The following is a 57,524-nucleotide window of genomic DNA, read 5'->3' on the forward strand; positions in this document are numbered from 1 at the left end:
CGGCCGCCATGGCCACACGCAAACTGGCACCGGCGCTGGCCGCAGGCTGCACTGCCGTGCTCAAGCCGGCGACCCTGACGCCATTGACCTCCCTGGCGATTGCCCAGCTGATGGTCGACGCCGGTGTCCCGGCCGGCGTCGTCAATGTTGTCACCACGAGCAAGACCAGCGACGTCATGACGCCGATACTCGCCGACCCCAGGGTGCGCAAGCTGTCCTTCACGGGCTCGACCGGTGTCGGGCGGCACCTGCTGCGCCAGGCCGCGGACAACGTCCTCAAGTGCTCGATGGAACTGGGCGGCAACGCGCCGTTCCTGGTGTTCGAGGACGCCGACCTGGACAAGGCAATCGACGGCGTGATGATCGCCAAGATGCGCAACGGAGGCCAAGCCTGCACGGCAGCCAACCGGATCTACGTCCAACGCGGTATCCAGGCCGAGTTCGCCAGCCGCCTGGCGGCCCGCATGGCCGGCCTCACCGTTGGCCCGGGCACGGATCCCGCAACCGAAGTGGGACCCCTCGTTGACGAAGCAAGCGTCATGAAGGTCGACGCCCTGGTGCGCGACGCCCTCGACCAGGGTGCCCGCCTGCTGACCGGCGGACAGTTGCCCGCAGGGGACGGCTACTACTACCCGCCAACGGTACTGACCAACGTGCCGCTGCACGCCCGGATGGTCAGCGAGGAGATCTTCGGCCCCGTCGCTTCCATCATCGGGTTCGACACGGAAGAGGAAGCCGTCGCGGCCGCCAACGACTCCGAGTACGGTCTTGCGGCGTATGTGTTCACGGAAGACTTCCGCCGCGGGCTGCGGATCGCCGAGCGCATTGAAAGCGGCATGGTTGCTGTGAACCGCGGCCTGGTATCGGACCCGGCAGCCCCGTTCGGTGGCGTGAAGCAAAGCGGACTGGGACGCGAAGGCGCCCACCAGGGCCTGCTGGACTTCACCGAGACCAAGTACATCGCAGTGGATTGGTGAACCGGCCCCCTGCCGGTTACCACCGTCCCATCAACAAACCTGTTTGACCATCGAAAAGAAAAGATCAATGACGCTCCCTTCAACCCCTGCCGCCAAGACGAGTCGCGTGCCCTGGCGCGTGTCCCTGGCAAGCTTCGCCGGCACCACAATTGAGTGGTACGACTACTACATCTTCGGCCTCCTGGCCGCTACCGGCGTGTTCAGCCGGCTCTACTTTCCCGAACAGGACCCCGCAACAGGGCTTCTGCTCGCCTTCCTCACCTACGCCGTAGGGTTTGTGGCCCGTCCCTTCGGCGGCATGTTCGCCGGACACTACGGCGACAAGATCGGCCGCAAGCCGATGCTGGTTCTCTCCCTGCTCCTGATGGGTTTCGCAACCCTGGCCATGGGTCTGCTTCCAACCTACGCACAGATCGGCGTCTGGGCCCCCATCCTGCTGACCGTGCTCCGCTTGGTCCAGGGCTTTGGTGCCGGAGCGGAATGGGCAGGCGCGGCCATCATCTCCACCGAACATGCCCCGGAAGGCCGTCGTGGATTCTTCGGCAGCTTCACCCAGATGGGTGTCCCCGCGGGCATGCTTCTCGCCAACTCCTCCGTCCTGGCCGTCAAGGGCAGCGTTCCGGCCGAGGTCTTCGACGCCTGGGCCTGGCGTGTTCCCTTCCTGCTGAGCGTCCTCTTGATCATCGTTGGCCTGGTGGTCCGGGCAAAGCTCGAAGACTCCGAGGACTTCAAAGAACTCATCGCGAAAAAGCAAACCGCCCACAACCCGCTCGGTGATGCCCTGAAGAAGGAAAGCAAGGGCGTCTGGCTGGTGGTCGGCATGCGCCTGGCGGAAAACTCAGCCTTCTACCTCTACACCACGTTCTCGGTTGTCTACATCATGCGGACCTTTGGACCCGAGCGTGCCAACCAGGGCTCCATGTCCGTGCTGATCGCCTCCGCCATTGGCGTCATCGCAGTGCCGTTGTGGGCCGCATTGTCCGACCGGATTGGCCGCAAGCCGCTCTACCTCTTCGGCTCAATCGGCGGCCTGCTGTTCTTCCCGCTCTACTTCGTTATGACGGACACCGGAAGCGCACTGATGGCCACGCTGGCCATCATCATCGGCCTCGCGGTCTTCCACAACTCGATGTACGGCCCGCAGGCAGCCTTCTTCAGCGAGCTCTTCTCGACGAAGCTCCGCTACAGCGGCGCCTCCATGGGATACCAGTTTGGATCGGTCCTTGCAGGCGGCATCGCACCGCTGGTCGCCGTGGCCCTGCTCAATGCAGGTGACGGCGAGCCCGGTTGGGTCATCCTGTACTTCAGCATCATCGGTGTCATCACCGTGGTTTCGGCGATTCTTGCACCGGAAACCATGAAGCGCGTGCGTGGCCGCCTCGACGCGGCATCTGTTTCCGCTGCCCCAGCAGCTGACAAGGCCAACACGCACTAACCAGGTGCTGCGACGGCGCCGGTGTCACCCGCAATGAGCGGGTGACGCCGGCGTCTTCTTTTTTTGGCGCGTGCTTGCGTCAAGCATCACGTCAGGCCGGCTCCGCAAACGGAATAGTCGCCGCCCGCCATGGGTTGTGCTGGTGAACGAAAGCAAGCCCCGCCCTACAGGAAAGCGCCCAGTCATCACCATGAACCCGTCACCCGTGAAATCCTTGTCCGAACTACTGGCCGATGCTGACACCGCAGGACATGACCACGCATCCACGGAGAAAAACAGCGGCCTCCGGCACATCCACAACCATGCCACCGGGGCGATCGTGTGGTTTCCCACGTGGCAGACCTTCCGCCGGACCAGCGACTGGGAGGATGCCGTCGCGGAGCAGGAGGCTCGACTCAAGGCTTCCACGGCTGAAGGTACCCCTCTTCAGAAGGTGGTCGCAGAGTTGCTGGCGGAACGGCTTGAATCCCTGCTGGAACGGGCTGCACAGTCTCCCGACGCCAACGTCTTTGTGCAGGATAACCTCACTCCCCACCTGACGGAGACCTGGGCAGTAGCCGACGCCGCGGTGCGGGTATCCGGCGCCGACCTCCCCGCAGGAACACCGCCGGCGGCCTTTTCCGGCTATCCGTATCCCGTCTACGCCGAGGATGGCGGAGCATTCGCCACGGCCCTCTGGAATGATGTGATCGACGCCCGCCGCCATCGTGCCATCGCCGAAGAGGCTGCCCGTAAAGCCCTCAAGCCGGTGTCCCGCAAGGCGCTGAAAAATGCTGCAAGGAAGGCTGCGCGGCGCTGACAGTGCTACCGGCTACCCCGACGCCAGAGTTTGCAGGTGGCAGTGGCGTTTGCTGTACAAACTGGCCGCCTAGATCATTTCAAGCACGCCCTTGCGGGTGGGTGGAGGATAGGCACGATCGAGGTCAGCGAGGTTGCTTGGCGTGAGCTGAACGTTGAGGGACCGGTGGCACTCCTGGACATGCTGCGGACTTGAAGCCTTGGGAATGGCGAGGACCAGGGGCTGCCTCAGCACCCACGCCAGGGCAATCTGCGCGGGGCTGGTGCCGTGTTCGGCCGCGATGCGAAGCAGCACGGGATCTTTCAGCATCCGTCCCTGCTCAAGCGGTGAGTACGCCATCACCGGGATACCCTTCCCGACGCACTGAGGCAATAGATCGAATTCGATGCCCCGGCGGGTCAGGTTGTACAGCACCTGGTCGGCCACCATTCCCTCAGCACCTGGTAGGAGCCGGAGTTCCTGCAGGTCCGCCACATCGAAGTTGCTGACGCCCCAATGCCGGATCTTCCCGGCCTGCTGCAGGTATTCGAAGGCTTCGAGCGTTTCGGCCAGGGGAACAGCGCCCCGCCAGTGCAATATGTAGAGATCGATGCTGTCCGTTCCAAGGCGGCGCAGGCTACCTTCACAGGCAGCGATGGTTCCGCGCAACGTGGCGTGATGCGGCAGGACTTTGGTGACCAGGAATGCTTCGTTCCGCCGAGCGGCCAGCGCTTTTCCGACCAGTTCCTCGGCGGCGCCGTCGCCGTACATCTCGGCAGTATCAACTACTGACATCCCCAGGTCAAGGGCCCTATGGATCGCCGCTGTTTCGCTTGCGGCGTTGCCGGGGTGCTCGCCCATGCCCCATGTTCCGATCCCAAGCACAGGAACAGTCTCACCGGATGGCAAAGGTATCTGGCGCAACGTAACCCCCTCGACAGGAGCCCGTTCCCGTCATCAGATGCATCGAGTCCGAAGTTCCCGTCCGGACCACGGCGAAACGCGCCGTGCTTCTCCAAACTACTCCGCGGGGGGAAGACATGGTAGGCGGTGGGCCGGCCTCCGGACGGGGTCCGGACGGGGTCCGGGGGCCATGGGTAAAAACCCCGCGGCTTTAGTCCGCCGTCGAAAGCGTTACGTAGCTGCCGCCAACGGTAACGGCGGGAGTGCCGTTAACAGTGACATAGCTGCCGCGGGAGCCCGGAAGGGTGGTCGGGCTGCCATGAACCGTGACGTAGCTGCCTTCACCTAGGGTACGGGCGACGCCGGCAGGGAGGGTTACGTAGTTGCCGCCCCTGGGGGCGGGAGCGGTGACGGCGGTATCGGTAGCGGTCCCCAGGGTGGATTCGGTTTTTGTAAGTCGTTCGGCCAATAAAGTCATGGTTTCTCCTCCGGAGGTATGGGTCAGGGCCGGTTCAGGTTCCTGTACCGCTCAAGCGGAAGGGCGTTGCTGGTTGTATCGGCTGCCCCGCCGGCCCGGGAATGTTCACCGGTGCGGTATTCAAGGGCGGCTTTGGCCTACAACCAAGCTTATCTTCTTATTTTTAGCTACTCAAAATAAGGTGGGCAGATTCACTTCCCCGCTTCCAGTTCAGGACTGGATGAGGGACTCGGCAGGACGTGCGGACACGATGGTGTCCGCCTGCCGGTGCAGGACTTTCCAATACCCGTTTTCCCTGCAGAAGACCGTGGTGACCCGCAGGGCCACGGGAGTCAGCTGCGAGGACCCGGCAACCTTGGCCCGCGTCCGTTCGATCTCCACGATGTAGGCCATATCATGCACCGCGCGACCCGAGATCCGCTCGAAGGTCGTGGGCTCGCCGTCACGCAGGACGGCCGCGGCACGGTCCATAATGCCTTCGACCGCCTCGCGGCCTCGCCCGGGAGGGCCGAGGGGATTTCCAAGGGTGACGTCCTCGCTCGTTGAGAACATCTTCTTCTGCGGCTCCGGGTCGCCGGTAACAAATACGTCGAGGGCATGGTGGTAACCCGCGATAGCGTCCTCGAGCTCCGTAAAAACTTGATCGACTTCGGGACCGCCCATAGCTCTACCTCGCCTGCTGCCTGTCGGCCGGTGTCCGTAGGGCGCAGTGCCCGCATCCTTCGGCCCGTATACGAGGCCATGGTGGCACCGGCGCCCAGCGAAGTCCATAGGCCGCGAAACGCATCCGTTGAAGAGCGGATCCGGAGCAATCCCCCGGAGGGCGATCCCCTCCAACGGGACTTGCCATGGCTGGTTTCCAAGCAGGAATCATCCATAACGGAACGCTATGTAGCTACATAAAAGAGGTCTTTGTGTGACCTGTACCTCACGGATTAGTTTGATGTTTGAGGCCAGTCGGCACAACTGAACCAGCAGACACCTCCCTCGGGAGGCCGCTCAGCAAGACCAACCGGTCAGACAATCCGAGCGCCCTTCCACCCCTCCCTCTACCGGAAGTTCGCTTCCCGCCAGCGCCATGGAGACGAAATGACCCCAACACCTCTTCCCAAGAAGACCCCGGCCCGGGCGGCAATCGCCGCGTGGATCGGAACCACACTCGAGTACTACGACTTCGCGGTGTACGGCACCTCATCGGCGCTGATCTTCAACGTTCTTTTCTTCTCCCCTGAGCTGCCCCAGGGCGTCAGTGTCCTGCTCTCCATGATCACCTTCGCTGTCGGGTATGCGGTGCGCCCCCTCGGCTCCCTCATCCTGGGACCAATGGGCGACCGTTTCGGCCGCAAATTCGTCATGATGATCACCCTCTTCGGCATCGGCGGTTGCACCTTCCTCATCGGATGTCTTCCGACGTTTGCACAGCTCGGCGCCCTCGCGCCGATCTTGTTGGTACTCATCCGCGTCATCCAGGGACTATGCCTTTCCGGAGAGCAAGCCAGCGCGATCAGCATGAGCCTCGAGCATGCTTCCGACCGGCGCCGCGGCTTCATCACCAGCTTCACCACACTGGGCTCCTCGACCGGCACGCTGCTCACACTCCTGGTCTTCATCCCGATTGCGGCTATGCCCAAGGAACAACTGCTGACCTGGGGCTGGCGCATTCCGTTCTGGCTCTCCGCACTCGTCGTCGTCGTGGCCTTCCTCATCCGCCGGCATGTCCAGGAGCCGCCTGAGTTCATTAAGAACCAGTCGCTCAACGTGAACAAGTCCCCTCTCAAGCATCTTCTGCGCTTCCACTGGCGCGCCGTGCTCCGGATCGTCTTCTGCGCTCTCATCGCCGGCACCAGCTACATGATGCAGACGTTCTCCGTGGCCTTCGGAACCACCGGCTACGGGTTGGACAAGCCAACCATGCTCCTTACCACTACGGTCTCGGCCGTGGTTGCCCTCGCGATCACCCCCGTGGCAGGTTTCCTCGTGGACAAGATCGGCCGCAGGACGATGTTCCTCCTCGGCACGGTTGGTGTTGGCATAACGATGGTGCCCTACCTCTGGTCAATCACCACCGGCAACTGGCCCCTGATCTTCCTTTTCGGCATCATCAACTACTCCCTCTTCTACTCGATGGTGAACGCTTCCTGGCCGTCGTTCTTCGCGGAAATGTTTCCCGGCCGACTGCGGGTTTCCGGGCTCGCTCTCGGCACGCAGATAGGCTTCGCCATCTCGGGCGTCATCGGCCCGGTTCTTTCGACAGCACTCGCGGGCCCTGATCTCAAAGGTTGGGTTGGTCCATCCATCATCGCCGTTGGCTTCATGCTCGTCGCGGGGATCTCAGCCCTCACCGGCAGGGAAACCACCAAGTACACCCTCGCCGAGCTCGACGAAGTGCAGCAGGGCGATCAGGAAAAGGCGACGGTGGCCGCTGCCAAGTTGGCAACGAGCAGCGCCTCCCGGGATTTCGCCGCTCCAACCGGCGCGAAGGAGTAGAGGGTCCGATGTCCTTTTCCGATTACACCACCGCCCTCGTTACCGGCGCTTCGACCGGGATGGGTGCCGCTATCGCCGAGCGCCTGGCCAAGCGGGGACTGACGGTCCATGCCGTGGCCCGCAACGCCGATCGCCTCGCTGAACTGGCTGACCGGACCGGCGCCGTCCCGCACGTGGTGGACCTGACCGACACCGCCGCGCTGGCCGCCGTCGTGAATGAACTCAAGGTGGATGTCCTGGTGAACTGCGCCGGGGTGTCCCGTCCAGGAAACATCCTGGACTCCTCCGAAGCCGACATCGACGAACTCGTCGACGTGAACCTGCGGGGCCTGTTGCAGCTGACCCGCCTGGTCCTTCCGGGCATGGTGGAACGCGACCTCGGCCACGTGATCAACATCAGTTCCATCGCCGGGGTCTACAACTTCTACGGACACACGGTCTACCACGCAACCAAGGCCGCCGTGCACCAGATCTCCCGGCAGCTGCGCAACGACACCGTGGGCAAACGCATCCGCGTCACCGAGATCTGCCCGGGCCGGGTGGAAACCGAAATCTTCGGCCGCAACATGGGCGGCACGCCCGAGGCCATGGAAGAAGCCTGGCAAACCTACTACGAAGGCTACGAGTCCCTGACAACGGACGACATCGTCAACGCCCTGGACTACGCCATCGAAACCCCGCGCCACGTCAACGTCGGCATGCTCGAACTCATGCCCACCTTCCAGGTTCCCGGCGGCCTGACGTTCGACCGGCGCTGACGCCTCCCAAGCGATGAAAAGGGCTTGGTGCCGAACAGGCTCTGGCTATCGGTGCTGCGGCTTTACAAAAATATATAGACCGGTCTATTTTTAACCCATGCCATCAAAAGGAAACCTGACAAAAGAACGTCTCACCGAGTCCATGCTTCAACTCATCCAAACCAGCGGTTACAGCGGGACCGGCCTGAACGCAGTCATCGAACACGCAGCAGCCCCGAAGGGATCGGTCTACTTCCACTTCCCCGATGGAAAGGAGGGCCTGGGAGTCGCCGCGGTGGAACTCGCCGCGAAGCAGTTCGGGACGTTGATTGCAGAGGCCGCAGCTTCTTCAGGCGGCGCGGCTGGTGCGGCCCGCGCCGCAATTGAGGCCTTGGCGACCATCGTCAGTGAGAGCGACTTCCAACTCGGTTGCCCGGTCTCCGTCGTCACCCTGGAGATGGGAGCAGAGAGCGAACGTTTGCGGAGCGCGTGCGCAAGTGCCTTCGAGTCGTGGATCGTACCGACCGCCGCTTTGCTTGAGGCCGGCGGTGTGGACGCCAAGGGGGCCCGTTCCCTGGCTACCGTTGTGGTGTCGACGATTGAGGGGGCGGTGATCGTCTCCCGTGCCATGAAGAGCACCCAACCTTTGGTGGCGGCCGCTGAGGTTGTGGCCGAGCTCATTGAACAGCGCTCCCGGACCGCTGGGGGGACGCGATGACATCACACGAAGATTCCCGCCACGCCTTGGTCCTAGGAGCCTCGGGACTGGTGGGACGGCACCTCGTATTGACCCTTGCCAAGTCCGGCGCGGAGGTTACAGCAGCAGTTCGGAGTGCCGAGTCCGGCGCGCGTGTCGAGCGATGGCTGAAGGAGCATGGCCTGACACACAGCATCAATACTGCAATCGTCGATTTTGAGGCTCCGGAGATCCTCGAGGGCGGCCCGTCAGCATTCTCCTTCGTCACCGAAATCCACAACTGCGCGGGGTCCTACCGGTTTGGAATGACCGCCCACGAGGCGCGCAGCGCGAACGTCGGCATTGTCGAGAAGCTCATCGACTTCGCCGCTCATCTCCCCAAGCTGAACCGTCTCGTCCATATCTCGGGCTACCGCGTGGGAGGACAGGACCCCGCAACTGTCCCGTGGCCCGACGATTATCGTGCCGGGATGTACAGGAAACTCGGCGCCTACGAAGCGTCCAAAGTGGAATCAGACGCCATCTTCCAGGCGCTGGCTCTGGATCAAGGACTCCCCTGGACCATCGTCAATCCATCGAGCGTGATCGGCGACAGCGTCACCGGCGAATCCGACCAGCTCATCGGGCTGGCCACGACAATTGAGCAACTATGGACCGGGGTGGCGGCCGCACTGCCCGGGGACGAAACGACTTTCCTGCCGGTCGTTACGGTCGACTATCTGACGGCCTTCATGGTGGCAGCTGCAGTCGATCCCGCTGCTGCCGGCAAGGCCTATTGGGTTCTCGACGACGCCACCCCGCCACTGGCGGACCTGCTCGCCCACGTCGGCCGGCACCTCGGCGCGAAGGTCCCGCGCGTAAGGATGCCTGTCAGCGTCATCAAGCGGCTCCCGCAGTGGATCACCAAAGCGGATCCGGAGACGCTCCATTTCATGTCAGCAGACCGCTATCCCACGGAGTCCGCCGTCGAGCTGGCCCACAGGCACGGAATCCGGATGCCCGACGTCCTGGCCTCGTTGGAACGGTGGGCGGACCATTTGGCGGCCCATCGTTTTGGGGCCGTCGCTACTGGCAACCGACGATTCGTCGACGCCGCAGGGTTCAGGACCTTCGAGCTCGGTGTGCCCGGCTCAAACCGCGTGGTCTTTCCAGGCCTGCCGGTCAACGCCGAGACGTGGGCCGAAGTAGCCGCTATCCTCGGAGCGCGCGCTGTGGACCTGCCAGGACTCGGCCTCAGCGGCGGAACCGGCATTCAAGATTGGGACCAATGGTTGCCCGGCGTGCTGGGTGAGGAGCCTGTCGACGTCCTCGGTCACTCCATCGGTGCCGCGGCGGCAGTAGCCGCCGCCGACCGACACCCGGAGCTGGTCAAGTCCCTCACACTGATCGCACCGTTCTTCCTTCAAAGGCAGGCCGGCGCCTCGGCCAGGCTGCGGCCCCTTGTATCCACGTATTTGCGGCACACCAATCCGGAGCGCCTGTCACTGCAGCTGACAGTGTCCGGAGCAAGCGCGGCCGCGCTCAAGTCAAGCGTCAGTGACCTCAAGCGAAGCAGCTCCAGGAGGGTGGCCGAGCATCTGGCCCTGACCGTTTCCCGGAAGTGGCGTACGGAGCTCCGGGAAGCGCTTGGGCAATACGACGGTCCGGTCCGCATCATCACCGGGAGCGACGACCCACTCTCCCCGTCCGCCGTTCACTGGCTCAAGTCGCTGCCGAACGTCGAACTGATCACGGTGCCGGGTGCCGGTCACCATCCACAACTGACCCATGGAGATGCTCTCGCCGATCTGCTCGCGGACGCCGCAAGCCGCATATTTCATGCTCCCGACATGGTCTGATTTCGGACCCCGGGGTTACCTGCCGCCTTCGATCTTGCGGCTGCGTTGTTGGATTGCCATGGGGCCGTAAGGGTAAACCCCGACGCGCGGCTGGCTGGCCTGGGTGAGGAGTTCGGTTTCCTCAGTCGTGAGTTCCAGGTCTGCGGCGGCCAGGTTGTCTGCCAGCTGCTCCACACTGCGGGCGCCGAGAATCACGGAGGTCACCGCAGGCCGGTCCACCAACCATGCCAGCGCCACCTGCGAGGCACTTACGCCGTGGTCAGCGGCAATCTTTTCCACGGTTTCAATGATGTCCCAGGTGCGCGGGTCGTCATTTCGTGCTTGCCATGCTTCCATGCCACGGGTCGGATTCTCGCCGAGCCTGGTTGCACCAACCGGCGGCTCGTCGCGCTTGTACTTTCCGGAGAGCCAGCCGCCGCCGAGGGGCGACCAGGGCAAGAGGCCGATGCCGGCGTCGAGGCAGGCCGGGACGACCTCCCACTCGATCTCGCGCACCAGCAGGCTGTACTGCGGCTGGAGGGTTACCGGCGCACTCCAGCCATGGGCTTTGGCCAGATGGACTGCCTTGGTCACCTGCCATCCCAGGAAGTTCGAGAACCCGTAGTAGGCGATCTTGCCGCTGCTGACTGCGTCATGAAGGAAACGGAGCGTCTCCTCCAGCGGGGTGATGGGATCCCACGCATGCATTTGGTAGAGATCAATCTGCTCCACTCCGAGACGACGGAGGGAATCGTCAAGGGCTTTGGTCAAGTGACGGCGGGAGGTGCCCACATCGTTCGGGGCCTGGCCCATGGGGAACCGGCCCTTGGTGGCCAGCACAACTTTGTCCCTGTGCTCCGGCCGGTTCGAGAGCCAGCGTCCGATGATTTCCTCCGATGCGCCGGCACTGTAAACATCCGCCGTGTCGATGAAGTTGCCGCCGGCGGCAACATAGTTGTCCAGAATGGCGTGGGACGTTTCCTCGGTCGCCTCAGCCCCGAAGGTCATGGTTCCGAGCGCGTAGTTGGACACCACGGCGCCGCTGTTTCCCAGTGTGCGGTATTGCATAGCTCTCCTCAGTTCTCCCATCGGGTGGTCCTGTTGGAGTTGACGTTACGCACATTGCCGGGCGGGGTCAGCACGTTTTCCTGCCCCTGTTCTTCCTAGGACGCGGAGTCCTACCCTCGCCCTAAGCCCGATGTCAGCGCACCACTTTGCGGTGGCCGGCATCCAGTCGTTCCGTCCAGCCCCGCGAATCCAGATATTCCAGCAGCGGAACCGCAACCCTGCGTGTTGTGTTGAGTGCTTGGCGTGCCTCGCTCGTGGTGAAGGGCTGGTGGAGCCGGGCGAGCGTACGCATCGCAAGGGCCGGTGCCGATGGCAGCAACACCACCCCGTCGCGCAGGCGGAGTACGCGACCCGCGCGCTCTGCAGCGGCAAGTTCCTTTGCGCCCAGGCCCAGTGCTGCCAGCTCGGCGGATTCCGGGGCGCGGAACGCCTCCGTCCTTAGCCTGTCCTCCAGCGCGGCAATGGCCGTTTCAATGGGTCCTAGGATGTCCTGGCTGCCAGGCAGGTGGATGTGTCCGCCGTCCTGTTCCAAGGCAGCCTCTTGGACAACATCCGCAAGGATCTTCCCGTCCGGCAGCTTGAGCAGGTCCTGCGCCGCGCCCATGGAAAGGCCCGGATCCAAGGGATCGCGGTCCTGCAGATCCCGGACTGCGGCGTGCAAACGCTGCTGCCAAGCCTCAAGAACAGGGCGATGCACCCACCAATCACCGAAGACCCTCACGCCTGATGGGACGTCGGGGTCGGGCCCGGCCAACAGTCCAAGCTTGCGCAACTGATCTACGTGGACCGCTCCGCGGGACGACACCTCCCCCAGCACGTCTCCCTTGGGATCCATGCCTGCAAGCCGCTTGGCCCAGCGGGCACCATCGCCGCGGCGCCGCAGGGCGGGCGGATCGGCGTCGAGCACAAGCGCCCCGCCCAGCACCGAGCGGCTTCCAGGGTCCCGCAGCACCAGCCGGTCTCCGGGAACCAGGGGCAGGCTCCTGTCGAGGACGAGGCGGGCATGCTCAGCTCCGAAAGGACGCAAGCGAGCGGGCACCGACGCAGTGCCGACATGCACCGTGAGCTGCTCCGGCACTTCCGTGTAAGCCACTCCCGTGGTGCGCCTGATGCCCAGAACGGCGGTGGTGGGCCAAGCGCCGGGAGTAACCAGGGCGTCTCCACGCCGGACATCCGCTGCGGCGACGTCGCGAAGGTTCAATGCCACCCGGCTGACCGGCCCCACCGAGGCACAGGCGGCGTCACGGCTCTGCAGGCCGCGTACCGTGACGGGCCGGGAACTATCGTGGCCGATCAACTCCAGCCGGTCCCCCTGGCTCAGTGTTCCCGCCGCCAGAGTTCCAGTGACCACCGTTCCCGAACCGGTAATGGTGAACGACCGGTCCACCCACAACCGAACCCGCCCGGTCAGGGCAGGGGCCGGCACACGCCCGAGGACTCCGTCCAGGGTGGCTCGAAGCTCATCCAGCCCCGTCCCGTCGACGGCCGACACAGTAACTGCGGGTGCGTCGCGGAGCCCGGTCCCCGCCAGCTCGGTCCGGGTCCGGGAAAGGACTTCCGCGGTACGCGAGCCGGATGCCCAGTCTGCCCGGCTCAGGACCACCACACCGAACTCGATGCCCAGGGCAGCTACTGCATCCCGATGGTCATTTGACTGTGCCTGCCAACCTTCATCGGCGGCAACCACGAAGCAAACCACCGGCGCGGGCCCTATTCCCGCGAGCATGTTCCCGAGGAATCGTTCGTGGCCCGGTACGTCCACGAAGGCCACTTCCTGCCCGGATGGCAAGGTGGTCCATGCATAACCCAGATCGATGGTCAGGCCGCGACGGCGCTCCTCTTCCCAGCGATCAGGCTCCATGCCGGTCAGGGCGCGGACAAGGGTGCTCTTGCCGGAATCGACATGCCCGGCGGTGGCGATAACATGCACTGCTCAGCCAGCTCCGCCTGCATCATGTCCGGCGAGGGCCGCCAGTGCCTGCCGCACCGCTGCGAGAACCCTTTGGTCATCCGCTGCGGGAACACAGCGCAGGTCAATGAGGCAGGAGCCGTCGTGGACACGCGGCAGGACAGCAGGATCGCCGGTGCGCAAATGGACTGCCAGGCCCTCGGGAAGTTGGAGTGCCCACCCCGGTAAGGGAACACCGGGAGCGCCGCCGCCTCCCACCCGACCGACGTGGGCCACGACGGGTACACCGAGTGCTTCTGCCAGCTCGTCCGTGCGGCGACGCAACTGCCCGACGTCGGCATGCAGCGCCTGGACGACCGGCGGCGGTCCGCCTGCCAGAGTCGCCTCGAGGGCAGCGAGGGCGAGTTTGTCCGCGCGCACGGCGCGGGCCAGGGGGTGGCGGGCCAAGCGGTCGATGATTTCCTTGCGCCCCAACAGCAAACCGGTCTGGGGGCCGCCCAGCAGTTTGTCACCGCTGGCGATGACGACGTCGGCCCCTCCCGCCAAAGCGGTGGCAACATCGGGTTCATCGGGCAGATGGGGGTCGGGAGCGAGCAGACCACTGCCGAGGTCGGCCACGAGCGGTATGGCGTTCGCCTTGGTCACCGGAGCCAGGTCCTCGAGCGCCACCGCGGAGGTGAATCCCTCTACCCGGAAGTTGCTCGGGTGGACCTTGAGGACGCACCCGGTGTCCGGACCAAGGGCGTTCTCGTAGTCGCGAAGGTGGGTCCTGTTGGTGGTGCCCACCTCTCGAAGCCTTGCCCCGGTTGACTCGATCAGGTCGGACAAGCGGAAGCCGGCCCCGATCTCTACAAATTCTCCACGGCTTACCACCACCTCCCGGCCCGAGGCGAGGGCCGTGGTGGCAAGGACCAGCGCCGCCGCCCCGTTGTTGACCACCAGGGCGTCCTCGGCGGCAGGGCAAGCATGGAGCAACGCGGCCCTGGCACCGGCTCCGCGGCGGGACCGGCCGCCGCTGGCAAGGTCCAGCTCCACGTCCACATAGCCGCTGGCGGCAACGACGGCGTGGACCGCATCAGCGGACAGGGGTGCGCGGCCGAGGTTCGTATGGACGACGACGCCGGTGGCGTTCAAGACGGGGCGAAGGCTTGTAGGCCTGTGATCAGCGACGGCGGCCTGCAGGGTCGGCACCACTTGGGCGGGAGGGAGCTCGCCACGCCGGGCCGCGTCCTGGATGTCACGGACGAGTCCGCGGATGACGTGGCCACTCATCCGTGTGCGGGCTTCGAGGACGGCCGGCAGTGCCAGCAGGTCATTGGTGCGGGGAATCAGCCGGCGGGGGTCGACCTCGTCCACAGCGCCTCCTCGTCTCACGGCATCTGCACGCCCGTGCTTGGCGGTGGCGGACGGGAATCGAACCCGCCAGGCCGAGATGCTCGGCCTCACCGGTTTTGAAGACCGGGGGGCCCACCAGGACCCGGACGCCACCGCGCCTCAATATAGCAGGTTGCTTTCGGGGGTTACGCTGAACGGGTGAATGAGACCCAGGCAACAATCACGGACCCCGAGGGCGGCACTGAGCACGCGATCCGCCTGACCGACTACGCGCATGGCGGGGGTTGCGCCTGCAAGATCCCGCCTGGAGAACTTGAAGATGTGGTTCGCGGCCTGATCGGCCAGCCGGGCGCGGAGGTCCTGGTCGGGCTGGACAGTGGCGACGACGCGGCGGCGGTCCTGGTGCGCGAGGACCTGGCCGTTCTCTCTACGGCCGATTTCTTCACTCCGGTGGTCAACGACGCCTTCGACTGGGGACGGATTGCAGCCGCGAATGCCCTCTCCGACATCTATGCCATGGGCGGCCGGCCCGTCACGGCGATCAACCTGGTCGGCTGGCCCCGGGGCGTGCTGCCGATGGAATTGATGACCGAGGTACTCCGCGGCGGCCTGAGTGTTGCCTCCCAAGCGGGGTTCCCCGTGCTGGGTGGGCATTCCATTGACGATCCCGAGCCGAAGTACGGCATGGCCGTGACCGGCGTCGCCCATCCCGACAGGCTGCTCCGCAACGACGCGGCGCAGCCGGGGCTGCCCATCACGCTGACCAAGCCGCTCGGCGTCGGACTTTTGAACAACCGGCACAAGAAGACCGGCGAGGTCTTCGCGGAGGCGGTCGAGACGATGGCGGCCCTGAACCGCGAGGCTTCGGAAGCCGCCGTGGCAGCAGGCCTTCGGGCAGCCACTGACGTGACCGGTTTTGGCCTCCTGGGCCACCTGCACAAGATGGTCCGCGCCTCTGAAGTTGGCGCGGTGATCGACCTGAACGCGGTGCCGCTCCTCGATGGTGCCCTGGAAGCATTGCGGGACGGCTTTGTCTCCGGAGGAACCCGACGGAACCTCGATTGGGTGCGGCCGCATGTGGCGACGGCGGCCGGCATCACTGAAGAGGACCTGTTGTTGCTGGCCGATGCGCAGACCTCCGGCGGCCTGTTGGTGGTCGGCGAACTGCCGGGCTACTCGGTCATTGGCCACACCACCGCCGGCCAAGGAATCGAGATCCGCTAGGGCGGACGGCTATTTCAGCTGCCCGTAGTAATCGCGTCGTTGGTGACGCCGGCAGCACGGCGGGCTGCCAGCCGCTTCTTCTGCGGTTCGATCGTGTAGCGCGGATCCCGGGCCGAGGCGAGGCCAGCCTCGAATACCCCGAAGCGTGTGAGGGCCGAGGCGGCCAGCAACGCCAGTCCGGAAGCTGCAGCTACAGCCCGGTTGCGACCGGCCAGCAATGTGCCAAGGCCACCGCCAACCGCCAGCCTCTCGCTCCATTTGAGCATGGTCCCGGCTTTGCCCTGGTGCAGGGGCTCCGCCGCTACCGGGTCCATGCGGCGTTCCATCACCTTCATGGCTGCCACTTCCCCCAGGACGCCCAGCACCGCAAGCTTCCTGGCGGGACCTGCCTCCTGTAGGGGCGTAGTGACCATGGCAAGTCCGGCTGAGGCAAGGCAGGCCGAACTCACAAAGACGAACGGCAATTCCTCGTGCGCGGCGTTCCAGGTGGGTGTGGCGGTGTCGCCCAGCAGGACGGCCGTGTACGCAGCAAGCGGACCTGCGAACACTGCCGCCTCAAACCCGGCCGGTCCCTCGACTGTCCGAAGCACCTTCCGCAACGGGCCCAAGGGCAGCCGGGAACCGGTCATCCGGTCAATCTCCGCTACCGCCGTGACGGCCGTGCCAGCGCTGAACGCACTGAGGATCCATGAACCAACGCTCATCGGCGAAGTAACTTTGAAGGTCCGCAGCATGTTCAGGAAACGCTCGGGCCTGCCCAGGTCCTTCACCAACGCCACTGCGCCCACGCTCACTGCTGCCAAGGAACCCAACCGCGCATTCCGGCGCAGGGTCGGGCGTCCCGTCAGTTGCCCGCCGAGACCCAGCAGTGCCGAACCCCCTGCGACGCCGCCGAGGAACAAGTAAACTGCCACGTCTTCGCCCCAGGGCGCAGGCTTGACCACGGGACGGCCGTAGTAGGAGGTGAACTCCGCCTCGGGAACCATAGGCATTTCCCGGGAGCCGTCGCCGTTGTCCCGACGACGGCGCGTGCCCGCTTTGACGTCCTGACGCCGCCGACGGGCAGGCTCTGCCGGACGGACGTTGTCGAACTCCGAGAGCGTCACGCGCGTCCCCCCAGGAAAGCCAGCGCTGCGGCCGCGGCCATTCCCGCTACCGCCATTCCGGCCCTCCGGTACATCTTCGGAAGGTCGGCTGTCGGCACCCGGGGGTCCGGCGGTAGTCCATAGACTTCGGGTTCGTCCAGCAGCAGGAACACCGATCCTGTTCCGCCGACACCGTCGTTTTCGTTCGCACCGTACAGCCTGGCTTCCGTCAGGCCCTTGGCGTGCAGCTCGGCCACTCGAACCTTTGCTGTCTCCACCATGTCGTCATGGTCGCCGAACTTGATGGACGTCGTCGGGCATGCCTTGGCGCACGCGGGCGTCTCGTCGTCGACCAGCCGGTCGTAACAGAGAGTGCACTTCTGGGCGATGCCGATATTCGGTGTCACGGGATGTTCGTCGTGCCGGTCATTCCTGCTGGTGGCCACTTTGACCGTGCCGTCGCTTCGACGCTCGATGACTCCGAACGGGCACCCCGCCACGCAGGTTCCGCAGCCGTTGCAGACGTCGTCCTGTACCACCACGGTTCCGAACTCAGTGCGGAAGAGAGCTCCGGTGGGGCATACATCGAGGCATCCGGCGTGCGTGCAGTGCTTGCACACATCGGAAGACATCAGCCAGCGGAAATCGGCTGTGTCCGGCGGGGTGGTGTCTGCCATGGCGAGGTCGCTGTCTTCAGGCGCCACCGGCGTCGGAGGCCCGATGCGCGGCATGCCGAGGTTGACCAAAGCCCGGCCCGATTTCCGCGCTTCGACGATGCGTTCCTGGCCCTGCTCGATAAAAGCGACATGGCGCCAGGTGCTTGCGCCGAGTGATCCGGTGTTGTCGTAAGAGGAACCGAGCAGTTCGAGGTTTCCGTCTTGCGGATTGTGATTCCACTCCTTGCAGGCGACTTCGCAGGCCTTGCAGCCGATGCAAATCGACGTGTCAGTGAAGAATCCCTTGCGCGGATGGTTGTGCTCCCAGTGGGCATCGAGGGTGGGGTCGGTCGGTCCGGAGAATTGGCCCATCTATTCCTCCAATGTCGTGCCGGTAGCAGGGTCAACGCCTTCGGCGGCCGGGTCAGTAACGGCGGCGTTGCCGGTTTCGATCGTCACTCCCGCCCGTTCCCGGTACTCGGCGACCAGGGCAAGGAGTTCTCCGCCGCGCGGCCGGCGGCCCGGACGGATGTCGCAGGAAGCGACCTTCGATTCCTGGATCTGGACGTTGGGATCCAGGGTTACACCCAGGAGGTCGTTGGCCGCGTCACCGGCGACGACGGCGTTGTTGCCGACGCCCCAGTGGTACGGCAGCCCGATCTGGTGCACGGTGTGGCCGCCGACTTTCAATGGCGCCATCCGGTCAGTGACCAGCACCTTCGCTTCAATGGCGGAGCGTGGCGAAATGATCGTGGCCCAGCCGTAAGGGTCCAATCCCCTTTCAGCTGCCAATTCAGGTGATACCTCGCAGAACATTTCCGGTTGCAGTTCGGACAAGTAAGGAAGCCACCGGCTCATCCCGCCCGCCGTGTGGTGCTCGGTAAGCCGGTACGTCGTGAACACATAAGGGTAGACGTCCGCACCACTGGTCCCGGCGCTCGGCGCAGTCGGGTTGTCCGCGCGGGGGAACACCAGCCGGGCGGGGTTTTGCTGCTGCGGGTAGAGCGCATTGGCCACCGGTGATTCCTGGGCCTCGTAGTGGGTGGGCAGGGGGCCGTCCAACAAGCCCTTGGGTGCGAACAGCCAGCCCTTGCCGTCGGCCTGCATGATGAAGGGATCGTCCCCGCTCAATGCTGCAGCACCACCGACGGAAGGATCAGGATGGCTGCCCGGCGCCCGGTCCACCGGGAAGTCGGGCACGTCCTCGCCAATCCACTTGCCCTGGTCCTGATCCCACCAGATGTATTTCTTCCGCTCGCTCCAGGGTTTACCGGCAGGGTCCGCCGAAGCACGGTTGTACAGGATCCTGCGGTTCGCTGGCCACGCCCATCCCCATTCCGGCGCGGCCGGACCCTGTTCCTGGCCCGGTTTGCGGTTGGCGGCATGATTGACACCGTCAGCGTACACGCCGGTGTAGATCCAGCAGCCTGCCGTCGTCGAACCGTCGGCACGAAGTTCGGTGTAGGCCGAGACGGGTTTTCCGGCGTCGGGCCCTTCGAGGTGACGCCCGTTGATCTCCGCCAGTACTGCCTCCGCGTCCGGGTCCCCGTGTTCGTCCGTGGGGTAGTCCCAAGTGAGGTCGAGCAGCGGGCGGTCCCGTTCGTCGTCGGATCCGGCAAGCTTTTCCCGGATCCGTTGGCCGAGCTCGAAGAAGAACTGAAGCTCACTTTGGCACTCCCCCGGCGGCGCCACAGCCTGGTGCCGCCACTGCAGCAGCCGCTGTGTCTGCGTGAAGGACCCGGCCTTCTCCACATGCGTCGCCGCCGGGAGGAAGAACACCTCTGTTTCGATGTCCTCGGTCCGCAGCTCCCCGGATTCGATCTCGGGGCTGTCTTTCCACCAAGTGGCCGATTCAATGAGGTTCAGGTCTCGAACCACCATCCACTTCAGATGGGCCATGGCAAGACGTTGCATCCGGCCGTGCGCAGAGCCGACTGCGGGATTCTGTCCGAGCACGAAGTAGCCTTCCACTTCGTCCTCGAGCATGCCCATGACGGTCTCGTAGGTTCCGTGTGCTCCGGTCAGCCGGGGCAGGTAGTCGTAGGCCCAGTCGTTCTCCGCGTTCGCGGCCTTGCCCCACCATGCTTTGAGCAGGCTGATGGTGTACGCGTCGGCGTTGGCCCAGTAGCCCTTCTGCTGTTTCGACCCGATGGTTGCCAGATATTCATCGAGGGTGTCGTGGCGGCCTGCAGTGGGCATTGGCAGATAACCGGGAAGCAGGTTGAAGAGGGTTGGAATGTCCGTGGAGCCCTGGATGCTGGCGTGACCCCGCAGCGCCATGATTCCGCCGCCCGGCCGTCCCATGTTTCCCAGCAGCAGTTGCAGGATGGCGGCGCCACGGATGAACTGGGCTCCCAGGGAATGCTGTGTCCAACCCACGGCATAGGCGAAGCAAGTGGTCCGGTCGCGTCCCGAGTTTTCCGTGATGGCACGGGCCAAGTATTCGAAATCCGCGACGCTGATGCCGCACATGTCCTGCACCATTTCCGCCGTGTACCGGGCATAGTGCCGCTTCACGATCTGGAATACCGTCCGCGGGTCCTGCAGGGTGTCGTCGCGCTCAACCTCCGCGTGCTCCAGGGGCGGGCCGCCACTGCCGTAGGCGTGGCCGGCGGCCCGGGCGGTAGCGTCGGCGCCGTGCTCGGAACCGGGACCCGGCTCGTCAATGGTTCCCTCGCCCCGTTCGGAATAGGACCACGACGACGTGTCGTACGCGCCCCTCTCGGGATCGAAGCCTGAGAACAACCCGCCGAGATCCTCGGCATCGCGGTAATCGTCGTGCACCAACGTGGCGGCATTGGTGTAGGCGGTGACGTACTCCTTGAACCAAAGGTCGTTGGAGAAGACGTAGTTGATCAACGCGCCCAAGAGCACAACATCCGAGCCGGCCCGGATGGGAATGTGCTTGTCCGAGACCGCTGAAGTCCGCGTAAACCTTGGATCAACGTGGATGACCTTGGCCCCGCGTGCTTTCGCTTCCGCTACCCACTGATAGCCAACCGGATGGCACTCGGCCATGTTGGATCCTTGGATGACGATGCAATCGGCGTTGGCCATGTCCTGCAGCGATTGCGTAGCACCGCCGCGTCCAAACGAGGCTCCCAAACTGGGAACCGTGGCGGAGTGTCATATGCGGGCCTGGTTCTCGACCTGCACCGCCCCTGCGGCCGTGAACAGCTTTTTAATGAGGTAGTTTTCTTCGTTATCCAAGGTGGCGCCACCAAGCGAAGCTATGCCCATGGTCCGGCGCAGGAGCCGGCCTTGGTCGTCTTGTTGCTGCCACGTCCGGCGGCGTGTCTCGATGAACCTGTCCGCGATCATCTCGACGGCGGTCCGCAGGTCCAGGCGTTCCCACTCGGTGGATCGCGGGGCCCGGTAGAGCACTTCGGTCTGCCGCCCGGGAGAGTTGACCAGTTGTTCACTGGCTGAGCCTTTGGGACACAGACGGCCGCGGGAGATGGGTGAATCCGGGTCGCCCTCGATCTGGATGACCTTCTCGTCTTTGACGTAGACGCGTTGTCCGCACCCAACGGCGCAGTAGGGGCACACGCTCTGCACCACGCGGTCAGCGGTGGCAGTTCGGGGCGTTATTGCCTTGGTCTTGGCCGACGTCACGGCCGGCCCACGACCCAGGAGGTCGCCCGTACTCAGTTGACGGACGACCGGCCATTGAAGAAAACTCCTCGGCGCCATTTGTGGAGCATAACCCAACCCCGGCGGCGGCAACAGGTGAACCGCCGGGCCGCATTCTTTCGTTTAATGGTGGAAAGACCGACGAGCCGGGAGCAAAGCGAGGAAATCGTGACGAAGAGGAATTCTGCCGATGGCGGCCCCGCAGCCGGTCCCCTGACGATTGACCAATTGCTGGAAGAGAGCCGCCTCGGGCTGGAGCGGGTTCAAGCCGCGGACCTTGAACAGGAAATCGAAAAGGGCGCCCTTGTTGTCGACACGCGGCCGGTGGATCAGCGGATCCGCGACGGTGCCCTTCCCGGAGCGGTGGTCATTGACCGGAACGTCCTGGAATGGCGGCTCGATCCCTCCAGCCCCTACCGGATCCCTGGTGCCGGCGAGGCAGACCGGCGAATCGTGATCGTCTGCAATGAGGGCTACAGTTCCAGCCTGGCCGCGCACACCCTGCAACGGCTGGGGCTGTCCCGTGCGACCGACCTCGTCGGTGGCTTCCAAGCCTGGTCGGCACTGCGCAAGAAGTCTGATCAGGCGTGACGGAGAAAAATCCGCGAACATACGCGTAGAATCGGAGTCAGTGACACTAAGGCTACTTATGAACTTGGATCAATCCATGGTTTCCGGGATGTTCCGTGTTGTTGAGATTCGCTCCGACCTGGGAGACGGGCCACCGGCCCGCTTCACGGCCAAAAGGCTGAAGGGCAAGTTCTTCAATGTCGCATATAGATCGCAAGGCTCTGTTATCGGCCCTCGTCGGCCTCGTTATAGCGTTCGTTCCGGTGCTGTTCGGCGCTCCCGAACTCGCGCCCCTCATTGGCTGGTGCGTGGCCGGCTGCTTCTTCCTGACCTGGGCATGGATGAAGGCATGGCCCGCCGGTCCGGAGGCCACGGGTGAACTCGCGCGCCAGGAAGACCGGTCCCGACGACTCGTTGACACCCTCATCACGGCCGCGACATTCGCCAGCCTTGTGGCGGTGGTCTTTGCCTTGATCCGCAGCCAGGAGAAGGACCCCATTGGCGTTGCCGCTGCGATTTTGGCAGCCCTCGGCGTGGTCCTCGCATGGGCGCTCGTGAATACTGTCTACGCGTTCAAATACGCTCGGATGTACTACCACGACGAACGCCATCATTTCAGCTTCAACCAGGACGAGGAGCCGTCCTACAGCGACTTCGCCTACGCAGCGTTCTCTACCGGCATGTCCTATAACGCGAGCAACGTGAACGAGTCATCCACGGCCTCCCGCAGGATCGCCCTTGGGCACGCCTTGCTGTCCTATTTCTTCGCGACCTTCGTGGTGGCAGTGGCCATCAACCTCGTCGTCAGCCTCGGTCAGTCCGGGTGAGTAGTCTAGGCCTTCAACACCACCTTCGCCGCAAACGCGGCCATGTCGGCCATCAGCTCGAACGCAGGGCTATGCGGGTCTGCGTTTGGGCCGCACCGCATTCTCTCTTGAGCCGGCGCAGCAATGAGTCCAGTGCCGCCGTGTCGGGGGTATAGGCACGCAGAAGGTAATCGTATGGCCCGGTCATATGGATGGCATCGACTATCTGCTTGATGGGTGCGATGCGGGCCAGGAAGGCGTCGTAATCGGTCTCGGAATCGAGGCGGACGTCAATGAATATCTCCAAGCCGCCCCTGGGTCCGGGGGCATCTTTGCCGGTGATAACCGTGTAGCCGAGAATAATTTCGTTGTTTTCCAGGCGCCTCACCCGGGCGGCAGCGGCGTTGGTGCTCAGGCCTACGAGTCGACCTAGCTCACTGAAAGAACGCCGCGCATTTTCCTGCAGAAGACTGAGAATCTTCTCGTCGATAGGGTCCACGCCTCAACAGTATCTGTGCGCCGGATAGTTGGGCAGAGCGGGAGCTCCGGAAAATGCACACTGAACCGCATGGTGAACGAACTTTGGACTTCAGCCTTTTCGGGTGCGCTGGCGGGGCTAGGCGTCGCGATGCCCTTGGGGGCCATCGCGGCGCTGCTGTTGCGCGAGGGAATCGTCAACGGATTCCGGGTTTCAGTTGCAGCTGCGGCCGGGGTAGCAACCGCGGACCTGTTCTACTGTGCAGGCGCGACAGCCGCCGGCGCCCTCCTGGTACGGAGCATCGAGGAACACCGGGGAATGTTCTTGGTTACTTCCGGAATGCTGATGATCTTGGTCGGAGTCATGCAGCTTCGGCCAAGCCTCAAGAAGCGGTCACGTCCGGACGCCGACGTCGAAAAGACAACACCAGGGGCCGCCTTTCTGCGCTTCGTGGGCCTGACAGCTGTAAACCCCATGACTCTGGTGTACTTCGTCGCCCTCGGAGGCGCCGTCGTCGGCCCCGGCGACTCGTGGGCGCCTCCGGCCGCCTTCACCTTGGCAGCCGGCCTGTCCTCATTCGCTTGGCAACTCCTCCTGGCCTTTCTCGGCTCGTTCTTCGGAAAAGCCGTAGGCCCCCGAACAGGCCGGTCCGCTGGAATCGTCGCGTCGCTACTGGTCCTCACCCTGGGTGCTGTCGTTACGATCAACGGAGCCGGCGCGCTTACCAATTCCGCCGACTGAACGACCCTACGGGGATGGCTGCGTCCTAGACGCGGGACCTGCCACGGACAAAGTGAATGATCAGGACGATCAGCGCAATCACCAGAAGGATGTGAATCAGGCCGCCTCCGATATTGGCCAGCAGGCCGAGCAGCCAGAGAACGGCGATAATGATGGCTATCCAGAGCAACATGTCAAACTCCCTCGGTTCATTTGCGGGCCAAGCTTTTTCATGACCTGCCCACAGTGTGATGGTTCGCGTTAAGCCGTACGTACCCTACGAAATGTCGGGATAACACTGTCTCTGCCAGTTTCTGGCCCCGCTGGCCTGGATGCACGTCTCACGCCGGCGGGATCTTGCGCCTCGTTCGGGTCCTCAGCTTGCCAAAAAATTACTAAGCATGCTTACAATGATCTTGGCCGATGCGAACGGCTACCTGAACCAGAGGAGGAAACACGATGGGATTGGGCGACAAGATTGAAAACGCTGCCGAAAAGGCCGGCGGCAAGGGGAAAGAAGCGGCGGGCGCCGCTAGCGGAGACGAGAGCCTGCGCGCAGAGGGCAAGGCTGATCAGGCCAAAGGCGATGTGAAGCAGGCAGGCGAGAAGGTCAAGGACGCCTTCAAGAAGGACTGACACGCTAGTCACGGAAGGGCCGCACCCAGCGAACGGGGTGCGGCCCTTTTGTTTGTCCTTTCGCCTGCTCGTATTCATCGCTGCGAAATTCCGCGGCGCCCAATCCGGGAAAGTACGGATCGCAGAAGCGTTCGAGTGAGGGATAGCCCTTGTTCGAACCCCACCTCCGGCAAGTAAGCCCGGGTGACGGCCCTGCCGATGGCCGGTAACGCTGCCGGATCGGGGTAGACCATGTAGAGGGGTACGTACCGGGGCTGGAATTTCGACTTGAACCCAAGCAGGGAGCGAAATCCATAGACGGGTTCGAGTGTTGCTCCGAGGCCCTCGAGGAGCCGGTCCATGGCGTTCGAGGTCGGGGCCGGTTCCTTGCTTCTGTCATCCTGCCGCGGTGGCGCAAGCGGGGCTCCCGAGAGACTGATGAATTCATAGCTTTCGTCCCTGAGCGTGATCGCCGCGGAGGCTATCAGGAACTCGGCACTGCCCCGCAGGGCGGTGCCGCGTCGCCGGATAAGATCCAGGGTCCACCCAATAATGGCGCCGTTCCTGTAGACAGGGAGCCAGGAAGTCACGGCGTGCACTTTCTTGTCCCTGTCGATGGCCACCAGGCAGCGGACTTCGGGGTCGTCGAGTTCATCCAGGCTTCCGAGGGTGAAGCCCATTTCCGGGATACTTTTGTCCTCCACCCATTCTTCGGAGATTTCCTGGATTTGCGCTTGGACAGTCCGCGGTGCCCCGGCGTAGGTTGTCCACTCAGCCCGGACGCCCGCCTTGGCAGCGTTGTTCATCGATGTTCGGATGTCTTGGAATTTCTTCCCCTTGAACGTTACGTGCTCCAGGTCAAGGATCGTTTCCTGGGCAACTTGAACACCCGCCCATCCCCTCGCGGTCGCATGGATCTGCAGCTGCCCGGGCACGGAATAGAAGCACGGGCTCCAGCCGTTGGCTGTGCAATGGGCGGTGAACTCGTCAAAGGTCTTTTCCACGTCTCCCCTGGGGCCGACCGGCGGCCCCAAGGTGAGGGCGATGCCGCCAATCACCCGGTAGGCGACAAAACTCCGGCCGCCGGGACTGAACCAATATCTGTTGCCTGGCCAGGTGGTCATCCAGGACAAGGTGCCGCCGTCCTGCATCTTGATGATGGCCCGGGCCCGGTCTTCGTCCAGGCTGTGCACGTTGTGGGCGGGGCGGAGGAAAGTCCTGAGCAGGGCAGCTCCTGTCACGGCCCAAAAGACGATTCCAACACCTTCGTATAGAACCACTGCCCGCGGACTCAGGGGCACGAATGCGGGGGCCAGGTCGAACATGTAGCCAAGTGGCAGGAAGCGGTCAGGGATGTCGGCCAAAATCCCGCCCGGACCTGGCGCTGGACTGAAATCCTGTGCCATGGCCATGGCTGCGCCGGCATACGTAACGGCCAGGACCGCTGCCAGTCCCGCTATGAAAAATGCCAGACGCCGATAGGTACCTCGCGGGGCCCTGACTGTGAACAATTTCCGTCGGCTCAGCAGAAGCACGGCCAGCAGCAGGGGCAGGAGTAAGGGCAGCACCAGCGCGAGCGGATGTCCGTGAGCGGCTGAGTCCCCGGCAGAAATACCCTCTGAAGCGGCAGTGTCCACAGCGGCCGGTTGCAGGACAGCAATGATGGTGGCAACGGCGATGGCTGACAACGCGGCTTGGATGAGCAATGTTCCAGCCCAGGCAGCGCGACGACCGCGACGCAACCCGTCGGCAAACAGGAGCAACAGGAACGAAGGCAGTACTGCCATGAAGGTGCCACCGGCTCCGGCCCGCAGCTGCAAAGCGGCAGCGGCGCAATCCCGGGCCAGCGCGGGGTATGCGCAGAGCTTTTGCAAGGTCTCCGGGTCCACCGGCTGGATGTTGGTCAAAAGGTAGCGGAGGACTGACAACGGACCCACTGCGTGGGGCGCGAGGCCTGCGACGACGGGTCCAATGGCCGTCGCCGCGACCAGGAGGGCGATGAGCACGCGGCGTTCGTGGCGGGAACTCACTGGATGCGGCGTCCTGGGCCTGCGGCCTGAGAGAAGCGGTCCCATCAGGGCGCCCACGGTTGCGGACAGGAGTCGGACCAAGTCAGCGAAACCACCGTTGTACAGCGCCAGCAGCAACAGCAGGGCGAAAACCCCAACCCGGATCCGGCGACGCCACAGCGTTGTCATGGACGCAGTGGAAGCCATCAGGGCCGCAAACACCAAAGCGGTGGGACCCGCAAAAACGTTCCCGCTTATTTGGCCGACCCAATCCCCCATCACGCTGGCCGACACGGCAACGAAGCCCATCGCCGCGGCAACTCCCGCTACCTGTCCTGTTACCGCGGCAACGGCGAATTGGCGGCTGCCGATGCGACGCTCCACCAGGACACCAATGCTCAACAACAGCAGGATGCCGATCAGGGAGCTCGTCGGGTTGCGGGCCCAGAATGCTGAAGTCAGCAGTACCCACCAATGCTCTGGGAATGAACGCGCCGTCGCGGCCATGGGTATCCGTGCGCCGTCTCCGGAAGCTGCAATCACCGTTCCCAAAATCCCGACCAGCAGAATGCAGGTGATGCTCACCGGTGACGCGGCGACGCCTGCCAGAACTCGGCGCACATGCGGGCGTTTTTGCGTGACCTTCTCCGCGCTATCCCGGCGCATCCTCGTAGGCTTCCTCTCCGGGAAAGGGCCTCTTGGCCCTGCTGCTTGCCCCAGGACGTTCCGTCCAAGCTGGGAAGGCAAGCTATGGCGCCTTCTAGGTTATTCCATCAGCGCGGCCCGGAGGGCTGCCGCACTGATGGAAGTAAGCGAGGATTACCGCAAGGTCGCTTGGCGGCCGGGGATGGCTGAGATCAGGGCCTTCGTGTACTCCTCCACAGGGCTCACCAGGACGTCCGAGGCGTCGCCTATCTCCACAAGCTTGCCGGACTGCATTACGGCTACGCGGTCGGAGATCTGCTGGACCACGGCGAGGTCGTGCGAAATGAAGAGGTAGCTCAACGATTCCTGTGCCTGCAGCTCCACCAACAAGGCAAGGATCTGGGCCTGTACAGAAACGTCCAGCGCCGACACTGCCTCGTCCAGCACCACGAGTTCCGGTTTCAAGGCCAAGGCCCGGGCAATGGCTACGCGCTGCCGCTGGCCGCCGGAGAGCTCAGCCGGACGCCGGGAACCATAGTCCGCGGGCAGATGCGCCTCGTCCAACAAGGAGCGCACCCGGGCACGCCGTTCAGCCGGAGACCCCTCGGCGAAGGCCCGGAGGGGCTCGGCAATGATGTCCTCCGCGGAAAAGCGGGGATCAACCGAAGCATAGGGGCTCTGGAACACCACTTGGAAGCGGCGCCTCAGTTGGCGCAGCCGCTCTCCGCGCACCGAGGCGAGGTCGACGCCGTCGAACACTACGGAACCGGACGTTGGCTTCTCAAGCCGCAACAGCAGTCGGGCCACGGTGCTCTTTCCCGAGCCGGACTCCCCCACCAACGCCAATGTTTCGCCACGCCGGACGTCCAGGGAAACGTCATCGACGGCGGTCAACGAACGCGCGCCACCGGCTGTTCGGGGCAGCGAAAAGACCTTCCGCAGAGCTTTGGCCTGCACCAAAACCGGACCATCCGCCGTCGGGCTTCCGCTCGACACAGAACCGGAATGGGAGCCGGAGGCAACCACCGAACGCAGCCGCCGCGGGCTCAACCCGGGCGCCGCTTCAATGAGTTGCTTGGTATACGGGTGCTGCGGATTACCCAAGACCTCGGAGGCCGACCCTTCCTCCACAATGGCACCCTGTTTCATGACGATGATCCGGTCCGCCCGGTCCGCGGCGACGCCGAGGTCGTGCGTGATCAGGAGGACGGCGGTACCCCGTTCGGCAGTCAGGGCAGCAATGTTGTCCAGGATTTGCCGCTGAACGGTGACGTCCAGGGCGCTGGTGGGTTCGTCGGCAATGACCAGTTTGGGTTGGGCAGCCAGGGCCGTCGCGATCAGTACACGCTGCCGCATGCCGCCGGAAAACTGGTGGGGATACTGCTTCGCGCGCGTGGCTGCATCACGTATGCCACTCTCCCCCAACAGCTCAACCGCCCGACGTCGAGCCTCTTTCCGAGGCTGGAGGCGGTGAATGGTCAGGGCCTCCGCTACCTGCTCGCCCACCTTCTGCAGGGGGTCGAGCGATGCGGTGGGGTCCTGCGGAATCAGCCCGATCTCCTTGCCCCGGACACCCTGCCACTCCTTGCGGGTCAGCGTGGTGAGGTCGGCGCCGTCAAAGGAAATACTGCCCGCCGCGAACTGCGCGTTCCCGGGCAGCAGGTTGATGATCGAGTGCGCGGTGGTGGTCTTGCCCGAGCCGGACTCCCCGACGATCGCCACCACCTCGCCCGCATTGACCTCAAACGACACACCGGACACGGCGGTTTTCGCTTCGCCGTTGACCAGGTAATCCACTTGGAGCCCTTCGACCCGTAGCAGTGCTGTCATTTCCGGTTCCTTTCAGCGTCCTGGAACGCATGCGAAATGCGGTTGGTGGAAAGCACGACGCCGGCAATCACCACGCCGGGCAAGGTCACCAGCCACCAGGCCGCCACCAGGTAGTCGCGGCCTCCGGCCACGAGCGAGCCCCATTCAGCCGCGGGCGGCGGAGCGCCGAAGCCGAGGAAGCTGAGGGACGATATGGACAGTACAGCCATGCCGAATTCCAAAGCGGACAGCGCCAGGACCGGCCCGGCCGCATTGGGGAGAATGTGCCGGAGCAGGATGCTGTGCCAGCGCACCCCCGCCGAACGGGCAGCTTCGACGTACACGGCGGTACTGACGCGGAGGGCCTCCGAGCGCATGATCCGGGCAAAGTTGGCCACACTCGCCACGCCCACGGCGACCGCGATGTTGATGGTTCCAAAGCCCAGCACCGTAATCAGGGCCAGCGAAAGCAGCAGGCTAGGAATGGCCAGGAGGACGTCCATGACGCGCATGATGGCGTCGTCCACCCAGCCGCGGAGCGACCCGGCCAGCAAGCCCAAGGCCGAGCCGGCAACAAGCCCCACGGCTACGGCCACGGCGGTTGCAGCGAGGGATGTCGCCGAGCCATGCACCACGCGGGAGAACAGGTCCCGGCCCAGGCTGTCAGTCCCGAACCAGTGCTCGGTGGACGGCGGTTTGAGCCGTGACGAGGGAACACCAGCGTCCGGTGGCCACCACGTGAAGGCCGTCGGGATCAAGGCCCACAGGATCACGGTGGCCAGGACCAGCACGGACAGCACCAGCCCCGGCCGGGCGGCGGCCTTGCGGGCCAAGGCCTTCCAAGCCAGGGCCCTCCAAGCCACAGCCTTTCGACCTCTTGGGAACAGGCCCGACGCCGGACTGCCGCCTTCCGCGCTGTCCTCCGGGAGGGCGACCGGTTGCGGAAGCACACCGACGGATCGGGAATCCGGGACAGTGTCCACCCTGCTATCAAGTTGCTGCGACATGCTGGCCCTCCTAGGCCTTGACTCCGCGCGCGGTGTTGATGCGCGGATCCACGAGTGGGTAGATCAAGTCGACGATCAGGCTGGTGATCACAAAAATCGCTGCGGCCAGAACCACCAATGTCTGCACCACGGGAATATCCCGGCTGTTCACTGCCGTGACAGTCAGCCTGCCGATCCCTGCGCGGGAGAACACGGTTTCGCTCACCACGGCTCCGGCCAGCAGGTTCCCCACCAGGATGCCCAACATGGTCAGGGTCGGAATGGCGGCGTTCCGCAATGCATGGCCAAAGTTGATCAGGGCCTCACTGGCTCCCTTGGCCCGGATCTGTTCGATGTACGGTTCACCGAGAGTCTGGTGCAGGCTGCGTGTAAGCAGCTGGGCGATCACGGCCGAGGTGGGTATGGCGAGAGTCAACGCCGGCAACACGAGGCTTTCGCCGCCGTCGTTCCCTATCGCAGGGAACAAGCGGAAGCGGAAGGAGAAAAACTGAAGCAGCAGCAGGCCGATCCAGAACGTTGGCACCGCGATTCCCAGCGGCGGCAACGAGGAGAACACCGTGCGGATCCAGCGGTTGCGGCTGAATGCCGCAACCACTGCCAAGCCGCTGCCCAGGACCACGGCCAGGGCGAATCCCGCGATGGCCAGTTTGATGGTTTCCGGCAGGACCTCGGCCACGGTGGCCGTGGCGGGCACTCCGTTTTTGATGGAGACACCGAAGTCCAGCTGCAGGGCCTTCACCAGCGCTATGAAGTATTGCTCGTGGATGGGCCTGTCCAGCCCGTACTCGCTGCGCAGCTTGGCCACGAGCGCGGGGTCAACGGCGTTTTGTTCGTCGCCGCTGGCCATGATGCTCACGGCGTCGCCGGGCAGCAAGTACAGGATCAGGAAGGACACGGTGTAGGCGGCCCAGAGAACGAACGCTCCCTGCAGCAACCGTCGGCCGATGTAGCGGATCATGGGATGCCTACTTGCTCAGCCAGGCGTCGTAGAAGTCCAGGCGGCTGGAAGCTTCGAACTTGAGATCATGCACCTTATCGCTGGCCGAAATCGTGGTGGACAGTTCGTACAGCGGGATGGAGTGCGCGTCCTTGATCAGGGCTTCCTGGGCCTGGTCCACCAGCTTCTGGCGCGCATCCTTGTCCAAGGCCGCGGCCTGCTCGCCCAGGGTGTCATCGACGGGAAGTTTCTCGCGGAGGTTGCTGCCGCCGCGTGCCGTGTTCGAGGCAAAGACAGTGCGCAGCACGTCCGGATCGCTTCGGGTCAGGTTGCCGTAGGAGAAGTCATAAGTCTTGTCCGCCTGGGCCGCCGTGACATCGGCAATCGTTGTGAACTTCAGCTGCAGGTCCACGCCGATGGCTTTGAGCTGCTGCTGGACGAGCTCCAGGACTTCCTTGGGCGACTGCCAGTACGTGACCTTGAAGGACAGCTTCTCGCCGTTCTTTTCCCGGATGCCGTCGGCACCCGGCTTCCATCCGGCGTCGTCAAGAAGCTTCTTGGCACCGTCCGGATCGTGCGCCAGCAGCGAGCCGTAGTCCTTGAAGTACGGCGTGGTGTGGGACAGGATGCCCTTGGCCGGCTGGTCCGCCTCGGTCAGGAGGGTCTTGGTGATCTCCTCCCGGTTGATGGCTTTGGAGATGGCCTGGCGTACTGCGGTTTCCTTCAGCTTGGGGTTGGACTCGTTGGAATACAGGTTGTAGACGACGCCCGGGTTGGCGCGGGTTTCGTTCCAGAATCCGTTGCCGTTGAACAGCTGGATGTCCGCCGCGGAGATGGCCGCCGTGGCATCGATCTGGCCGGACTGCAGGCTGCCCGTCCGGTTCCCCGCCTCGGGGATGATCTTGAACGTGACCGAGTCCAGGTAGGCCTCACCCTTGTTGCTGTTGGTGGCGGACGGCCAGTTGTAGCCTGCGCGCCGTTCCAGGACGGCTTCCTTGTCCACGGTGTAGCTCTTGACGTTGAAGGGACCCGAACCCGCGAACTTTCCGGCGCAACGGTCTGCTTCGGAGAGCTTGGCCGACGCCGGGGACAACAGGCCCAGCGTGAATGTGGATGTTGCCTGGAGGAACTGCGCGTTCGGCTTGGAGAAGTCCACCACCACGGTTTGCGGGTCTTTCACGGTGATGGCGCTGACGTCGCTGAGGTAGGTGGAGCCGAGGGTTGCCTTGGCGCCGAGTGCCTTGATGGCTTCGAAGTTGGTTTTGACCGACGCCGCGTCGATGGCCGAGCCGTCCGCGTAGGTAGCACCGGTGCGCAGGGTGAACGTGAAGCTGGTGGCGTCAGCGTTGTTTTCGAACTTCTCGGCCAGCCACGGGACGATTTCGCCGGTCTTAGGGTCCTGCGAGGTCAGGGAGGCCACGGTCTGGCGGGCTATCGCGATCGCGTCGTTGTTGCCTACCTGCTGCGGGTCGATGCAGCCACGGTCCACGGAGACCGCGAAATTCAGGTTCCCGCCCGCCACCGGCGAGGCCGCGGCGCTTTGCTGCGCACCGGCGTCGGCCCCTCCACCGCACGCGGAGGCCAGGAGCGCAATGGCTCCCAGGACGCTGACGACGGCGGCGGGCTTCTTACCGCTGCGGGCTGCGGAAGGTTTGGGGAGTCTCATGCGACGTTTTCGCTTTCTGCGGGTTGGGTGCTGGTGAGTGATCCGCGACGGGTGAGGGGCCCGCGGAGCCCGAGGTTTTCGCGGAGGTTGCTGCCTTCGTATTCCGTGCGGTACACACCGCGGTCCTGGAGCCTGGGGACAAGCTCGTTCACGATGTCGTCCAGGCCGGAGGGAACAATCCACGGGGTGATGTTGAAGCCATCCACGGCTCCTGCGTGGGCGTATTCGGCGAGCTTGTCCGCGACGTCGTCATAGGAGCCCACCAGGCCGCGGCCGTTGAGGCGGGAGCGGGCAGCAACGAACTGCCGGATCGACAGGCCCTTCTCTTCGGCTTCCGCACGCCATTGGGCCGCGAGTTCCTTGGCGCTCTTGCCGTGGAAGGCGTTGCCGCGCGTGGGATTGGTGACATCCACCACGGGGTCGACGTCCGGGAGCGGCCCATCGGGATCGTAGTCGGTGAGGGTGCGGCCCCAGAACTGCTCAAGGTACGCGATCGCGGTTTCCGGACCGACCTGCTGCGAGCGGACCCACTGGTGCTTTTCCTCGGCTTCGGCAGCAGTGGCGCCAAGGATGAACTCCTGGCCGGGGAAGATCTTCACGTCATCGGCCGGGCGTCCCGCTTTGAGGGTCCTGGCAACGATGTCTTCGCGGAACTTCTTCGCGTCCTCCAACTCCGGGTGTGCCGAGAAGATGACGTCGGCGTTCCGGACCGCGAAGTCACGGCCGTCCGGGGAATCACCGGCCTGGAACAACACCGGGTGGTGCTGGCTGGAACGCGGAAGCCGGCCGGTGATCTCGACGTCGAAGCTCTGGTCCTTGCGCTGTACCGGGGTGATGCTGTCCTCGCGGAGCCAGCGTGGGTCATTCCGGGACCCGGCGATTGCGCCGTCAGCCCACGAATCCCAAATTGCCTTGGCCGCCTGGACAAACGCTTCGGCCCGGACATAGCGGTCCTCGTGCTTGAGGAACCCGCCGCGCCTGAAGTTGGCGCCGGTCCAGGCGTTGTCCGTGGTGACGATGTTCCACGCAGCCCGGCCGCCGGACAACAGGTCCAGGCTTGCAAGGCGATGGGCGAGGTCCGCGGGGTCGTTGTAGGTGGTGTTCTGGGTAGCCACCAGCCCGATATTGGTGGTGATGGCTGCGAGAGAGGCCAACGCAGTCTGCGCGTCCGGGCGGCCGGCGACGTCGAGGTCGTGGATCTTGCCCAGGTGTTCGCGGAGACGGAGGCCTTCGCCAAGGAAGAACGCGGTGAAAAGGCCACGCTCTGCCGTCTGGGCGACGCGGCGGAAGGATTCAAAGTCCGTCTGCGAGCCGCTGGCTTCGTCCTTCCAGACGGTGGTGTGGTTGACGCCCTGGAAGAAGACTCCGAACTGGATCTGCCCGTTGCCTGCGATGCGGTGTTGTTTGGTCATGGATATGCTCTCTTTGGCTCTGTCAGGGGGCGTTTTCAGGCCGCTGTGTAGCGGTTGGCCGGGCGGGGAAGCCCGAAGGTTTCGCGGAGCGTGGTCCCCGGCGTTGGCGGCGTCACCAGTCCGGTTTTGTGGAGTCCGGGCAGCACCTTGTACGCCAGCTCCGGAAGGTCGATATCCAGGACGGCGGGCTTGAGGCGAACGCCGTCGGTGGCTGCGAAGAGGGCGGTGAGGAGTTCCACCAGCCCCTGGGCATCTCCCACATAGCGGGCTCCGCCCACCCATCGCTCATGGGCATCCAGCTCCGCGAGCCGCTCGGCGGCGCTCTGCCCGCGGGCGTCCAGGACGACGTCGAGCTCAACCAACGTCCGCTGCGCACCTGATGCCGCTGCCGCCTGGGCTGCCTGCGCGAGCTCATCGGCAGTGTCCGCAGAGACCAAGGCGACGTCGGCTTCGACGGCGGGAATCAGTTCCGTGGGGGCGAACACCACCAACTGGCCCTGAAGTGGACGCGGGATGATGGACGGTCCCTTCACCGAGAAGCGTGCGCTTTCGAAGTCGGCGTAGTGCAGTTTGTCGCGGTCCAGGTAGCGGCCCGTGGCAACGTCACGGATGACGGCGTCGTCCTCCCACGAGTCCCAGAGCCTGCGGTTGGCCTGGACCACATCTGCTGCTTCGCTTGTCACTTCATGCGCGGGCAGGGTCGAGCGGCCCACGGAACGGGCTTCCTCCACCAGGTTGTCCGCGTTTACCAGCCAGCCGGCGCGTCCCTGGGAGGAATAATCCAGGCTGGCGAGCTGGGTGGCGACATGGAACGGCTCGGTGAAAAGCGTGCCTGCTTCGGGGACCAGCCCAAGCGAGCGGGTGATCGGCGCCGCGAAGGCTGCCCTCTGGATGGCGTCGATGCGGCTCGGGATTCCGGTGGTCCCTCTGTCCACCACCCGGCTGTCCTTGAAGGTTGCTACATGGAACCCCGCGATATCGGCTGCCTGGACGGTCTCACGGATCCGACGGCCCCCCAACAGTGCCTGCGGATCATGAAGGGCCTTTCGCCAGGCGGCCGGGTGGGCTCCATCGCCGTCGAGCTCCAAGGCAACAACACGCGAACGGAATTCAGGTTTGGAAGGCATGTTTCTCTCTTTCACGGGCCGCGGCGCGGCCGGATTGACATTCACTTGCCGCGAGCGCGGCCAGGTCTGTTTCCGGAGCACCCCGCCACTTAATGCCTGAGGGTTGCCGCAGCGCGAGCCGGTCCTTGGCGCGCTGACTCTTGACCTGGAACTGAATCTAGGAGCAGCTCCAAGGAATGTACAAACGGCCCTGACGCGGGGAGTCAACGCAGGAAACAGCGCGTCAAGCGGCTGCCAAGTTCGTCATTTTCCGCTGGATAGGCAGGCTCTTGTGACCTTCCATTGCGCCGGGTTGAGCTGCGTTGAGTCCAGTTGAGCCGGGTGACGAACGGGCTTTGGTGCGTCCCTTCCGCTCCGTAGTGTCGTCACATGCCGAAGCCTTCCGTGATTCCCCTGTCAGTCCTTGACCTCAGCCCGGTGTCAGCCAACCAGAGCTCCGGCGACGCGCTGCGCAGCACTGTTGCCTTGGCCGTCGCCGCCGAAGCCGCCGGCTACTCCCGTTACTGGCTGGCCGAACACCACCTCAACGAAGGCGTTGCAGGTTCCGCCCCGCATGTGCTGGCCGGACTCGTGGCATCGGCGACAAAGACGATCCGGGTAGGCACCGCGGCCACGCTGTTGGGCAACTACCGCCCGTTGCAGATCGCGGAGAGCATAGGAACGCTGGCTGCGGTGTTCCCGGACCGCCTGGATCTGGGTTTTGGCCGTTCCGGTCCGCCCAAGTCGCCGAGCGAACCGGCGCCGGGCCAACCCGCGCCATCAGGGGAAGCCCAGTCCGCGGAGCGCGTTGTGGACGGACTCGTCGTCCCCGCCGCCCGCCCGATCTTCGGCGCCGTCCTTCCCCGGAAGTTCCGCCTGCAGAGCGAACTCCTGGGCCGGTTCCCGGGCGACACGGACAATTTCGAGAACGACGTCCAGGACATCATCGGCTTCTTCACCGGCGAATACCGGACCAGGCACGGTGAGGAAGTCACGGCCACTCCCGCCCTGGGCCAGTCTCCGCAGTTCTGGATCCACGGCTCCACGGCCGGTCCCAGCGCCAGGCTTGCGGGCAAACTGGGCCTGCCGTTCGGAGCCAACTATCACGTGGCTCCCGCGACAGTGTTGGACTCGATCGCCGAATACCGTGCCCACTTCAAGCCCTCAGAAACGCTGCAGGAACCGCACGTCATCGTCTCAGCAGATGTCCTGGTTGCACCCGACGAATTCAGCGCCCGCCGTATTGGCCGTGGTTACGCCCAGTGGGTCCACGGCATCCGCAGCGGTCAAGGAGCTATCCCCTACCCCTCACCCGACGACGCAGCGGAATTCACCCTGGACGCCGACGCCGAAGAACTGATCAAGGACCGCCTGGACACCCGGTTCATCGGCGCTCCCGGGCAGGTCACCGAAAGCTTGCGTACCCTCCAACGTGCCACCGGTGCACAGGAACTGCTCATCACCACCATTGCCCACGACCCCGAAGACCGCGAGAACTCCTACCAGTTGCTCGCCGAGTCCTGGGGACTCTAAACCTGTCCACTCACCCAAACAACAAAGGAGCACCAATGACCACCGAAATCCAGGAAGACACCCAGCTCATCACCGCCGAGGAAGCTGCTGCCCTGATCCAGGAGGGCGTCCTGCTGATCGACGTCCGCAGCGAAGGTGGACGCGCCAGCACAGGTGCCGTCCCCGGTGCCGTGGTGGTGAACCGCGAACATGTCGAGGAGGACTTCGCTCCTGAATCCGCCCACCGCCTCGCCCAGGTCACGGGCACCGACCAGAAGATCGTGGTCTTCTGCGGTTCCGTGAACGGCTCGCGTCCTGTGGCGGAGAAGCTGAAAGTCCTCGGTTACCACAACGCCGTTCACGTCGACGGCGGCTTCCCCGCCCTCCGCGACGCCGGCGTTCCCACCACAGGACCTGCCGCACCTCCGGCTGAATCCGCCTAGGCGTCCACGGGTTCGGTGACGTCCGAGCGGTGGGTTCCTCCCGCCGTCGTACTTCCGGAAACCGGGCCCTGCACCAGCGGTTCCGTTGCCGTCGTCGTGCTTTCCGCTACGGAAGGTACGACGACGGCACTTCTGTTTTCGGGGCTGGCGGCGCGCACCTCGCGGAACCAATCGAGACCGCCAGCCACTACGGCGGCCCCCAGCAGGATGCAAAACAGGAGGATACCGTGGTGGAAGGATTCTTTCGCTGCTCCGCCCGTGACGGCGCCCTGTGCCTGCAGGAACATGCCCGCCGCGGCAGCTGAACAGAGCGCGGCGGCGAAGCGCTGGCTGAGTTGGTAGAAACCGGCTGCGACGCCGGCGGCCCCGGATGGTGCGTGCCCGAGTGTCAGGGCCTGGTTGGGTGCAACGACCAGGCCGGTCGCGATGCCCTGGACGAGACCGACGACGGCGACCGCCAGTGCCGCTGTGGCGGAGTCGAAGCGTTGGACGAACACGTCCTTGGCCACGAGGGTGGCCAGGCTTGCGAGGAGGGCGAAGACGATCCCGGCGCGTCCGTATCGGGCGAGGTAACGCCAACTGAAGGTTGAGGCCAGGAGCATTCCTGCGGCCTGCGGGGCGAGGATTGCTGCCGCGGCGAGGGGTGCCATGCCCGTGCCCGAAAGAAAGTAGAAGGACGTTACGGCGGCCATTCCTGCGCCGACGCCGAACTGGCACAGGGCGACAACCGTTCCCAGCGCGTATCCCTTGGAGGTGGCGAGTGCGCCGCTGAGCAATGGTGTCTTGCCCCGGCGGTGGTAGAGGACTTCCCAGCCCGCGAAGGCAAGGAGCGCAGCGGCCCCGATTCCGAGCGACGTCACCGCGACCATGCCCGCGCCGTAAATTGTGGGGATGAGGGAGGCCACCACTACACCGCCCAGGAGAAGGGCACCGAGGACGTCGATGGAGGTCTTGCCTCCCTTACTGCGGGTGGTCCTGGGCAGCAGCGCTAAGGCGAGCGGGACCAGGATCAGCACCAGCGGGACGTTGGCCAGGAACAGGATGCGCCAGCCGGTCGCCGGGTCGCCAAGGGACAACACCAACCCGCCGATCAGCGGGCCACACACCGCGGCCGAACCGCCCGCAGCGGCGTAGGCACCAAGGGCTTTGGCCCGGTCGTGGCCGGTGTAAATGTCCTGCAGCAAACCAAGGACCTGGGGATTCAGCGTGCCCGCGCCCAGCCCCTGGAGAAGCCTGGCCATGATCACCCACGACGGGTCCGTGGCCAGTCCGCCCAGCAAACTCGAAGCGCCGAAGACGGCGATACCTGCGATGAAGAGGGTGCGCCTGCCGACGATGTCACCGAGCCTGCCAGCAGGAACAAGCGCGACACCGAACGCCAGGGAGTAGCTCGCGAGGATCCACTGGACGGACCCGGAGTCTGCGTGGAGCGTGGCGGACATCGCCGGGACAGCGAGCACGAACACCGACTGATCCAACAGCGTGATGAATCCGGCGCCCAGGCAAAGCCATAGTGCGGAACGTTTGGCGTTTGTACCCATGTTTGTGACTCTAGGCCTGCCTGGTGCGGCGCCGGGCATCACGAGACACCCGGTTAAGGGGCATGAATCAGGGTTACTTTCATTGACCTGCTGTGACTCTTGTGTGTGGCCCTGCGACGCATCAGCACACGGTTCTCAATGCTTTTTGGTGGGCGTTTCCCGCACGCCTAGCGTTGGCGGCATGACCGTCTACGAATCAGTCCTCGACGCCATCGGTGGCACGCCCCTGCTTCGCCTTCGGAAGCTCGGAGCAGGTGTCCGGCCACGCATCTACGCCAAGCTGGAGTTCCAGAACATCGGTGGAAGCGTGAAGGACAGGGCTGCGCTGTCCATGATCCGCGGGGCCGAGGAAGCCGGGCTTTTGAAGCCGGGCGGGACGGTCGTCGAAGGCACCAGCGGCAACACGGGCATCGGGCTGAGCCTGGTTGCTGCGCAGCTGGGCTACCGTTCGGTGATCTTCGCACCGGCCGCCACGTCTGCCGAAAAGATCCGGCTGCTCAAAGCCTTCGGAGCGGAAGTCCACTTGGTGGCCGACTTCGTGCCACGTTCGGATCCCGGGCATCTCGCAAACCGTGCCGCGGCCTTTGCGGCCTCGACGCCGGGGGCTTGGCTGGCGCTCCAATACGACAACCCGGCTAATCCCGAGGCACATTTTCAAAGCACGGGGCCGGAAATCTGGAAAGACACTGCCGGCAGCGTGACGCACTTTGTCGCAAGCGTAGGTACAGGTGGGACGATCAGCGGGACCGGGCGGTTCTTGAAGCAGGCCAGCGACGGGGCCGTCCAGGTCATCGGCGCCGACCCCGAGCACTCCCGCTACGGCGGCGGCAACGGTTCGCTCAAATACACCGAAGGCGCCGGGCATCCCCTTCACCCGGATTCTGTTGAGGACCTCTGGCCCGAAGCGTTCGATCCCGCTCTCGTGGACAAGTTCTTCAGCATTTCCGACCGCGACGCCATTTTCACTGCCCGGCGCGCTGCCCGCGAAGAAGGCCTGCTGATCGGGGCAACCGGAGGCACAGCACTTGCGGCCGCCCTGCAACTCGCCGAGATCCTGGACGAGAACCACACCATCGTGGTGGTGCTCCCGGACTCCGGCCGGAACTACCTCTCCACCTATTTCGACGACGACTGGCTCACCTTTTTGGGGTTCCTGGAACCCACGACGCCGGCTGGAACCGTCCGCTCGTTGCTCACCGGCGCGCCTGCCGGAGTCCCGCTCCTGGCGAGCGGACTGACAGCGGCGGAGGCCGCCGTCGAACTTTATGCCCGGGGGTTGGCACCTGGCGAGCCAGCGTTCCTGGTCCTGGACCGGGGCGAGAGCTTTGGAACCGTGCACCCGCGGGAAGTCGTGGCAGTGGTGACTTTGGAGTCGTTGGCTGCCGTGGACGACGCGGCCCCAGCTGTCGCAGCCGGTCTTGCCTACAGCGTGCTTGGGGCCGGCCTCCCGGTTCCGGTGGAAGCTGGGGCAAGCAGTACTAAAGGGCAGGGGGACGCGGCGGCGGCCGAATCTGCTGGTACGGAGGTGGTCGCTGTCCTCGTCGACGGCCGGATCGCCGCCACCCTCCCCTGACGCTCTCTCACATCCCACCCGCGAGAGCCCATCCCTCTCTCACAAACAGCTGGCCGGGCGTGTCGAGAAAGGGTACGGGTGAACCGGGGGGAAGTATCCATCCAATGAGCGAGCATCCGGGAAAGCACCCCGGGACGTGAGAGAGGGTGGCCAGAAAGGGGGGATTTAGTGAGAGAGGGTACGGGTGCGGGCGGCGGCATGCGCGGCGGGGCGGTCCTCGGCACTCAGGCCGCGTTCCCGGTGCGCCACCTCCTGCTTCAGCTGCGGGATCACGTGCTGGCCAAACTCGATGGCGTCGGGGACAAAGTCGTACCCGCGCAGGCCGAAGATCTCAAAGCCGAGCTCGTGGTAGTCGAGGATCGCCTGGGTGACGGTGTCATAGGAGCCAACCAACGCCGTCGCGCTTCCTCCTCCGCCTCCGGCAGCTTTGGCGAGGGCCGTCCACAGGGCGCGGTCGTGCAGGTCTCCGCGTTCGGCCGCCGCCAAAAGCCGCTGGGTTCCGGCTGCTTCCGGCTTCACGGCATAGTGCCGGACAGGATCGATGACCTCGCCTGCGGACCGGCGTGATTCGAAGGTGCCCAGGATGGAACGGGCTTTCTCCCAGGCCAACTCGTCGGTAGGGGCAACGATGGGCCGGAAAGCGATTTGCCAGCGCAGAGGCGATGTCCGGCCCAGGGAAGCAGCCCGCGAGAGGATCTGTTCCTGCTGCGAAGCGGCGTCGGCCAGTGGCTCACCGAAGAGGGCGTAGATGTCGGCCTCGGCAGCACCCACCGACCAGGCAGCCTCGGATGACCCACCGAAGGAAATTCCCGGGCGTTTCCCACCAAACGGACCCAGCCCGGAGGCAAAGCCTTCAAAGCGGTAGTGCTCGCCGTCCCAGTCGAACCTCTCCCCTGTCCACGCCCGACGGACGATCTGCATGTACTCCTGGGTCCGGCCGTACCGCGCATCCTTGGCGAGGTAATCACCTTCGCAGGCTTGGTCCGCCTGGCTGCCGCCAGTGATGAAGTGCACCGTCAAGCGCCCCTGCGCAATGTGGTCCAGGGTCAGGAAGGACCGCGCAGCGAACGTCGGGTGCGACACGTTCGGCCGGTGCGCCAACCTCAGCTGAATCCGCTCCGTGTTGGCCGCAACCCACGTGGCATGGACGGCCGGGTCCTGGGTTGCCGAGTTGTAGGCGAACAGCACATGGTCCCAGTTGTTGTCTTCATGGATCCGCGCGATCTTCACAGCGTAGGAAGGATCAAAGAAGGCCGTGGTGGCCGGCGAGGTCTCCGTGGAGTCATTGCCGGCACCCATGCCGAGGAATTCGATAGGCATAAGGAATCTCCAATTAAACCTAGCGGCGGAGGATGCGCTGGGCCAGGAAATTGCCCAGCAACTGCGCGGCCTGGACCATGACGATGATGATGAGCACGGTCACCAGCGTGACTTCCCAGTTGAACTGCTGGTAGCCGTACATGATGGCAAAGTTGCCCAAGCCGCCGCCGCCGATGTACCCGGCCATTGCGGACATGTCCACGATCGCGATGATCATGAACGTGTAGCCCAGGATCAGCGGCGCCAACGACTCGGGGATCACCACGGCCCAGAGGATGTGCAGGCGGCTGTCACCCATGGCACGGGCAGCTTCAACGACTCCGGGATCGGAGGCCACCAGGTTCTGCTCCACCACGCGACCGATCACCACACCTGCCATGAGCGCCATGGGCAGGATCGCCGCGGTGGTGCCGATGGTGGTTCCCATGATGATGAGCGTCAGCGGAGCGATGGCCGTGATGAAGATGATGAACGGGATGGGCCGGATGATGTTCACCAGGAAGTTGAGCACGGAGAACACGGCTTTGTTGGCAAACAGGTTCCCGGGCCGCGTGGCGTACAGCGTCACGCCGAGCGCCAACCCGGCCAGGCCGCTGAGCAGCACGGTGATAGCCACCATGTAGATGGTCTGCTGGAAGGACTCGCCCAGGACGGGCAGGAGGCTGGTCCAGTCGGTGGTCATGGTTTCTCTCCAACAGTGGCCAGGTGCGGGACGGCACCTTCGGTGGGTGCCGTCGTCGAGAGTTGACGTTCGACGGCGGTGACCTCGCCCAGTTCGGCGAGTGCCGCGTCAATCGATGCGTCGCTGCCGGTGAGCTCGTAGGTGAGGGTGCCCAGGATGCGGTTCTGGATTTCGGTGACGCCACCGAAGACGACGCTGGAACCGATTCCGTGGCGTTCGAACGTTGCAGCCACCAACGGAGTGGGCGCAGCTTCGGAGATGCCGACCGAGACCAACAGTCCCGGATGCGCGGCTGAGAGGCGTTGCACGGTCTCGGGTTCCGGTGTTCCATGGACGGCCGTGGAGACGAATCGTTGGGTGGATCCGCTCTTGGGGTCGGCAAAGACGGAGTAGGTGGGACCGGACTCCACCACGCGCCCGGATTCCATCATCACTACGGTGTCGCAGATCTCGCGGACCACGTTCATTTCGTGGGTAATGACCACTACGGTGGTGCCGAGTTCCTTGTTGATCCGCCGCAGCAGGCGCAGGACGTCCCGGGTGGTTTCGGGGTCCAGGGCGCTGGTGGCTTCGTCGGCGAGGAGGATGTCCGGGGCGTTCGCCAAGGCGCGGGCAATGCCCACCCGTTGTTGCTGGCCGCCGGAAAGCCGCCGCGGGTAGGTGCCTGCTTTGTCGGCGATCCCCACGAATTCAAGGAGTTCCTCAACGCGGGGGCGGATCTTCTCCTTGGGCCAACCGGCCACTTTCAAGGGGTAGGCCACGTTGCCGAACACGGTGCGGGATTTGAGTAGGTTGAACTGCTGGAAGATCATTCCGATCCCGGACCGGATGTTCCGCAACTGGCTCTCCGGCAGGGAGGAGATGTCCTGCCCTTTGACGATGACCTGTCCCTCGGTGGGGCGCTCCAGTCCATTAAGCAACCGGACCAGCGTGGACTTCCCTGCGCCGGAGTAACCAACGATCCCGACGACCGTTCCTTCCTCGATGTCCAGTGTGACAGAGTCGACGGCGCGCACCGGACCGGCGGCCTTGGTCAGGGTCCGGCTTCCGGGAACCGGAAATTGTTTACTGACTCCGCGCAGGGAGACGATGGCGCTCAACGGAGCCTCCTTGAGGGTTGTTTGGGACCTCATTCCAACAGCGACACCACTCCCGGATCGAGTCGGGTGACCCCCTGTGACCTGCGGTTTCGTTCCTTGACGGCAGGCGTCGAAGTGTTGCGGGCGCGTTCGATCCGGGTGCAGGCAACTGCCTAGCGTGAGGCAGGGGGAACACCCCGTACCTTCCATTCGCATCAATACCCTTGTACGGAGAAGCATCATGAAGAACCGCCTGTTAGTCGCCGCCGTCGGCCTCATTGCCGCCTTGTCGTTGTCCGCGTGCGGAGGTGCTGCGGGAGGCTCTTCGAATTCGGGGAACACCAAGGTGGTCATTGGAGTGGACGATGGCGCTGAAGCGCACTGGACCATCCTGAAGAACAAGCTCAAGGACCAGGGCGTCGACCTGGAGGTCAAGAACTTCACTGACGGCGCACAGATCAACACCGCCACCCAGCAGGGCCAAGTGGACATCAACCTGTTCCAGCACCTGAAGTACCTGTCCCAGTTCAACGTGAACAGCAACGGCACGCTGGTCCCGGTCGGTGCCACTGCCGTGTACCCGCTGGCCCTCTACTCGGAGAAGTACAAGTCTGTCGGGGAGCTTCCCGCAGACGCCGAGGTTGCGATCCCGAACAACCCCACCAACCAGGCCCGTGCCCTGTTGAACCTGCAGACTGCCGGACTGTTGCAGCTCAAGGATGGCGGCAACTCGCTGTCTACCCCTGCTGAGATCACCTCCAGCAAGGTCAAGGTTGTTCCCGTCGACAGCAACCAGACCGTGAACGCGCTCAAGGGCACTACGGAAGCCGCCGTCGTCAATAACACGCAGGCCCAGAAGGGCGGCTTGGGTGACGACAAGATCATCTTCAAGGAAGACCTGAACTCCGAATCGTTGGCTCCCTACATCAACGGTTTCGTGGTCAAGGCCGACCGCAAGGACGATCCCGTCTGGAAGAAGATCGTGGACGCCTACCACACCCCCGAAGTTGAAGCCGCTGTCACCAAGCTCAACGACGGCAACCTGCAGTTCAAGGCCGACTGGACCGCTGCCAAGCTGCAGGAAGTCCTGACCGCCGAAGAAGCAGCCATCAAGAAGACCAAGTAGTTCGCTAAGGGGGCCCGCTGCGCCACACAGCGGGCCGCCCTACGGCCATTTCAGGGAAACAGCAATGAACCAGTACCTCGCCAACGAACGACGGCAGATCCACTTCTTCGCCTACCTGGTAGGGACGGGCATCCACCTGGCCTCATGGCGCCATGAAACGGCGTTTCCGCAGGCCAGCATCGATTTTGCCCATCAGGTAGAGCTGGCCAGGACAGCCGAGGATGCGAAGTTTGATGCAATCTTCCTGGGCGACTCGCTGGCCATTGACGAGACGTCCAACCCCGGCATCCTCAACCGCTTCGACCCCATCGGCCTGGTCACGGCCCTCGGTGCGGTGACGGACAGGATTGGCCTGATCGCTACCTCGTCAACGTCCTACGACCAGCCGTACAACTTCGCCCGCGCAGCCCTCACCGCAGACCACATCAGCGGCGGCAGGGTTGGCTGGAACATCGTCACCACAAGGGATCTGACCAACAGCACGGCGGGAAACTACGGCGCGGACCAGCACTTCGAACACGGCCTCAGATACCAGCGGGCCGAGGAATTCGTGGAGGTTACGCGTGGTTTGTGGAATTCCTGGGACCCGGACGCGTTCCTGTACAACAAAGAGCACGGCAAGTTCTTCGACCGCCACAAACTCAGCCGCCTCAACCACCAGGGTGAATTCTTCAAAGTGGCCGGCCCGCTCAATATCGGCCCGTCCCCGCAGCACTCGCCGCTCCTGGCCCAGGCCGGTACATCAGGCCCGGGCCAACGCCTGGGCGCCCGCTTTGCCAATGCCCTGTTCGCGAGCCACCCGGATATCCCGCAGGCTCGGCGATACCGGGCGTCCGTGCGGGCCCAGGCAGAGGCATTCGGCCGGAACCCCGACGAACTCTACGTCTACCAGGCCATCTCTCCGATCGTCGCCGACAGCCGCAAGGAAGCTCTGGAACGGATCCGCGAGCTGGACAACCTCATCACCGACCAGCAGGTCCTGGACTTCCTGCAGGAGTACTTCGCAGGACACATCGACTTCACCGGCCTCGGTCCGGACACGACCGTTGAACAGTCCGGCATTCCCGGCATCGCCAACCCGCGCACGGACTTCCGCTCCGCGGGCGAACAGATCCGGGGACGCGAACACGAGGTGACACTCAAGGATCTCTACTCGATCCTCACTGGCGACAAGCGGAACTACGACTTCATCGGCAGCCCGGAGCACGTGGCCGATTCCCTCGAGCGTTGGCATGCCGAAGGTGCCGCCGACGGCTTCAACCTCATGTTTTCCCTCCTCCCGCAAGACCTGGAACGCTTCACCGCCCTGGTCATTCCGATCCTCCAGGAACGCGGCCTCGCTCGCACCGAATACACCGGCAGCACCCTCAAATCGCACCTTGGCCTGCCTTCCCGGCCGGAACCCGCCGCGGCCCGCGCACGCTGACCGCCGTCGTCGTCGAAAGGACAAAGATGACCACCCAAGCAACCGCCGCAACCGGCACCTACGTGATCCGCGAGGCCCGTCACGAAGAGTACGACGCCGTGGGGCGGCTGACGTACGAAGGCTTCGGCCACCACCTGCCCGGCGCGCACCAGCCCGACGAGGAGCGTCTGCAGTTGCTGCTCGACGCGGCAGCCCGTGCGCACGAGGGCGTTCTGCTGGTGGCCGAAGACACGGAAACAGGTCGACTGGTGGGTACCGCGAGCCTGTTGCCGTTTGGTTCACGCCTGAGCCGGCAGGCGGAGGAAGGCGAAGCCGAGCTCAGGTTGCTCGCGGTGCTGCCCGAAACCCGCCGGACCGGCCTCGGGCAACGACTCATGGACGAAGCCGCACGACTCGCCACCCTCCAAGGTGCCAAGCGCGTGGTCCTGGACACCGCCGTCGACAATGAACCGTCCCAGAGCCTGTACCGACGGCTCGGCTACATCAGAAGGCCTGAGCGTGAGAAACCACGCCCCGCACCGAAGGTACAACTGGTGGTTTACACACTTGACCTGAACGAGGACTGACACAGTCCAGGTCCACAGGGCACTGGGGTAAGACAGCGTCACAAAGTCGAGAAAAGTGTCCCTGAATTGCGCACCTTTACGTAAAAATCCCTTTTACTACCCCGGATTGAGAACTATTGATTGACATTTCAGGGAATTCGCACGCAAATTCCGAATCCCGATAACTTTTGAGGACCCGGTCATATGTGACCGGGATTTCCATCAACAGCCTTTGGGTGCTTCGCGCAGGAATGCCTTGTCATGCACCCGGACAGAGAGACACCGGCATGACAACACAACTCACTCACGAACACACCGCAATCCGGCGTTACATTGGCGAACTCACAAGCACGGTGGAAGGCATTGAGATCCTCCAACCCGGCACTGAGACCACCCGCTACGGCCACGACGCAGCCACCGCCAAAACCGCATCCGCCCCCACTAAGGAAGGTCCCGCCGTCGTTCTTCCCGCAACAGCAGCCGACGTCCAGGAGGCTGTAAGGCTCGCCGCGGAACTTGGCATCACGGTGGTCCCCCGTGGCGCCGGCAGCGGCCTGTCGGGAGGGGCAACTGCCACAGCACAACAAGTGGTCATTTCCACGGAGAAACTTAATCGGATTATCGAAGTTTCTCCCTTGGACGAGGTCGCCGTTGTTGAACCCGGCGTTATCAACGCGGAACTCAATAAACACCTCGAACCCTTTGGCCTTTTCTACGCACCGGATCCTGCGAGTTTCGATATTTCCTCGATCGGCGGCAACATCGCTACCAACGCGGGCGGACTGCGGTGCGCCAAGTACGGGGTGACCCGGGAATCGATCCTGTCCCTCGACGTCGTACTCGCCGACGGAAGCCTCATCACCGTAGGTCACCGTTCCATCAAGGGCGTTACCGGTTTGGACCTCACCTCGCTGTTCGTCGGGTCGGAGGGCATCCTGGGCATCGTTGTGAGCGCAACCGTGAGGCTCCGGCCCAACCCCGTCGCCCGCAAAACCGTCAGCGCGTTCTTCGACAGCACGACCCAGGGAACGGACGGCCTGGCGGCCATCACGCTCTCCCCCGTACGACCGGCCGCGATCGAATTCTTTGATACCCCGAGCCTGAGGAACATCGACGCCCACTCCGGGACGGCGCTCCGTGAGCGCGGCGCCGCGTTGATCCTGATCGAACTGGACGGCTACGGCATCGGCGACCAAGCCGCAGACCTCGCCACCGCGCTTACCGCCGTCGGCGGACGGGTCACCGTGGAAGCGGACGACGACGGCGTGCGGCTTTGGGAACTGCGGCGCAGCGGCCGCGGCCTGCCGCAGGACAAGTGGTACATCGGAGAGGACATCGCCGTGCCGAAGTCCCAACTCGGCAAGGTCTACGCTGCGTTCCCAACGCTGGAAGCCCGGTACGGCGTCGACATTTCGGCGGTGTCCCATGCCGGCGACGGGAACCTTCATCCCCTCATCACCTTGGACAAAACGCCCGACGACGGCCCCAACCCGCCTGCCGCGCTACAGGAAGCGGCCACTGAACTCGTGAAGGTGGCGCTCTCCCTCGGCGGAACGGTCACCGGTGAACACGGCGTTGGCTCCATCAAGAAGGAGTGGGCCGCCCTGGAACTGTCCGAGCGCAGCCGTGAACTCCAGCACGCCATCAAAGCAGCGATCGATCCCCGGCAGCTGCTCAACCCCGGCAAGGCCATCTAAGGCCGCCAGGAAACCCCGAAACAAACCCCAACGCATCCAGGAGCACTCCATGAACACCTTCAACACCCCTGAATTCCGCAGGCGCGCCTTCCTCGCAGGCCTCGGCGCCCTGTCCACCTCGGCCCTGATCACAGCCTGCGGCGGGACTACCGCCAGCACGGGCGCCAACGGCGGTACCCCGGTGGAGGGCGGCAACATCACCTTCCTGATCCAGGGCTACGACACCGGCTGGGTTCCCAGCAAGACCGCCATCTCCAGCTACGAGGGCAACCTCTGGGGCCAGATCACGGACAAGCTGGTCTACGTCAATGAGAAGGGCGAGCTCAGCCCTTGGGTCGCCGAGAAGTGGGAAGAGCTCAACGGAGCCAAGGACTTTGTCCTGCACTTGAAGGAAGGCGTGACGTTCTCCGATGGGACCCCGCTGGACGCGGCAGCCGTGGTTGCCAACCTGAACGCCTGGGCCAAGGGTGACTCTGCCCGCGGCATCAGCAAGGTGGGCCTGTTCCCCTCCACCAACTTCGCCTCCGCCGAAGCCACCGATCCCAAGACGGTTAAGGTCAGCTTCTCCTCGCCGGCCCTTGGCTTCATTGCCACGTTGGCCTACCACGGCTGCATCCTGCTCTCGCCGAAAACCCTGGCATTGCCCGTGGAAGCGCAGGCGGACCTCAGCCAGGAAATCGGCAGCGGCCCCTTCATCGTCAAGTCCTGGAAGCAGGGCGACAGCTACGTGCTGGAGAAGCGCAAGGACTACAACTGGGGCCCGGCGGCGCTCGGCCACACTGGACCGGCCCGCCTGGACACCATCACCTACAAGGTCATCAAGGACACCTCGGTCCGCACTTCCACCGTGGTTTCCGGCCAGGCAGATGTTGCCTTCAACGTCGAGCCACAGGAAATCGAGTCCCTCAAGGCCCAGGGCTTCACCGTCGGTACGCCCCGCTACCTCGGCTTCGTGGACGGCTTCCAGGTGAACACTACGGCCTTCCCCACCAACGAACTCGCCGTCCGCCAAGCCATCCAGCACGGCATCGACCGTGAAGAGATCCGCAAGACCGTCTACACCGACGACTGGAACGCCGCCACCACTTTCATCCAGGGCAACGTCCCCGAAGCCGGCGACTTCAGCGACTCCTTCAAGTTCGACCCCGACAAGGCCAACAAGGTGCTGGACGACGCCGGCTGGACCAAGGGCTCCGACGGCTACCGCACCAAGGACGGCAAGACCCTCGAATTCACCCTCACGCCCAACCCTTACGTCCCCTCCACCAAGGCCGAGGACGAACTGATCGCCCAACAGCTGAAGATGGTCGGCATCAAGGTCAACCTCAAGGTGGTGGACGTAGCAGGCTACGCAGCCATCCAGGCCAGCAAGCCGCCGCTGTTCCAGACCTCCCGCAGCTTCGTCGACGTCGGAACGGTCGCTGGTGTCCTCACCAGCCAGAACAAGGGCGAGGACTGGTTCAGCGTCGGAACCAGCGACCAAAAGCTGAACGACCTCTCGACGGCGATCGCCACCGCCTCGGACAGGGCCTCCCGTGAGGAGGTTGCCGACGAACTGCAGAAGTATGTCCTGGACCAGGGGTACTTTGTTCCCCTTAACCAGTTGGTCCAGCGCCTTTACCTGATCAGCCCGAAGATCAAGGACGTCCAGTACAACGGCCTGGCCTACGCGAACTTCTACACCGCCTGGATTTCACAGTGACCAGCGATTACAAGCGCTTTGCCCTCACGCGCGTGGGCCAGGCGGTCATCGTTGTCCTTCTCGCCTACGTCCTGACGTTCCTGGTCATCAGCGTGCTTCCCGGTGACGCGATCACCAACACACTCCGCGACCCGCAGCACGGCCTCAGCGAGGAGGACATCCAGCGGATCGTGGCCTTTTATGGGCTCGATCAACCGGTGATCGTCCAGCTTCTCCTGTCGCTGGGCCGGTTCCTGACGGGCGAGCTCGGGTTTTCGCTGCAATCCAACCTGCCGGTGACCCAGATCGTTGGGGATGCCCTGCCCTCCACCCTCACGTTGGCAACCAGTGCCCTGGTGATCGCGATCATTTTCGCGGTGGCCATCGCCTACGGCGCGCAGTACCTTCCCGGGAAGTGGGCTGCGGTGGTGCGCTCCATCCCGTCGTTCTTCCTGTCCGTGCCGAACTTCGTGATCGGCCTTATCCTGATCGAGTTTTTCGCTTTCCGGCTCCATTCGTTCACCACCACGGATCCGAACAGTCCCGTGGCCACACTCTTCGCCGCCATCACCCTGGCAATCCCCGTCTCGGCCCCTTTGGCCGAGGTATTGATTGCCAGCCTGGACCACGAAACCCGGCAGGAGTACGCCGTGGTGGCGCGTTCCCGGGGACTGACGGAAGCCAGGCTTTTCGCGAAGCACTTGGTGAAGCCCTCGGCCCTTCCGTCGGTGGCGATGGTGGCCCTGGTCGTGGGCGAACTCCTTGGCGGTTCGGTCATCACGGAAACCATCTTTGGCCGGGACGGGATCGGAACCGTGGTGCAGAAGGCCGTGACGGGTGAGGACCAACCCGTTCTCCAAGCAGTCGTCTCGCTTTCGGCCGTGGTGTTCGTCGTCGTCAACCTCCTGGCCGACCTCGCCTCGCCGCTCCTCGATCCGCGCGTCAAACTCCGGGAGAAGGTAAGCGCATGACCGCCCTCCTTACAGAAATCGGCACAGAACCGACCCAGCGGAAACTGACGGACAGCCTTCCGCCGGTCACGGTGATCCTGTCCTTCGCCGTGGTTCTCCTGGTCATCCTGTGGTCCCTGGCGCCAGGCATCTTCACGCACTACAGTCCGGTGACCGGCGATACCGCGAGCAAACTGGCCGCACCGAGCGCAGCACACTGGTTCGGCACCGACTACCTTGGCCGGGACCAGTATGCCCGCGTGGTTTACGGCACCGCGTCCTCGGTCACAAGTGCCTTGGTAGCAGTCCTGATCGGCTTGGTGGTGGGAAGCATCATCGGCCTTGCCGCCGGCTTTCGCGGCGGCTGGACCGACTCCATCCTTGGCCGCCTGGTCGACGTACTTCTTGCCATTCCGGGCTTCCTCCTGGCAGTGGTCATCGTCAGTTCCCTCGGTTTCCAGACCATCAACGCGGCCATCGCTACCGGCGTGTCCGCCGTCGCGGTTTTCGCCAGGCTGATGCGCGCCGAAGTGATGCGTGTCCGGGGCGCCATCTACGTGGAAGCGTCCTATCTGGAAGGCGGCAACCGCCTCCACGCCCTGCTGGGGCACATCCTGCCCAACGCCTACCGCTCGGTGCTGGTCCTGGCCGTGCTCCAGTTCGGCACCTCCATCCTGATCATCGCGTCACTGGCCTTCCTCGGCTACGGCGATCCGCCCCCTGCCTCGGACTGGGGTCTGCTGGTGGCCTCCGGCAAGACCTACGTCACGGCACCGTGGCTCGTGTACGCGCCTGCGTTGGTCATTGTCATTACTGTCTTGTCCGTCAACCGCATCAGCCGATGGCTGCGAAAGGCGAAGTGACATGAGCTCCCTACTAACAGTGCAAGGTTTGTCGATCGCTTACGACCATGCCGCCGTCGTCCATGATGTGTCCTTTTCACTGGCCAAAGGCGGGAGCCTCGCACTGATCGGCGAGTCCGGTTCCGGCAAGTCGACCATTGCGAAAGCCGTCCTCCGGTTGCTTCCCCACGGTTCGTCCACCAGTGGAACGGTGGAATTGAACGGCAAGGATCTCCTGTCCCTGCCGGAGAAGCAGTTCCGGCCGTACAGGGGCCGTGAGCTCGGGTTCATCCCGCAGGACCCGGCGTCGGCGCTCAATCCGGTCCGGACCATTGGGGCACAAGCCCATGAGGCAGCCGCCTTGCTCGGGGAGGCAGATCCCGAGGTGCGACGCCGAGAGATCCTTCAGGTGCTGGAACAGGTGGGACTGCCCGATCCTGCCCGGGTGTACTACTCCTATCCTCACCAACTCTCCGGCGGCATGCTGCAGCGCGTTCTCATAGCACTGACGGTACTGCCGCGGCCGTCACTGATCGTGGCTGACGAACCCACCTCGGCCCTGGATGTCACGGTGCAGAAGCTGATCCTGGACTTGCTGACTGAGCTCCGGAGCGAGCTGGACATCAGCCTGCTCCTGATTACGCACGACCTCGCGATCGCCGCGGAGCGCGCTGATTCGCTGGTGGTCCTGAAGGATGGAGCGGTGCAGGAGAGCGGCGCTTCGCGGGAAATCTTTGCCGCACCCCGGACCGAGTACGCAAGGAATCTCCAAGCAGACGTCCCGGCCTTGCACCCGGACAGGTACCGGAACCAGCGGGTCACCACCGATTCAGCGCACGACGACGGTTCCCGGACCGGGGTTGCCGGCTCACCTGCTGCTGCGCCCGCCCAGATCGACGTCCGTGAGGTGACCAAGCGCTTCACCGCCGGAGGCAAGGAAGTGTTGGCCGTTGATGGGGTCTCCTTCTCCGTGGAACGCGGACACACCCACGCCCTTGTGGGGGAATCAGGATCGGGCAAGACCACGGCAGTCCGGCTGCTGCTCGGTCTTGAACGAGCGGACGGTGGGCAGATCGCGGTAGCCGGGGAATCGACCTCGGGCCGGTCGCGGGCTGAAGTCCGGGAGATCCGGCGCCACCTCCAGCTCGTCTACCAGAACCCGTTCACCTCCCTGGATCCCACGTGGAAGGTCAGCAGGATCATCCGGGAACCGCTGGATCAGTTCAAAGTAGGGACCACGGCGGAACGGGCGGAACGTGTCCGTGAAGCTTTGGATGCGGTGGGCCTCCCCGAATCCGTGGCGTCACGCAGGCCCACGAATCTGTCCGGCGGCCAACGGCAACGCGTAGCTATCGCCCGCGCGCTCGTGGTGCGTCCCGACGTCGTCGTTCTGGACGAACCGACCTCAGCACTGGACGTGAGTGTCCAGGCGGGAATCCTGGAACTGCTGTCCAAGCTGCAACGCGAACTGGGGCTGACGTACCTGTTCGTTTCCCACGACCTCGCGCTGGTGCGGCAGGTGGCGGACACAGTTTCCGTGTTGCGCCGCGGGCAAGTCGTGGAAGACGGGCCTGTGGAGGATATCTTCCTGCGGCCGCAGCATCCCTATACACAGTCACTACTGGATGCGATCCCGTTGGCCGCGCCAGCATCCGAAACCAAACAACTAGCGAAGGCATCAGCATGACCGTGAACCTGACCACCACCCGCAGGCCTGCCCTGATCGAGGCCTTCACAGCGCCCAAGGGCTTCGGTGATGCAACACTGCGCGACAAACGCGCGGACGCAATCGAACTCCTGGGCGGGATTCCGGACCCTGGCGTCCTTCCCACCACGGAGATCGCCGAAGCGACTGCCCGTGTACTGGCCAAACCCGGCGTTCCTGCCTTGCAATATTCACGGACGGAAGGCATTTCAACCCTGCGCGAATGGATCGCCGAACGTGAAGGGGTCTCCGTAGACCGCATCCTGATCACCAACGGGGGCTTCCACGGACTCTCCCTGGCCATTCAATCCGTGGTGGAGCGCGGCGACCTGGTAGCCGTGGACAACCCGATCTTCCCGTTGTTCCTGCGGGGCCTGCAACTTTCCGACGCCAGGACCCTGCCGGTGTTCGTGGGTCCGCGCGGACTCGACGTCGACCATCTCAGTGACCTGTTGCGTGCCGGGGCCCGTCCCTCCGCCGTCTATACCGTGCCGGACTTCCACAACCCCTCGCAGGGCACCCTGCCGAGCGAGGCCCGTGCGGAGCTCGTGCGGCTCGCGGAGCACTATGGCTTCGTGATCCTGGCGGACAATCCGTATAGGGAGCTGCGCTTTGCCGGGGAGCAGGAAAGCGTGGAGGCGTTCAACAACTCGGACCACGTGCTGCACATCAACACTTTCACCAAGACACTGGGGCCAGGGCTTCGGCTTGGGTGGACCGTAGCTCCCGAGCACCTGGCCCGCGACCTTGTGGCACTCCGCAGCCGCCAGGACTCGCACAGCTCCACGCTGGTCCAGGCCATCATCGGCGAGCTGGTCACCTCCGACCCCGGAATCTTCGATGCCACGCTGGACAAAGCACGTGCCCTGTACCGGAGCCGTGCCGAGACCCTGGTGGCAGCGCTGGACCGGGAAGCACCCGGAGCCTTTGAATCCGTGCTTCCCGAAGGCGGACTGTTCCTCTGGCCGCGACTGGCCGACGATTCAGTGAATCCGGATCGCTTGGCGGACGACGCCAGCGCTGAAGGCGTGGAGTACCAACGAGGTTCGTTCTTCCCCTCGGGACCTGGGACGGATGCCGACCGCCACCTGCGCCTGGCCTACGGCGACGTTCCGGCCCCGAAATTGGAGGAAGCGGCGGCACGACTGGGGCGGGCACTGGCGAGGCAGCGGAAGTAGCCGAACCGCAGATCGCACCAACCGGCGTGTTTGGGCCCAATTTCCGGCTTACGCTTTCACCAGCGCAGCGACGGCGGGTTACGCCATAGGGGAAAAATATCTGGCCACGGTCTCGCGAACGGCCGATGAACACTACCCGAAAGCATCAGGAACCACGGTGTGTGGGTGCCAACTCAGGCTCGGGGCCGTCCTAGCGTTGGTGACCATGATCAACCCCAATCATCGTCACCACCGCGCGGTTATCACCGCGCTGGCCGTGTCTCTTCCCTTCGCCTTCCTGGTCCCCGCCGGCGTCTCCAGCGCGGCGGCGCCGGACCAGGATGCAGCCGCGCCCTCACTGGCAGGCCATCTGGACCTTGGCGCAGCGGACCAGCCCGAAACCCGGACCGTCACCACACTGGCTCCGGGCCTCACCCGGACTGTCATCACCCGCGGAACTCCGAACGCTGACTTCTCCTGGACGGCCGAGGTGGCCCTTCCCTCGACGTCTCCGGACCCGGACGCCCCCGCCTCAGCACTATCGACCCAAGCACAGGCCCAGAAGGTCGCCGACAAACTCAAAGCTGCCGGTGTGACCGCCCGGGTCGAGCACGTACAGTCTCCCCAGCTTGCCGACGCCGGCGGAGACCTTGGGTACAGGGTCCGCGTTGGCCAGTTCGGCACTAAAGCCGACGGTGCCGCCGTCGTTGACCAAATCAAAGCCGCCGGTTACAAATCCTCGGTGATCTACACCGGCTGGGACGGTGACGCGGGCACCAGCGAGGACGACCACGGTCCCTGGAACCTGCAGGTACTCACGATTGACCCGAAGGAATTCAAGGGCGACCTCACTTCATCATTCGGGCCCAACCTCGAGGACCGTGAGACGACAAGCCAGCTCTCCGCCGCCGCCGGCGCCCTGGCCGCGGTGAACGCTGGATTCTTCACCATGGACCCGGCAGCCGGCGCCCCCGGCGACCCGGCCGGAGCCGCCGTTCACGATGGCAAAGTCCTCAGCGAACCCGTGGGCGACCGGCCCTCCCTTGTCCTGGATAAGAATGGAACCTCCATCCAGCGGCTGCACTGGCACGGCGCCGTGACCACGCCGGGTTCGGCCGAACTTCCTCTGGACGGCGTCGACCGGGTCCCCGGGCTGATCCGCAACTGCGGCGGAACGGACGACACCCCGACGAACCTGCCCCTGCATGACTTCACGTGCACGGACGCCGACGAGATCGTCTCGTTCACCCCGGAGTTCGGCCCCGCAACCCCGGCCGGTGCCGGACTTGAAGTCATCCTGGACGCCCAAGGGACCGTCACCGCCGTCAACCACAGTCGCGGCACCGCCGTACCCGTCGGCGGACAGACTGTGCAGGCGATCGGCGCCGACGTCGACAAGCTTGCGGCCCTGGCGGTCCCGGGCAAAAAACTGAAGGTCGACGCCGACCTCCTCACCGGGAACGGCGAGCCCCTGAAGACGGCCCCTTCAACGGACGTGGTGAACGGCGGCCCGTTCCTGGTCCAGGACGGCCAGGTGAACGTTACGGCCAAGCGCGACGGCATGGTCCGGTCCAATGACAGCAACAGCTTCTTCTACGGCTGGGTCCACAAACGCAACCCCCGCACTTTTGCCGGAGTGGACGCCCAGGGCCGTACCCTGCTGGTCACCGCCGACGGCCGCCAGACCGCATCACTCGGCCTGAGCCTGAGCGAAGAAGCGCGCGTGGCCAAGTCCCTCGGCATGGTCAACGCAATGAACCTCGACGGCGGTGGATCCACCACGATGGTCCAAGGCAGCCAGGTCATGAACTCACCCTCCGATGCCACCGGCGAACGCCCCGTAGGCGACGCCCTCGTCGTACTCCCTGCCCCCAAGCCATGACCGGCAAACCACTGATGTTCCACCCCACCACTACCCCGACTCTGGAGACCCCATGAAGTACACCAAGCTGCTGACCGCGGCTGCGATCACCGCCGGCCTCGCCCTGGGAACAACCCTCCCGGCCCACGCCGCCGCTACCAACCCCAACGGCACCGAGAACCACTTCGACCTGCAGGCCCACCGCGGCGGCATCGGCCTCGCCGTCGAATCAACCCTGGCCTCCTTCGCCAAGGGCATCGAGACCGGCGTATCCACCCTGGAGATGGACCTCCAGATCACCAAGGACGGCCGCGAGGTCATCACCCACGACCGCAAGATCAGCGGCCAGAAGTGCAAGGACACTGCCCCCGTCACCCCGGGCGACCCGTCCTACCCGTACGTGGGTAAGTACATCAAGGACCTCACCTTCGACCAGGTCCGCAGCCTGGACTGCGGCTCCCAGACGCTGCCCCAGTTCCCCGGACAGCAGGCCTCTCCCGGCGCTAAGATGCCCACCCTCGCCGAAGTGTTCGACCTTGCCAACCGCTACCGGGCCAGCCAGGTCAAATTCAACATCGAGACCAAGGTCGAAGCCGGCGCACCCGAGGAGACCGCCCCGCGCGAACAATTCGTCGAGGTGGCCCTGCGCGAAATCAACAAAGCGCACATGGCAGAACGCGTCTCCATCGAAAGCTTCGACTGGGGCTCGCTGCGCCTGGTGAAGGAACGCCAGCCGGGCATCCGCACCGTGGCCCTGACCAACAAGGACTTCCTCCAGGCCGGACAGCCGGGCAAGTCGCCCTGGCTCGGCGGCATCGACGCGGACGACTTCGGCGGGGACCTCGTGGACGCCGCGGCCTCCCTCGGCTTCGACGCCATCTCCCCCGTCCACGGCACGCCGCAAAACGGCACCGTCACGGATCCCGGCTACGTCCCCTACGTAAACGCCGACATGGTGACCCGTGCCCACGCCAAGGGCATGCAGGTCATCCCATGGACCGTCGATGACAAGCCAACGATGCGCAAGCTGATGGACGACGGCGTGGACGGCGTCATCACCGACTACCCGGACAAGCTTCGCGAGGTCATGGCGGAACGGTCCTTGAAGCTTCCCAAGCAATACACCCTGGAACCGGGCGCTTCCGCCACCAAGTAGCCCTGCACGGAGGCACTTTCCACGATTGGCAAAGCACCACGGAAAAGGCGCGCCCACCTTACGGGGCGCGCCTTTTTCGCGGGCATTCTACGTGTCCGGACTTCTCCCCCAAGGGCCGGTCCCTTGTGGTGACCGGCGATCATTGGGACACTGGGCAGATCGTCACGCCGCTCCCTCGATAGGTTGAGGAGGCCCCGAGGCTGGCTCGGTCCGCAACACCTTCGCAGCA

The 57,524-nt window shown here is 64.4% G+C and carries 48 protein-coding genes, 1 tRNA gene and 1 riboswitch (1 of these 50 only partly in view); of the genes, 26 read left to right on the plus strand and 23 right to left on the minus strand.

Translation table 11 applies throughout. The features are described 5' to 3' along the window. From ACIPY2_RS05170 to ACIPY2_RS05180, 3 genes are all read left to right on the plus strand, one after another. Positions 1-977, plus strand: partial view of an NAD-dependent succinate-semialdehyde dehydrogenase gene (locus ACIPY2_RS05170; protein WP_400265304.1) — the 3' portion only. Its footprint begins 499 nt before the window's first position; 977 of the gene's 1,476 nt are visible here — the last part of the coding sequence; its start codon lies beyond the left edge, outside the window; the stop codon is at positions 975-977. A gap of 67 nt (positions 978-1,044) precedes the next feature. Then, the gene (locus ACIPY2_RS05175) at positions 1,045-2,412 is read left to right on the plus strand and encodes an MFS transporter (protein ID WP_400265305.1); all 1,368 of its coding nucleotides are present in this window, start codon (positions 1,045-1,047) and stop codon (positions 2,410-2,412) included. Between the two features lie 142 nt (positions 2,413-2,554). Next, positions 2,555-3,211, plus strand: coding sequence for a hypothetical protein (locus ACIPY2_RS05180; RefSeq protein ID WP_400265306.1), 657 nt, complete (start codon positions 2,555-2,557; stop codon positions 3,209-3,211). A gap of 69 nt (positions 3,212-3,280) precedes the next feature. On the opposite strand, the gene ACIPY2_RS05185 is transcribed toward ACIPY2_RS05180, so the two are convergent. From ACIPY2_RS05185 to ACIPY2_RS05195, 3 genes are all read right to left on the minus strand, one after another. Further along, complete coding sequence (locus ACIPY2_RS05185) at positions 3,281-4,075, minus strand: aldo/keto reductase (protein WP_400265307.1); 795 nt, start codon at positions 4,073-4,075, stop codon at positions 3,281-3,283. 229 nt (positions 4,076-4,304) lie between these two features. Continuing rightward, on the minus strand, positions 4,305-4,571 hold the full coding sequence (locus ACIPY2_RS05190) for a hypothetical protein (protein WP_400265308.1): 267 nt from the start codon (positions 4,569-4,571) through the stop codon (positions 4,305-4,307). Positions 4,572-4,781: 210 nt separating this feature from the next. After that, complete coding sequence (locus tag ACIPY2_RS05195; RefSeq protein ID WP_400265309.1) at positions 4,782-5,234, minus strand: YybH family protein; 453 nt, start codon at positions 5,232-5,234, stop codon at positions 4,782-4,784. A gap of 426 nt (positions 5,235-5,660) precedes the next feature. Between ACIPY2_RS05195 and ACIPY2_RS05200 the strand changes: the two genes are divergently transcribed. The 4 genes from ACIPY2_RS05200 (at position 5,661) to ACIPY2_RS05215 (ending at position 10,330) form a co-directional block, all read left to right on the plus strand. Beyond that, positions 5,661-7,058, plus strand: coding sequence for an MFS transporter (locus ACIPY2_RS05200; RefSeq protein WP_400265310.1), 1,398 nt, complete (start codon positions 5,661-5,663; stop codon positions 7,056-7,058). Positions 7,059-7,066: 8 nt separating this feature from the next. After that, complete coding sequence (locus tag ACIPY2_RS05205) at positions 7,067-7,816, plus strand: SDR family oxidoreductase (RefSeq protein WP_400265311.1); 750 nt, start codon at positions 7,067-7,069, stop codon at positions 7,814-7,816. A gap of 97 nt (positions 7,817-7,913) precedes the next feature. After that, the gene (locus tag ACIPY2_RS05210) at positions 7,914-8,513 is read left to right on the plus strand and encodes a TetR/AcrR family transcriptional regulator (RefSeq protein WP_400265312.1); all 600 of its coding nucleotides are present in this window, start codon (positions 7,914-7,916) and stop codon (positions 8,511-8,513) included. After that, positions 8,510-10,330: an alpha/beta fold hydrolase gene (locus ACIPY2_RS05215; RefSeq protein WP_400265313.1), complete on the plus strand. Its 1,821-nt coding sequence runs from the start codon at positions 8,510-8,512 to the stop codon at positions 10,328-10,330. Before ACIPY2_RS05210 ends, ACIPY2_RS05215 begins: the two co-directional genes overlap by 4 nt. 15 nt (positions 10,331-10,345) lie before the next feature. Here the strand turns inward: ACIPY2_RS05215 and ACIPY2_RS05220 are convergent, their stop codons facing one another. The 4 genes from ACIPY2_RS05220 to ACIPY2_RS05235 form a co-directional block, all read right to left on the minus strand. Next, positions 10,346-11,377, minus strand: a complete 1,032-nt coding sequence (locus ACIPY2_RS05220; protein WP_400265314.1) for an aldo/keto reductase — start codon at positions 11,375-11,377, stop codon at positions 10,346-10,348. Between the two features lie 133 nt (positions 11,378-11,510). Next, complete coding sequence (selB, locus tag ACIPY2_RS05225) at positions 11,511-13,307, minus strand: selenocysteine-specific translation elongation factor (protein ID WP_400265315.1); 1,797 nt, start codon at positions 13,305-13,307, stop codon at positions 11,511-11,513. 3 nt (positions 13,308-13,310) lie between these two features. Continuing rightward, positions 13,311-14,642, minus strand: a complete 1,332-nt coding sequence (gene selA / locus ACIPY2_RS05230; protein ID WP_400265316.1) for an L-seryl-tRNA(Sec) selenium transferase — start codon at positions 14,640-14,642, stop codon at positions 13,311-13,313. Positions 14,643-14,680: 38 nt separating this feature from the next. After that, positions 14,681-14,775, minus strand: a tRNA-Sec gene (locus ACIPY2_RS05235). A gap of 65 nt (positions 14,776-14,840) precedes the next feature. Between ACIPY2_RS05235 and selD the strand changes: the two genes are divergently transcribed. Beyond that, complete coding sequence (selD, locus tag ACIPY2_RS05240; protein WP_400265743.1) at positions 14,841-15,845, plus strand: selenide, water dikinase SelD; 1,005 nt, start codon at positions 14,841-14,843, stop codon at positions 15,843-15,845. Positions 15,846-15,859: 14 nt separating this feature from the next. Here selD and nrfD read toward each other — a convergent pair whose 3' ends face one another. From nrfD to fdh, 3 genes are read right to left on the minus strand one after another with little or no spacing between them, the layout of a single operon-like run. Further along, positions 15,860-16,951 (minus strand): NrfD/PsrC family molybdoenzyme membrane anchor subunit, encoded by a 1,092-nt coding sequence (nrfD, locus tag ACIPY2_RS05245; protein ID WP_400265317.1) that lies wholly within the window; start codon positions 16,949-16,951, stop codon positions 15,860-15,862. Continuing rightward, positions 16,948-17,958, minus strand: coding sequence for a 4Fe-4S dicluster domain-containing protein (locus ACIPY2_RS05250; protein WP_400265318.1), 1,011 nt, complete (start codon positions 17,956-17,958; stop codon positions 16,948-16,950). The genes nrfD and ACIPY2_RS05250 overlap by 4 nt, the downstream gene beginning before the upstream one ends. Further along, a complete protein-coding gene (gene fdh / locus ACIPY2_RS05255; RefSeq protein ID WP_400265319.1) occupies positions 17,959-21,279 on the minus strand; it encodes a formate dehydrogenase in 3,321 nt (1,106 codons plus the stop codon). A 108-nt stretch (positions 21,280-21,387) separates the two neighbouring features. On the opposite strand from fdh, the gene ACIPY2_RS05260 reads away from it, so the two are divergent. Then, positions 21,388-21,810, plus strand: a complete 423-nt coding sequence (locus ACIPY2_RS05260) for a rhodanese-like domain-containing protein (RefSeq protein ID WP_400265320.1) — start codon at positions 21,388-21,390, stop codon at positions 21,808-21,810. Positions 21,811-21,986: 176 nt separating this feature from the next. Beyond that, on the plus strand, positions 21,987-22,616 hold the full coding sequence (locus tag ACIPY2_RS05265; protein ID WP_400265321.1) for a DUF1345 domain-containing protein: 630 nt from the start codon (positions 21,987-21,989) through the stop codon (positions 22,614-22,616). Between the two features lie 52 nt (positions 22,617-22,668). Here the strand turns inward: ACIPY2_RS05265 and ACIPY2_RS05270 are convergent, their stop codons facing one another. After that, positions 22,669-23,094: an Lrp/AsnC family transcriptional regulator gene (locus tag ACIPY2_RS05270; RefSeq protein ID WP_400265322.1), complete on the minus strand. Its 426-nt coding sequence runs from the start codon at positions 23,092-23,094 to the stop codon at positions 22,669-22,671. Between the two features lie 69 nt (positions 23,095-23,163). Between ACIPY2_RS05270 and ACIPY2_RS05275 the strand changes: the two genes are divergently transcribed. Beyond that, positions 23,164-23,814, plus strand: coding sequence for a LysE family transporter (locus ACIPY2_RS05275; protein ID WP_400265323.1), 651 nt, complete (start codon positions 23,164-23,166; stop codon positions 23,812-23,814). Positions 23,815-23,839: 25 nt separating this feature from the next. On the opposite strand, the gene ACIPY2_RS05280 is transcribed toward ACIPY2_RS05275, so the two are convergent. Beyond that, a complete protein-coding gene (locus ACIPY2_RS05280; protein WP_347110905.1) occupies positions 23,840-23,986 on the minus strand; it encodes a lmo0937 family membrane protein in 147 nt (48 codons plus the stop codon). A 266-nt stretch (positions 23,987-24,252) separates the two neighbouring features. On the opposite strand from ACIPY2_RS05280, the gene ACIPY2_RS05285 reads away from it, so the two are divergent. Continuing rightward, the gene (locus ACIPY2_RS05285; protein ID WP_400265324.1) at positions 24,253-24,429 is read left to right on the plus strand and encodes a CsbD family protein; all 177 of its coding nucleotides are present in this window, start codon (positions 24,253-24,255) and stop codon (positions 24,427-24,429) included. Between the two features lie 74 nt (positions 24,430-24,503). On the opposite strand, the gene ACIPY2_RS05290 is transcribed toward ACIPY2_RS05285, so the two are convergent. The 7 genes from ACIPY2_RS05290 to ACIPY2_RS05320 form a co-directional block, all read right to left on the minus strand. Beyond that, positions 24,504-27,083, minus strand: a complete 2,580-nt coding sequence (locus ACIPY2_RS05290; protein ID WP_400265325.1) for a bifunctional lysylphosphatidylglycerol flippase/synthetase MprF — start codon at positions 27,081-27,083, stop codon at positions 24,504-24,506. Positions 27,084-27,236: 153 nt separating this feature from the next. Continuing rightward, positions 27,237-28,892, minus strand: a complete 1,656-nt coding sequence (locus tag ACIPY2_RS05295; protein ID WP_400265326.1) for a dipeptide ABC transporter ATP-binding protein — start codon at positions 28,890-28,892, stop codon at positions 27,237-27,239. Next, positions 28,889-29,878 (minus strand): ABC transporter permease, encoded by a 990-nt coding sequence (locus ACIPY2_RS05300; RefSeq protein WP_400265327.1) that lies wholly within the window; start codon positions 29,876-29,878, stop codon positions 28,889-28,891. The genes ACIPY2_RS05295 and ACIPY2_RS05300 overlap by 4 nt, the downstream gene beginning before the upstream one ends. A gap of 10 nt (positions 29,879-29,888) precedes the next feature. Further along, positions 29,889-30,836 carry an ABC transporter permease gene (locus tag ACIPY2_RS05305; RefSeq protein WP_400265328.1) on the minus strand — a complete coding sequence of 316 codons (948 nt, stop codon included), beginning with the start codon at positions 30,834-30,836 and terminating at the stop codon, positions 29,889-29,891. Between the two features lie 7 nt (positions 30,837-30,843). Next, a complete protein-coding gene (locus tag ACIPY2_RS05310; protein WP_400265329.1) occupies positions 30,844-32,481 on the minus strand; it encodes an ABC transporter substrate-binding protein in 1,638 nt (545 codons plus the stop codon). Then, a complete protein-coding gene (locus ACIPY2_RS05315; RefSeq protein WP_400265330.1) occupies positions 32,478-33,893 on the minus strand; it encodes an NtaA/DmoA family FMN-dependent monooxygenase in 1,416 nt (471 codons plus the stop codon). Before ACIPY2_RS05315 ends, ACIPY2_RS05310 begins: the two co-directional genes overlap by 4 nt. A gap of 35 nt (positions 33,894-33,928) precedes the next feature. Continuing rightward, a complete protein-coding gene (locus ACIPY2_RS05320) occupies positions 33,929-35,020 on the minus strand; it encodes an LLM class flavin-dependent oxidoreductase (protein ID WP_400265331.1) in 1,092 nt (363 codons plus the stop codon). Positions 35,021-35,056: 36 nt separating this feature from the next. Beyond that, positions 35,057-35,166, minus strand: a riboswitch (SAM riboswitch). Between the two features lie 223 nt (positions 35,167-35,389). Between ACIPY2_RS05320 and ACIPY2_RS05325 the strand changes: the two genes are divergently transcribed. Together ACIPY2_RS05325 and ACIPY2_RS05330 are read left to right on the plus strand one after the other, a co-directional pair. Beyond that, complete coding sequence (locus ACIPY2_RS05325; protein ID WP_400265332.1) at positions 35,390-36,532, plus strand: LLM class flavin-dependent oxidoreductase; 1,143 nt, start codon at positions 35,390-35,392, stop codon at positions 36,530-36,532. 35 nt (positions 36,533-36,567) lie between these two features. After that, positions 36,568-36,954 (plus strand): rhodanese-like domain-containing protein, encoded by a 387-nt coding sequence (locus ACIPY2_RS05330; RefSeq protein ID WP_400265333.1) that lies wholly within the window; start codon positions 36,568-36,570, stop codon positions 36,952-36,954. Here ACIPY2_RS05330 and ACIPY2_RS05335 read toward each other — a convergent pair. Then, positions 36,951-38,495 (minus strand): MFS transporter, encoded by a 1,545-nt coding sequence (locus tag ACIPY2_RS05335; RefSeq protein WP_400265334.1) that lies wholly within the window; start codon positions 38,493-38,495, stop codon positions 36,951-36,953. The two genes, ACIPY2_RS05330 and ACIPY2_RS05335, sit on opposite strands and share 4 nt — an antisense overlap. Before the next feature lie 181 nt (positions 38,496-38,676). On the opposite strand from ACIPY2_RS05335, the gene ACIPY2_RS05340 reads away from it, so the two are divergent. Next, positions 38,677-40,068: a PLP-dependent cysteine synthase family protein gene (locus ACIPY2_RS05340; protein WP_400265335.1), complete on the plus strand. Its 1,392-nt coding sequence runs from the start codon at positions 38,677-38,679 to the stop codon at positions 40,066-40,068. Positions 40,069-40,233: 165 nt separating this feature from the next. Here the strand turns inward: ACIPY2_RS05340 and ACIPY2_RS05345 are convergent, their stop codons facing one another. The 3 genes from ACIPY2_RS05345 to ACIPY2_RS05355 are packed head-to-tail and all read right to left on the minus strand — an operon-like array spanning position 40,234 to position 43,170. Next, on the minus strand, positions 40,234-41,388 hold the full coding sequence (locus ACIPY2_RS05345) for an LLM class flavin-dependent oxidoreductase (protein ID WP_400265336.1): 1,155 nt from the start codon (positions 41,386-41,388) through the stop codon (positions 40,234-40,236). A gap of 19 nt (positions 41,389-41,407) precedes the next feature. Beyond that, positions 41,408-42,070, minus strand: coding sequence for a methionine ABC transporter permease (locus tag ACIPY2_RS05350; RefSeq protein WP_400265337.1), 663 nt, complete (start codon positions 42,068-42,070; stop codon positions 41,408-41,410). Continuing rightward, positions 42,067-43,170, minus strand: a complete 1,104-nt coding sequence (locus ACIPY2_RS05355; protein ID WP_400265338.1) for a methionine ABC transporter ATP-binding protein — start codon at positions 43,168-43,170, stop codon at positions 42,067-42,069. Before ACIPY2_RS05355 ends, ACIPY2_RS05350 begins: the two co-directional genes overlap by 4 nt. Before the next feature lie 220 nt (positions 43,171-43,390). Here ACIPY2_RS05355 and ACIPY2_RS05360 point away from each other — a divergent pair, with 220 nt between their 5' ends. From ACIPY2_RS05360 to ACIPY2_RS05410, 11 genes are all read left to right on the plus strand, one after another. Further along, positions 43,391-44,275 carry a MetQ/NlpA family ABC transporter substrate-binding protein gene (locus ACIPY2_RS05360; RefSeq protein WP_400265339.1) on the plus strand — a complete coding sequence of 295 codons (885 nt, stop codon included), beginning with the start codon at positions 43,391-43,393 and terminating at the stop codon, positions 44,273-44,275. A 64-nt stretch (positions 44,276-44,339) separates the two neighbouring features. Continuing rightward, positions 44,340-45,701 carry an LLM class flavin-dependent oxidoreductase gene (locus ACIPY2_RS05365; protein ID WP_400265340.1) on the plus strand — a complete coding sequence of 454 codons (1,362 nt, stop codon included), beginning with the start codon at positions 44,340-44,342 and terminating at the stop codon, positions 45,699-45,701. A 26-nt stretch (positions 45,702-45,727) separates the two neighbouring features. Then, complete coding sequence (locus ACIPY2_RS05370) at positions 45,728-46,267, plus strand: GNAT family N-acetyltransferase (protein ID WP_400265341.1); 540 nt, start codon at positions 45,728-45,730, stop codon at positions 46,265-46,267. A gap of 266 nt (positions 46,268-46,533) precedes the next feature. Beyond that, positions 46,534-47,943 (plus strand): FAD-binding oxidoreductase, encoded by a 1,410-nt coding sequence (locus tag ACIPY2_RS05375; protein WP_400265342.1) that lies wholly within the window; start codon positions 46,534-46,536, stop codon positions 47,941-47,943. A gap of 49 nt (positions 47,944-47,992) precedes the next feature. Then, positions 47,993-49,645, plus strand: a complete 1,653-nt coding sequence (locus ACIPY2_RS05380; protein ID WP_400265343.1) for an ABC transporter substrate-binding protein — start codon at positions 47,993-47,995, stop codon at positions 49,643-49,645. Further along, entirely contained in the window at positions 49,642-50,595 is a 954-nt protein-coding gene (locus ACIPY2_RS05385; protein WP_400265344.1) for an ABC transporter permease, read from the plus strand. Before ACIPY2_RS05380 ends, ACIPY2_RS05385 begins: the two co-directional genes overlap by 4 nt. Further along, positions 50,592-51,437 (plus strand): ABC transporter permease, encoded by an 846-nt coding sequence (locus ACIPY2_RS05390; RefSeq protein WP_400265345.1) that lies wholly within the window; start codon positions 50,592-50,594, stop codon positions 51,435-51,437. The genes ACIPY2_RS05385 and ACIPY2_RS05390 overlap by 4 nt, the downstream gene beginning before the upstream one ends. Before the next feature lies 1 nt (position 51,438). Continuing rightward, positions 51,439-53,103, plus strand: coding sequence for an ABC transporter ATP-binding protein (locus ACIPY2_RS05395; protein ID WP_400265346.1), 1,665 nt, complete (start codon positions 51,439-51,441; stop codon positions 53,101-53,103). Continuing rightward, positions 53,100-54,299 (plus strand): PLP-dependent aminotransferase family protein, encoded by a 1,200-nt coding sequence (locus tag ACIPY2_RS05400; protein ID WP_400265347.1) that lies wholly within the window; start codon positions 53,100-53,102, stop codon positions 54,297-54,299. The genes ACIPY2_RS05395 and ACIPY2_RS05400 overlap by 4 nt, the downstream gene beginning before the upstream one ends. A gap of 205 nt (positions 54,300-54,504) precedes the next feature. After that, on the plus strand, positions 54,505-56,160 hold the full coding sequence (locus ACIPY2_RS05405) for a phosphodiester glycosidase family protein (RefSeq protein WP_400265348.1): 1,656 nt from the start codon (positions 54,505-54,507) through the stop codon (positions 56,158-56,160). A 52-nt stretch (positions 56,161-56,212) separates the two neighbouring features. Next, positions 56,213-57,295 carry a glycerophosphodiester phosphodiesterase gene (locus ACIPY2_RS05410; RefSeq protein ID WP_400265349.1) on the plus strand — a complete coding sequence of 361 codons (1,083 nt, stop codon included), beginning with the start codon at positions 56,213-56,215 and terminating at the stop codon, positions 57,293-57,295. The last annotated feature ends 229 nt before the right edge of the window (positions 57,296-57,524 follow it).

Origin of the sequence: Paenarthrobacter sp. NPDC089675 (assembly GCF_044749185.1) — a bacterium.
Lineage (GTDB): Bacteria > Actinomycetota > Actinomycetes > Actinomycetales > Micrococcaceae > Arthrobacter.

What these genes read in the sequence shown, in the direction of transcription:
- ACIPY2_RS05175 (WP_400265305.1), top strand. Translation starts at nt 1,045, where the DNA reads ATGACGCTCCCTTCAACCCCTGCCGCCAAGACGAGTCGCGTGCCCTGG.
- ACIPY2_RS05190 (WP_400265308.1), bottom strand. Translation starts at nt 4,571, where the DNA reads ATGACTTTATTGGCCGAACGACTTACAAAAACCGAATCCACCCTGGGG.
- ACIPY2_RS05195 (WP_400265309.1), bottom strand. Translation starts at nt 5,234, where the DNA reads ATGGGCGGTCCCGAAGTCGATCAAGTTTTTACGGAGCTCGAGGACGCT.
- ACIPY2_RS05200 (WP_400265310.1), top strand. Translation starts at nt 5,661, where the DNA reads ATGACCCCAACACCTCTTCCCAAGAAGACCCCGGCCCGGGCGGCAATC.
- ACIPY2_RS05205 (WP_400265311.1), top strand. Translation starts at nt 7,067, where the DNA reads ATGTCCTTTTCCGATTACACCACCGCCCTCGTTACCGGCGCTTCGACC.
- ACIPY2_RS05210 (WP_400265312.1), top strand. Translation starts at nt 7,914, where the DNA reads ATGCCATCAAAAGGAAACCTGACAAAAGAACGTCTCACCGAGTCCATG.
- ACIPY2_RS05215 (WP_400265313.1), top strand. Translation starts at nt 8,510, where the DNA reads ATGACATCACACGAAGATTCCCGCCACGCCTTGGTCCTAGGAGCCTCG.
- ACIPY2_RS05220 (WP_400265314.1), bottom strand. Translation starts at nt 11,377, where the DNA reads ATGCAATACCGCACACTGGGAAACAGCGGCGCCGTGGTGTCCAACTAC.
- ACIPY2_RS05250 (WP_400265318.1), bottom strand. Translation starts at nt 17,958, where the DNA reads ATGGGCCAATTCTCCGGACCGACCGACCCCACCCTCGATGCCCACTGG.
- ACIPY2_RS05265 (WP_400265321.1), top strand. Translation starts at nt 21,987, where the DNA reads ATGTCGCATATAGATCGCAAGGCTCTGTTATCGGCCCTCGTCGGCCTC.
- ACIPY2_RS05275 (WP_400265323.1), top strand. Translation starts at nt 23,164, where the DNA reads ATGGTGAACGAACTTTGGACTTCAGCCTTTTCGGGTGCGCTGGCGGGG.
- ACIPY2_RS05280 (WP_347110905.1), bottom strand. Translation starts at nt 23,986, where the DNA reads ATGTTGCTCTGGATAGCCATCATTATCGCCGTTCTCTGGCTGCTCGGC.
- ACIPY2_RS05285 (WP_400265324.1), top strand. Translation starts at nt 24,253, where the DNA reads ATGGGATTGGGCGACAAGATTGAAAACGCTGCCGAAAAGGCCGGCGGC.
- ACIPY2_RS05290 (WP_400265325.1), bottom strand. Translation starts at nt 27,083, where the DNA reads ATGCGCCGGGATAGCGCGGAGAAGGTCACGCAAAAACGCCCGCATGTG.
- ACIPY2_RS05295 (WP_400265326.1), bottom strand. Translation starts at nt 28,892, where the DNA reads ATGACAGCACTGCTACGGGTCGAAGGGCTCCAAGTGGATTACCTGGTC.
- ACIPY2_RS05300 (WP_400265327.1), bottom strand. Translation starts at nt 29,878, where the DNA reads ATGTCGCAGCAACTTGATAGCAGGGTGGACACTGTCCCGGATTCCCGA.
- ACIPY2_RS05305 (WP_400265328.1), bottom strand. Translation starts at nt 30,836, where the DNA reads ATGATCCGCTACATCGGCCGACGGTTGCTGCAGGGAGCGTTCGTTCTC.
- ACIPY2_RS05310 (WP_400265329.1), bottom strand. Translation starts at nt 32,481, where the DNA reads ATGAGACTCCCCAAACCTTCCGCAGCCCGCAGCGGTAAGAAGCCCGCC.
- ACIPY2_RS05315 (WP_400265330.1), bottom strand. Translation starts at nt 33,893, where the DNA reads ATGACCAAACAACACCGCATCGCAGGCAACGGGCAGATCCAGTTCGGA.
- ACIPY2_RS05320 (WP_400265331.1), bottom strand. Translation starts at nt 35,020, where the DNA reads ATGCCTTCCAAACCTGAATTCCGTTCGCGTGTTGTTGCCTTGGAGCTC.
- ACIPY2_RS05325 (WP_400265332.1), top strand. Translation starts at nt 35,390, where the DNA reads ATGCCGAAGCCTTCCGTGATTCCCCTGTCAGTCCTTGACCTCAGCCCG.
- ACIPY2_RS05330 (WP_400265333.1), top strand. Translation starts at nt 36,568, where the DNA reads ATGACCACCGAAATCCAGGAAGACACCCAGCTCATCACCGCCGAGGAA.
- ACIPY2_RS05335 (WP_400265334.1), bottom strand. Translation starts at nt 38,495, where the DNA reads ATGGGTACAAACGCCAAACGTTCCGCACTATGGCTTTGCCTGGGCGCC.
- ACIPY2_RS05340 (WP_400265335.1), top strand. Translation starts at nt 38,677, where the DNA reads ATGACCGTCTACGAATCAGTCCTCGACGCCATCGGTGGCACGCCCCTG.
- ACIPY2_RS05345 (WP_400265336.1), bottom strand. Translation starts at nt 41,388, where the DNA reads ATGCCTATCGAATTCCTCGGCATGGGTGCCGGCAATGACTCCACGGAG.
- ACIPY2_RS05350 (WP_400265337.1), bottom strand. Translation starts at nt 42,070, where the DNA reads ATGACCACCGACTGGACCAGCCTCCTGCCCGTCCTGGGCGAGTCCTTC.
- ACIPY2_RS05360 (WP_400265339.1), top strand. Translation starts at nt 43,391, where the DNA reads ATGAAGAACCGCCTGTTAGTCGCCGCCGTCGGCCTCATTGCCGCCTTG.
- ACIPY2_RS05365 (WP_400265340.1), top strand. Translation starts at nt 44,340, where the DNA reads ATGAACCAGTACCTCGCCAACGAACGACGGCAGATCCACTTCTTCGCC.
- ACIPY2_RS05370 (WP_400265341.1), top strand. Translation starts at nt 45,728, where the DNA reads ATGACCACCCAAGCAACCGCCGCAACCGGCACCTACGTGATCCGCGAG.
- ACIPY2_RS05375 (WP_400265342.1), top strand. Translation starts at nt 46,534, where the DNA reads ATGACAACACAACTCACTCACGAACACACCGCAATCCGGCGTTACATT.
- ACIPY2_RS05380 (WP_400265343.1), top strand. Translation starts at nt 47,993, where the DNA reads ATGAACACCTTCAACACCCCTGAATTCCGCAGGCGCGCCTTCCTCGCA.
- ACIPY2_RS05390 (WP_400265345.1), top strand. Translation starts at nt 50,592, where the DNA reads ATGACCGCCCTCCTTACAGAAATCGGCACAGAACCGACCCAGCGGAAA.
- ACIPY2_RS05395 (WP_400265346.1), top strand. Translation starts at nt 51,439, where the DNA reads ATGAGCTCCCTACTAACAGTGCAAGGTTTGTCGATCGCTTACGACCAT.
- ACIPY2_RS05400 (WP_400265347.1), top strand. Translation starts at nt 53,100, where the DNA reads ATGACCGTGAACCTGACCACCACCCGCAGGCCTGCCCTGATCGAGGCC.
- ACIPY2_RS05405 (WP_400265348.1), top strand. Translation starts at nt 54,505, where the DNA reads ATGATCAACCCCAATCATCGTCACCACCGCGCGGTTATCACCGCGCTG.
- ACIPY2_RS05410 (WP_400265349.1), top strand. Translation starts at nt 56,213, where the DNA reads ATGAAGTACACCAAGCTGCTGACCGCGGCTGCGATCACCGCCGGCCTC.